Origin of the sequence: Mesorhizobium sp. ES1-3, from assembly GCF_020164795.1 — a bacterium.
In the GTDB taxonomy this organism is placed as follows: domain Bacteria; phylum Pseudomonadota; class Alphaproteobacteria; order Rhizobiales; family Rhizobiaceae; genus Mesorhizobium.
Genome location: NZ_JAIUGW010000013.1, coordinates 114848 through 169025, shown reverse-complemented (window position 1 = coordinate 169025; position 54178 = coordinate 114848). Strand labels below are relative to the sequence as shown.

Sequence of the window (54178 nt, the reverse complement as noted above, 5' to 3'; positions counted from 1 at the left end):
CCAGCGCTCACGCATGAGCGGCCCCTTCGGGGCCTATGCTCCGCGAGGGCGCCGGTAAACCGGCGACGCGCAGTCGCACTTGCGGGCTTCGCCCGAAGGCAAACTGCAAACGTCGCCTTGGCACAGAAAACAGCTTCTCGAACAACGTGCGTTTTGCCGACCTGGTGGTCATGGCGGAGCGGCTGCACCCGATCCCATTCCGAACTCGGCCGTGAAACGCTCCAGCGCTGATGGTACTTCGTCTCAAGACGCGGGAGAGTAGGTCGCTGCCAGGTCTGCTAAACGCACGTTTACGTGTCACATCGTACTTTCCAAAAATCGAAGCCGATTTTTGGGTCGATGTGATGAAATCTTCTCTGCACATGGCCCGCCAACGGGAAACCTCGGGCCGCTCTAAGCGGCCCTTTCATTTGGTGGACATCCTTACTATCTGTAGGCCTCGGCTTACGTCCAACGGTTGACGCGGGGTGGAGCAGCCCGGTAGCTCGTCAGGCTCATAACCTGAAGGTCACAGGTTCAAATCCTGTCCCCGCAACCAATTTTGCCATAAATCACCGGCCGTCTCGATCTGAACAATCGAGACGGCTTTATTGTTGGACTGGCACACAATCGTCGTGGGCGACGATCAGCCGGACCCAAACAGCCAGTCTTCAACACAAACTGCCCTAGCCTAGCGCAGACCTTCCCTCGCCAGGCTTCGCGGTCAACAAGTTGGCACCGGCGTTTTACACGGAATGGTCGCGATGATTTGTACTCATCCGGTGAAGACCGCAGGCGTTCGTATCCGGCGGCCATGACACCGCAGTGCTGAGGTCAAGCTTTCGATGGGGAGACGCGATGATATTCTTCGAGGAGGAGTTCGACCTCCTCGATGCCTTCATCGGTGAAGGCCAAGATCCCGTCGTCATCGTTGGCCCGTAGACCCAGATGACGCCGTCCTCGGGCTCGAGACCGAGCGTCAGGTCCTGGATGAGCTCTTCGCTGACGCCGAGGTCCCTGGCGACACGTTCGACGGTGTGAACGTGAAGCACCTTATTGCGCTGCATATCAGGCCGCCGCTGGTTGAGTCCGCAGTTTTGCGGATCTCCAATTCCATGGCAGCAAATCATCGATCCGATGGGCCGGATAGGCGGGCAGTCGGGCGAGGACGTCGGCGAGCCAGGACTGCGGGTCGATATCATTCATCTTGGCGCTGACGATCAGGCTGTAGAGAACGGCAGCGCGCTGTCCGCCGCGATCGGAACCGCAGAACAGCCATGACTTTCTGCCGAGAGCGATGCGGCGCAGGGCTCGCTCGGCTGCATTGTTCGACAGACAAATCCGCCCATCGTCCAGGAACCGGGTGAAGGATGACCAGCGGCGCAGCATGTAGTTGAAGGCCTTGGTCAGATCGTGTCCGCGGGGGAGCTTGTCGCGTGTCTCGATCATCCAGCGCTTGAGCTCGGTGATCAGTGGCAGGCTCCGCACCTGGCGCGCGGCGTGGCGTTGGCCTGGCGACATGCCGTTGATCGCGCGCTCGATATCGAATAAGGCATCGATGCGCTTCACGGCTTCAACCGCTCGCGGATGGACCAGGTTGGGCTTGTCGCCGCGCGCCTTCTTGCGCGCCGCCGCTTCGATATCGGCCAGCTCGAACACTTTGGGCCGGCCGTGGGCCCAGCAGCTGGCTTCCAGAACAGGCGCCGGCTGACGACCCGACGCATAGAGATCGACATAACCGCCAAAGGCATCGGCCTGCAGAATGCCGCTCCAGCCGGCGATGCGCCGCGGGATGTTCCCCTCGGCGATCGCGGGAATTGTAGAACACTGCCGCCGGCGGATCGGCGCCGCCGAACGGTCGGTCATCGCGCACATAGGTCCATAATCGGCCGGTATCGGTCTTGCCCTTGGCCAGGACTGGCACCGTCGTGTCGTCGCCGTGCAGACGTGAAGCGGCCAGCACATGGGCTTCGAGCCGCTTGAACAGCGGCATCAGCGCCGCGCCGCCGGCGCCGACCTGGTCGGCGAGCGTCGACAGGCTGAGCGGCACGCCTTCGCGGGCATAGCGTTCAGCCTGGCGGTTGAGCGGCTGATGCTGGCCGAACTTCTCGAACAGGATCATCGCCAGTAGGCCGGGACCGGCCCAGCCGCGTGGGGTGGCGTGCAACGGCGCCGGAGCCTGGCTGATCGCCTCGCAGTCGCGGCAGGTGAACTTCTCCCGCACGTCTTGGATCACCTTCCATTGCCGTGGCACCACCTCCAGCGTCTCGGTGATGTCCTCACCCAGCTTGCGCAGCCGGTGACCGCCGCAGCAGTCGCAAGCGGTCGGCGCCGGCTCGACCACGCGCTCGCGTGGCAGATGCTCGGGAAATGGCTGGCGCGCCGCTCGCTTGCGCACATAAGGCGCCACCTCGGTGGTCCGGGCCGCGGCTTGTGCGGCGGCGATCTCGTCTTCCGTCGCCGTGCTCTCGAGTTCCTCGAAGGTGAGCTCCATCTGGTCGTGCAGGCGGGCTGAGCCTTCAGAACTCTGACCGTGCAGCGCCCGCTGCAGCTCCCGGATCGTCAGGTCCTGATGTGCGATCAGCGCCGCATCATCCGATGCCTTGGCCCTGGCGACCGCCAGTTCGGCCTCGACCAGCGCAGCGCGCGCGGCCTCGTCTTCGGCTCTGGCCAGCGCCGCGCTCAGCGCTGCTCTCAGCGCGCCGATATCGTCCGGAACAGCATCCTGGGCGGTGGCAACCATGCCCTGGAGTGAATCATAAAACGCGTCCGCTGGCTCGCGGAAAATGGCGCAAATCAAAGAAAAACTCAGCCCGCGCGCCGCGGGCGGAACGTGTGGCGCGGGTTGCGCCAATCGATCCCGTCGAGCATGTAGGCGAGCTGCGCCGGTGATATGGAAACCGTGCCGTCCGCCGGCGACGGCCATAGAAACCGGCCCTTCTCGAGCCGTTTTGCATACAGCGACATGCTGAGCCCATCATGCCAGATAGTCTTGATCAGATTGCCGTTGCGGCCGGGGAAGACATATAGATCGCCGGCATGCGGATCCCGGCCCAACGTCTCCTGGACCTGCAGAGCGAGGCCTTGCATCCCACGACGCATATCGGTCCGCCGACCGCCAACCAGATCCGCACCTGGCTCGGAACCGGGATCATGATACGCCCAGCGCCTTCACCATCGCCGCCGCAAGGGTCGGCGGCGTGGTCAGCGGAATCCGCAGCCGCACCTTGCCGGCGATCTCCAGCTCGATCACGGCTGGTGGCGCCGGCACCGAAGCGGCGGCAGGCTCATCGCGAACCACGACAACTTCGGCAAAGCCCGTTTCCCGGGCTCTTAACGTGCGGCGCCACTTATAGATCAGGCTGGTCGCGACATCGTACTGACGCGCCGCCGCCGCCACTGTGGCCCTCGGCGCGAATGCTGCGGCCAGTATCCGGCACTGATCCTCTTCACTCCAACGACGACGGCGTTCGGGCCCGGTCAATATCGTCATCTGGCTCATGGCTGTGCTGCGAACTCCGCTCGTAAGGACGACCTTAAGAGCGCAGCCTCGCTACCGGCCCATGTTCGCGCAAGGCGGCCCTCGCCGGAGGCGTACGATGATTTGAGCTCCGAGCTCCTTGCTCGGGTCGCCGACCAACGAGTCGAAGGCGAGAATTCCAACCTTGTAAGTCATGCTTGTCGTCCGCCTGGACGCGCCCCGAAAACGTGGCGGATGATCTTCCCCAGATGTCATTGGAGCATATTGAGGGGTGCGGCCTTGGAGCGGCGAGGGGACTTGCCTACATCGCTCATGTCGTCGATATGAAGGTCGATGAGGCGCCGAAAGTTTTAAGGCGCGCTATACGGGACTTGGTCGGCGACTCACCGCGTTCGACTAAGCGCTCGGTTTCGGTCGCCCAGCGACGCGCGTCGTCTCGGCGCAGGAAGGTGGTCTCACTGACGTAGTGACCTTTGCGACGAACTTGGACACGCCAGGAACCGGACGAGAGCTTTGGGTAGGTGGCCATATATTCGTGTGCGCTCCGTGTGCGACGAGAGATCGAAAAGTGGCGAAAATTGTCGCATTCTGGCGTAAATTCGTGTGCACTCGGCAGCTTCTACCGATTTGATGTTACATAAAAAATGGCGAAAAATCAGACAGAGTGGCCGTTTGCGCCCATGGTGCCTCGGATTCGGTTGATGGACGCATGAAGCCACTGGCCCTGATCTCCTCAAAGGACCCGGATTTCTTCCTGGTTTTCGGCCACATCCTCTCGGTTGCCGGCTTCGAAACCCGACTGATCACGGCAGACAAGGAAATCGCACGTGTCATCAAGGCGGCGGCGCCGCTTGCCGTTATCCTGGACTGTCAACCCGGCGACGGCAAAATCGCCAAACAGTGCCTGTCGCTGAAATCGAGCGAAGCGACGGGAGGCATCCCCATCGCAGCCCTCGTCGCTCCCCGTTCCGGCAAGCTGCAGCTCGAACTGATCAAGGCTGGCGTCGACGAGATATTTTCGCGGCCGTTTGCGCCCGAACAGCTGCTGACCTGGCTGCATGGCAAAGCGGGTCTTGCGAAGCTATCGCGCGAAACGGACTCGGGAGATGTGGTGCATGGCGATTTTCGGCTCGAGCGACAGACCCACCGGACATTCTTCAAGCAAAACGAGATTGTCATGCCGCCGATCGAGTTCAAGCTTTTGCGAAGCCTTTTGGCAAAACCAGGCAAGGTTTTCAGCCGCGAGGAACTGGTCGCGACCGCATGGCCTGAACATGCCGCCGCAACTGATGTGCGGGGCGTCGACGTTCATATAGCAAGGCTGCGCAAAAGGCTTCGGGCATCCGTGGGAAGCGATGTGATCAGGACCGTCCGCTCCGCAGGCTACGCGTTCGCGCCGGAGTGGTAACCTGCTTGGCGCGTCCGGCACCTGCCGGACGCGTGTTGGCGTCCGTCCGAGCTCTTGGCCGGCACGCCGGGTCACAGGCATCTGCCCTCAATGGCTCAGGATGGTATCGAGGAACAGCCGGGCGCGTGGGTGAGCGGCTCTAGAGAAAAAGTCATTGGAAGAGGCATGCTCGACAATGCGGCCTTCGTCCATGAAAACGATCTCGTCCGCGACTTCGCGTGCAAAACCCATTTCATGGGTCACGCAGACCATGGTCACGCCGGTTCCCGCCAACGCGATGATCACGTCCAGGACTTCCTTGATCATTTCCGGGTCAAGCGCCGAGGTGGGTTCATCGAACAGCATGATGCGGGGATTGAGGCAGAGAGCGCGCGCGATCGCCGCTCGCTGTTGTTGACCGCCCGAGAGCTGGGCCGGGTAGGCATGCGCCTTTTCGGGGATGTGCACCGTCGTCAAATGCTGTATGGCGATCTCTTCGGCCTCGCGCGCCGGTTTCAGGAGAACCCGGCGCAGCGCCAGCGTGCAGTTGGCGAGCACGGTGAGGTGCGGAAAGAGATTGAAGCTCTGGAAGACCATACCTGTCTGTCGGCGCGCCCGCGCGGTATCGCGAGCATCTTTTCCCAGAGTTATCGCTTCGAACTGGATCGTTCCCTTCTGGAAAGGTTCGAGACCGTTGATGCAGCGGATCAATGTCGACTTGCCGGACCCGGACGGTCCGCAAACGACGACGCGTGCGCCCGCTCGTACCGTCAGATCGATGTCTTTCAAAACCTGCAGGGCACCGAACCACTTGTTGAGGCCGTCGATACGCACAAGGGGGAAGGATTGAGCGGTGGAGATTGGGGCTTGAGCGAGCATCAGCGACGTCCAGCTGCAAGCAGGCGCTGCTCGATGCACTTCACGCCATAAGAAACGATCAGCGCCAGGGCGAGAAACAGAACGCCGGCGACGGTCAGCGGCTCCGCGTAACGATAGGTCTCGGAAGCGATATCGAAGGCGCGCCCGAGCATTTCCGGCACGGCCAGGATCGCGAGATAAGGCGTCGCCTTGAGGATCGAAACCAGGTAGTTGCCGAGCGGCGCGGCGATGTTGCGCAGCATTTGCGGTCCGATGATGAAAATGATCGTGTCGCGGCGGGTGAGCGACAAGGCTCTGGCTGCTTCCAGCTGGCCGCTTGGAATTGCGTCGATGCCCGCCTTGAACACCTCCGCCAGATAACCGCTGTAGTACAGGCTCAGCCCCAGTATGCCCACCGTCATGGCGCCAAGGCGGATCCCGTAGAAGGGCATGACGAAATACAGGAAATAGAGCCAGGCCAGGACCGGCGTTGAGCGGATGAAGTCGATCAGGAAGCGCACGGCGAGGCCAGGCGCTCCGCCCCCGCGGCGGATCATTTCGAAAGTGAAGCCAAGCGCCGACGCACCGAGGCAACTCAAGACCGTGGCGAGCAGGGTATTCCCTATCGCGCCGATTATGGTCGGGATGGTCGAGAGTGCGAAATCGAGGTTAAATCCCACGAGGCGTTCCTCTTTCGGGATTGACCCGCTTCTCGAGCCAGCGTCCGGCGAGTGCGATCGGATAACAGACGACGAAGAAGGCTAGCAGCAGCGCCGAATAGATCGCGACCGGGTCGTATTCGGTCTGCGAGATTTCCTTGGCGCGGAACGTCATGTCCGTCAACGTGACCAACGAGACAAGGGAAGTCGCCTTGACGAGCTGAATAAGGTTGTTGACGAAGGTGGGACTCATGGCGACCAACGCCTGGGGGAGCTCGATCAGAAGCAGGATCGCCGGGCGCGAGAGGCCGAGCGCCATGCCAGCCTCGCGCTGGCCGGCAGGAAGAGATTGGAGCCCGGCGCGCACCGCCTGGCTGGCATAGCCGCCGCTATTGAGGCCGAGCACCAATGCACTGACGGTCAGCGCCGATAGAGTGACGCCCACGACCGGCAGCACGTAGTAAAAGACGAAAAGCAGGACGACGACCGCGGAGCTGCGCCAGAATTCGATCACGGCGGTAACCAGAAAGCGCGCTATACCGGTGGTCAGAAACTGCGCGACGCCGAAAACGAGCGCGAAGGGGACCGCGAAGACCAGGCCGTAGGCTGTGACCTGTGCGGTGATACCCAGCCCCTGCAGAATGCCCAGCCAGATGTCCAGCATGCTCACGGGGTGCCACCCCTCTTTGTCGAGGCGGGTGACGACGATGTCAGTATCGTTTCGGCGTGCCTGAGGAAGGCGGCGTTGCGTTGAGAAATCGCGCCCTCTGGACCGGACCTCATGGCTATCCTCCGCGCCGTGAAAAGGACGATCGGCTGTACGGCCAGGCGATCGATGGCTCTCTCTTAAACCCGGTGGGAGTCGGGTGTCAATAAACATGAACATAGTATTGCGGAAGTTTATATTGCGCGCATTTGCGGTGAATGGCGCAATGCGTCGCCGTAGACCGCCACGGCCTGCGGCGACGCCGTTCGCCGGTATTTGCGCGCTACGCTACGACGGCGGCTGAAACGCGTTGAATCGGACTGCTCCAAGGCTTTGATCGTCCCCGACCCGGGGACAGTTCGACGTGTTCCCGGCCCAAGCGGGGACAGGATGGCTATCTCGCATAACGATACCGAGGGACGCGCGCGCAGCTCGCGTATGCTGCGGACCGCGCTCGGACCCGCCATCGCCCGGTTCCTAGACGATCCCGCGATCGTTGAGGTTATGCTGAACCCGGATGGCCGGATCTGGGTGGATCGGCTTTCGGAAGGTTTGGCCGATACGGGGGAAATGCTCGCGCCTACCGCTGGCGAGCGGATTGTGCGCCTGGTCGCCCATCATGTCGGCGCTGAGGTCCATTCCCGTTCCCCGCGCGTCTCGGCCGAATTGCCGCAAACCGGCGAGCGTTTCGAAGGCCTGCTGCCGCCCGTGGTCGCCGCGCCGGCTTTCGCGATCCGCAAACCTGCGGTCGCCGTGTTCACGCTCGATGACTATGTCGCGGCGGGCATCATGACTTCTGGCCAGGCCGCGATGTTGCGCGCCGCGGTTGCTGGCCGCGCTAACATCCTCGTTGCCGGTGGCACATCGACCGGCAAGACGACCCTCACCAACGCGCTGCTCGCCGAAGTGGCGAAAGGGATGGATCGGGTCGTCATCATCGAGGACACCCGCGAACTGCAATGCGCCGCGCCCAACCTTGTCGCAATGCGCACCAAGGATGGCGTCGCCACGCTCTCCGACCTGGTTCGTTCCTCGCTGCGCCTGCGGCCTGATCGCATCCCAATCGGCGAAGTGCGCGGCGCCGAGGCCCTGGACCTCTTGAAGGCATGGGGCACAGGGCATCCCGGCGGTATCGGCACCCTTCATGCGGGGTCCGGTATTGGCGCTCTGCGCCGCCTTGAGCAGCTTATCCAGGAAGCCGTCGTCACTGTCCCGCGTGCGTTGATCGCCGACACGATCGGCCTTGTGGCTGTCCTGTCCGGACGTGGCGCCGCGCGGCGGCTTAGCGAACTCGTTCGGATCGAGGGTCTCGGCCCCGACGGCGATTATCGCATTGCTGAAGCCAAGCCCACTAACCCAGGAGAAACCTCATGATCCGCCTCCTTGCACACTGCCACGGCAATATGGCCGCAGGAGCCGTCGCCCTAGCCGTCAATCTCCTGGTCGTGTCGAACGCCCATGCCTCGGGCTCCTCGATGCCGTGGGAACAGCCGCTCGAAAAAATCCTGCAGTCGGTCGAGGGACCGGTGTCGAAGATCATCGCCGTCATCATCATCATCGTCACCGGCCTGACGCTGGCCTTCGGCGACAGTTCGGGCGGTTTCAGGCGGTTGATCCAGATCGTTTTCGGCCTTTCGATCGCCTTCGCGGCGTCGAGTTTCTTCCTGTCGTTCTTCTCGTTCGGCGGCGGAGCGTTGATCTCATGACGGCAGCTTTCGAACAATTCGACGCGGTGCCGGGGTGGTCGGTGCCCGTCCATCGGGCCCTGACCGAGCAGATCCTGCTTGGCGGCGCGCCGCGCGGAATCGCGATCCTGAATGGCACGCTGGCTGGCGCTGTCGGTCTTGGGCTGCGGCTCTGGCTGGTCGGTCTTCTCATCTGGGCAATCGGACATGTCATGGCGGTGTGGGCTGCCAGGCGCGATCCGCTGTTTTTCGAGGTCGGACGCCGGCACCTGCGGCTGCCCGGGTATCTGTCGGTTTGAGGGCGTCGTTATGATGAGCCTTGCCGAATACCGCCGGACCGCTGCCCGCCTTGCCGACTATCTGCCTTGGGTCGCTCTCGTCGCGCCGGGCGTCGTGCTCAACAAGGACGGCAGCTTTCAGCGCACCGCGAGGTTTCGCGGGCCCGATCTCGACTCCGCCGTGGCGGCGGAACTTGTTGCGGTGGCATCGCGCATCAACAATGCCTTCCGTCGCCTCGGCTCGGGTTGGAGCATCTTCGTTGAAGCACAGCGGCACGAAGCGGCTTCCTATCCCGAAAGCCAGTTTCCCAATGCGGCCTCCGGCCTGCTCGACGCCGAGCGCAAAGCCGACTTCGACGAGGAAGGAGTTCATTTCGTATCGAGCTACTTTCTCACATTCCTGTTCCTGCCGCCGCCCGAAGACGCCACGCGCGCCGAGGGATGGCTTTATGAGGGCCGCGACCAGTCGGGCGCGGACCCGGGTGAGATCATGCGCGCCTTTGTCGACCGGACAGAGCGCGTGCTGTCCCTGCTCGACGGGTTCATGCCCGAATGCCACTGGCTCGATGACGGCCAAACGCTGACCTACCTGCACACGACGGTCTCCACCAAACGCCATCAGGTGCGCGTCCCCGAGACCCCGATCTATCTCGATGCGCTGCTGGCCGACGAGCCGCTCGCCGGCGGGCTCGAACCGCGGCTTGGCGACAAGCATCTTCGCGTGCTCACCATCGTCGGCTTCCCGACCGCCACGACACCCGGCCTGCTTGACGACCTCAATAGGTTGGGCTTCCCGTACCGCTGGTCGACCCGCGCGATCCTGCTCGACAAGGTCGACGCTGTCCGCCTGTTGACCAGGATACGGCGGCAATGGTTCGCCAAGCGCAAGAGTATCGCCTCGATCCTGAAGGAGGTGATGACCAACGAGGCATCAGCACTGCTCGACACCGACGCCGCCAACAAGGCGGCCGACGCCGATACGGCGCTGCAGGAGCTCGGCGCCGACATGGCGGGGATGGCCTATGTCACCGCGACCGTCGCCATATGGGATTCCGACCCGCGCGTGGCCGACGAGAAACTGCGGCTCGTCGAGAAAGTCATCCAGGGCCGCGACTTCACGGCGATTGTCGAGACCGTCAACGCCGTCGACGCCTGGCTCGGCTCCTTGCCAGGGCACGCCTATGCCAACGTCCGCCAGCCGCCGATCTCAACGCTCAATCTCGCCCACATGGTCCCCCTCTCTGCCGTGTGGGCGGGGCCGGAACGGGACGAGCATCTGGTCAGTCCTCCCTTGCTTTATGGCAAGACCGAAGGCTCGACCCCGTTCCGGTTGGTCCTTCACGTCGGCGATGTTGGCCACACGCTGGTGGTCGGCCCCACCGGCGCTGGCAAGTCGGTTCTGCTGGCGCTGATGGCCCTGCAATTTTGCCGCTACCGCAATGCTCAGATCTTCGCCTTCGACTTCGGCGGCTCGATTCGGGCGGCGACGCTAGCCATGGGCGGCGACTGGCACGATCTCGGCGGTCATCTTACCGAAGGCATGGACGCCTCCGTTTCGCTGCAGCCGCTCGCCCGCGTTCATGACACGTACGAGCGCGCTTGGGCGGCTGACTGGATCGTCGCGATCCTGACGCGCGAGGGCATCGTGATCACCCCGGACGCAAAGGAGCATATCTGGGCGGCGCTGACGTCGCTGGCTTCGGCTCCGGTCGAGGAGCGCACCATCACCGGGCTCAGCGTGCTTTTGCAAGCCAATGACCTGAAACAGGCGCTTCGTCCTTACTGTGTTGGCGGCCCTCACGGCCGGCTGCTCGACGCAGAGGCCGAACACCTCGGCCAAGCATCCGTGCAGGCGTTCGAAATCGAGGGTCTGGTGGGCACGCAGGCCGCGCCGGCCGTCCTATCCTATCTGTTTCATCGCATCGGCGACCGGCTCGACGGTCGTCCGACACTGCTCATCATCGACGAAGGCTGGCTTGCCCTCGACGATGACGCGTTCGCCGGGCAGTTGCGCGAGTGGCTGAAGACGCTTCGCAAGAAGAATGCCAGCGTCGTCTTCGCCACCCAGTCACTCTCCGACATCGACAATTCGGCCATCGCGCCGGCGATCATCGAAAGCTGTCCGACCAGGCTGCTGTTGCCCAATGAACGCGCGATTGAGCCGCAAATTACCGCCATCTATCGCCGCTTCGGCCTGAACGACCGCCAGATCGAGATCCTGGCGCGAGCGACACCCAAGCGCGATTATTACTGCCAGTCGCGCCGCGGCAACCGTCTCTTCGAGCTCGGCCTGTCCGAGGTCGGGCTGGCACTTTGCGCCGCGTCCTCGAAGAGCGATCAGGCCCTGATCGGCAGCATCATCGCCGAGCACGGCCGCGACGACTTCCTGTCAGCTTGGCTGCGTGCCCGCGATGTCGGCTGGGCCGCCGACCTCATTCCCGATCTCACCGCCCCTGAACCTGAAAAGGATCCCCAACAATGACTATTCGTCAAAGCCGCCGGCGCGCCCTTCTGCTGGCCGCGGCGATGCTCGCCGCGCCGGTCGCGATCTCGCCGATGATGACTGCGCCAGCGCATGCCTTCATCGTGTTTGATCCGTCGAACTATTCCCAGAATGTCCTGACGGCCGCGCGTTCGCTGCAGCAGATCACGAACCAGATCACCTCGCTTCAGAACCAGGCCCAGATGCTGATCAACCAGGCGCGCAACCTGGCGAGCCTGCCTTTGTCCTCGCTCCAGCAACTGCAACAGTCGGTGCAGCGCACGCAACAGCTTCTCGGCGAGGCACAGAACATCGCCTTCGACGTCCAGCAGGTCGACAAGGCCTTTCAGCAGCAATACGGCAGCGCCTCACTCTCCGCTTCCGACCAGCAGCTCGTCACGGACGCGCGTTCGCGCTGGCAAAACACGGTAGGCGGTCTCCAGGACGCCATGCGCATCCAGGCGGGCGTCGTCGGAAATATCGAGACCGGTCGCGCGCAGATGTCGGCGTTGGTCGGCGCCAGCCAATCGGCGACCGGTGCGCTGCAGGCAACGCAAGCCGGCAATCAGTTGCTTGCGCTTCAGGGCCAGCAGCTTGCGGACCTGACCGCCGTGGTAGCCGCCAACGGTCGCGCCCAGGCGCTGACCGAAGCTGAACGTGCCGCCGCGGTCGACCAGGGCCGCGAGCAACGCCGCCGCTTCCTGACCCCTGGCTCCGGGTATCAGGCCGGCGACGTTCAAATGTTCAACCGCTGAGGGTCATGGCCATGGACGGCAAAGCCCTCGCTCGCCTCGTGGCCGTCGTCTTCGTCGCGGTCGCCGTCGCGGCGACCGCGCTCGAGATGAGCCGGAAGGAAGGCAAGCGGGTAGGGGAGGGCCCGCACACACCGGCGGCCTCGGCGCCGAATCCGCTTCGTGACCGCCTGCGCCGCTGCCGGGCCCTCGGCGCGGCTGCTCTGCGTGACGAGGGATGTGCGCGGCTGTGGGCCGAACAGCGCCATCGCTTCCTCGGCCTCGAAAAGCCGTCCCGGAGTTCGATAAGCGAGCCGGCAGTTTCGCAGTCGCCTGATGCCGCCCTGCGCGAGGCCCGATAGACATGGGCAATACCGGCGTCATCGACCATTTCCTGGCCACCTTCACCCGCTACATCGACAGCGGCTTCGGCCTGCTCGGCGGCGAGGTCGCCTTCGTCGCCACCACGTTGATCGTCATCGACGTGACGCTCGCCGCGCTTTTCTGGAGCTGGGGCGCCGATGACGACATCCTCGCGCGGCTCGTCAAGAAGACGCTCTTCGTCGGCGTCTTCGCCTACCTGATCTCCAACTGGAACAGCCTGGCCCAAATCGTCTTCGAGAGTTTCTCCGGTCTTGGTCTCAAGGCGAGTGGAACCGGTTTCTCGGCACAGGACCTGCTACACCCCGGCAAGGTAGCGCAAACCGGCCTCGACGCGGGACGACCATTGCTTGAGGCGATCTCCGGCTTGATGGGCTACATCTCCTTCTTTGAAAACTTCATCCAGATCGCTTGCCTGCTCTTCGCCTGGGCGCTCGTCCTGCTCGCCTTCTTCATCTTGGCGGTGCAGCTCTTTGTGACCCTGATCGAGTTCAAGCTGGCGACGCTGGCCGGCTTCGTGCTGATCCCTTTCGGCCTCTTCGGCAAGACGGCCTTCATGGCCGAGCGCGTGCTCGGCAACGTCATCTCGTCCGGCATCAAGGTTCTGGTGCTTGCCGTGGTCATCGGCATCGGATCGACGCTCTTCGGCGAATTCACGCAAGGCTTCGGCGGCGAGAACCCCACCATCGACCAGGCCATGGCGATCGTGCTGGCGGCGCTCTCGCTGCTTGGCCTCGGCATCTTCGGTCCCGGCATCGCCAACGGCCTCGTCGCGGGTGGACCGCAGCTTGGCGCCGGTGCGGCCGTCGGCACTGGCCTTGCCGCGGGCGGCTTGGCGGTTGCAGGTTATGGCGCAGCCGGCCTGGCGGCGCGAGGCGGGACAGCCGCATTCTCGGGAGCGGCGTCAGCCGCGCGTGGCGGGGCCGCACTCGCTGGCGGCGGTTCGGCCGCTTATACGCTTGGCGCCGCTGGCCAAGCTGGCGCGGCAGGCATCGCCTCCGGCTTGGGCGGGATTGCGCGCGCAGGCGCCTCGGCGGCAGCCTCCCCACTCAAGCGCGCTGCCGCCAACACCGGTCAATCGCTCAAGTCGAGCTTCGCAACCGCCGCCAATTCAGCCGCTGAAATCACCGGGGGCTCTTCGACCATGGGAACGATCGGAGGCGCCGCGGTGTCAGCCGCGGCTCCTCCGCCCGCCGCGGGCAAGCCGCCCGGCACTCAAGAACAGCCCGAATGGGCCAGGCGCATGCATCGCTCACAGCGCCTCGCGCACGGCGCCCAGACCGCCGCACACGCGGTGCGCGCCGGCGACAGCCACGGCGGCGGAGCCTCGATTTCTCTCTCTGAAGGCGAATGACCCATGAACATCTTTCGGCGCCCCGCCGTCCACTACGGCAAGACCCCTCGACCGGAAACCCCTTATCAAAAGGCGCAGCAGATCTGGGATGAGCGCATCGGCTCCGCCCGCGTGCAGGCACGAAACTGGCGCGCCATGGCGTTCGGGTCGCTGATCCTGTCGGCGGGGCTGGCCACTTCACTGGTCTGGCAATTGGGCCGCGGTACCGTGGTGCCCTGGGTCGTGCAGGTCGATAGGCTCGGCCAGGCTCAAGCGACCGCGCCCGCGATCGCCGACTACAAGCCAACCGATCCGCAGATCGCGTGGCATCTCGCCCGCTTTATCGAGCAGGTGCGCTCTGTTCCAGCCGACCCAATCATCCTGCGCCAGGACTGGCTGCGCGCCTATGAATGGACCACCGACCAGGGTGCTGCGGCGCTCAACGACTATGCTCGCGCTGACGATCCTTTCTCCAAGGTCCGCAAGCAGCAGGTCGCGGTGGAGATCTCTTCGGTCATCAGAGCCTCGCCAAACTCCTTCCGTGTCGCCTGGATCGAGCACCACTACGAAAACGGCCAGCTCTCAGGCACCGAGCGCTGGACCGCGATCCTGACGATCGTGACGCAGATGCCAAACGACGCCGAACGGCTTCGCGCCAATCCCCTTGGCATTTACGTCAACGCCATCAACTGGTCGCGGGAGATGAGCCAATGAGCCCGAGATTGCGTCTTGTCGCTGGCCCAAGTCTCGCAAGATGGCTGCTACCGGCCATGCTGGTCTCGGGAACCACGCTCCTCGCGAACTGCGCCATGGCGCCGAAGAAGCCGCCCAAGATCAGCTACGATTCCTATGTTCCCCCTTTGCCGCCGGCTCCGGCCGCCGCGAAAGACGAACGGCCGAAACCTCTTCGCGTGCCACCAGGCTGGGCACCCGCGCGGGGCGGCGCCATCGGCGAAACACCGGCCGCGCGCGTCGAGAACGCAAACGCGGCAGCGCGCGTGGAGCCGCGCCGCGAGGGCTACTACAACGCCATCCAGATCTACCCATGGAGCGAAGGAGCGCTCTATCAGGTCTACGCCGCGCCTGGCCAGATAACGGACATCGCGCTCGAGCCGGGCGAAAGTCTGACGGGAGACGGTCCGATCGCGGCCGGTGACACCGCGCGCTGGATTATCGGCGACACGGAAAGCGGGTCCGGCGTCGCGCGGCGCATCCACGTCCTGGTAAAACCCTCCCGCGCGGACATCACCACGAACCTTATCATCGCCACCGACCGGCGCAGCTATATGCTTGAGCTACGGGCAGGCGTGAAGCCCTACATGCCTGCCGTTGCGTGGTCCTATCCGGCCCTGAAAGCGGGACCCCTGCAGACCGTCGCCACAACACCGGTCATACCGGACGTTACCGCGCGCAACTATCGCTACGGCCTTACCGGCGACAGCCCACCCTGGAAGCCGGTCGGCGCCTACGACGACGGCCGCCGGGTATACGTCGAGTTTCCGCGCGGCATTGTGCAAGGCGAGATGCCGCCGATTTTCGTCATCGGTCCGGAAGGCGAGGCTGAAATCACCAACAGCCGCGTCTATCAGAACGTCCTGATCGTCGACCGCCTTTTTGGGGCCGCCGAACTGCGTCTTGGCGCCGGCAAGCGGCAGCAGACGGTAAGGATCGTCCGCAACGATGGTGGAAGAACCGATGGGTTGTGGCGGAGGCCAAGCGACAGCGTCGCGTCAAGGGTGCCGAACTCAACGCACAGGGGAGCACTGCAGCCATGAACGAGAACCATATGGACGTCGAACCCATGCGGCTTCGCGCCGACCCGCCGCGCGTGACGCGTCTTTCGCGCAAGATGCTCGCAGGCATCGGCTTCGTCGCCTCGCTCGGTCTCGGGGGCGCGCTGATCTACGCCCTGCAGGACGCCAACACATTCAAGCAGGGCCAAGAGCTCTACCCGACCTCCAATCGGCCGCCCGCTGACGGACTGGCGCGCCTGCCGCGCGACTATGCCGGCCCGGTCCTTGGGCCGCCGTTGCCTGGTGATCTCGGCAGGCCGATCCTCGATGCCCAAAACAAGGGACAGGCCGTCGTGCCTCTCGCGACCGCCAGCGCCGCGATTGACGAAGCCGAGCAACGCCGGCGAGCCGAAGAGGAAGCGGCCCGAACCTCACGCATCTTTTTCCAGACAGCGCAAGGAGATGCCAGGACCGCGGAGGCGTCCGCCCCTGCTGTTATCAACCTTGCCGGTCAGAACGGTCAACCAAATGCGCAGGATCGCCAGCTTGCCTTCCTGTCCGCTGCCGCTGACCGGCGGACCGTGGCGTCAGATCACGTCACACCGCCGGCGTCACCTTATGTGCTTCAAGCCGGTGCCGTGATCCCGGCCGCGCTCATCACGGGTATCCGGTCGGACTTGCCCGGCCAGATCAGCGCGCAGGTAACCGAGAATGTCTATGACAGTCCCACCGGCCGCTCGCTGCTCATCCCGCAAGGCACTCGTGTTATTGGGCAATACGACAACGGAATTCGTTCGGGACAGCGTCGCTTGCTGCTCGTCTGGAACAGGCTGATCTTTCCCGACGGACGCTCCATCGTTCTGGAGCGGCAGCCTGGCGCAGATGAGCAGGGGTATGCTGGGCTTGAGGACGGCGTCGACTATCACTGGGGCGAGTTGTTCAAGGCCGCGGCGTTGTCGACCGTTCTGAGCGTTGGCGCACAGGCCGGTTCGTCCGACCAAGACAGCGATATCGTGCGTGCTCTGCGCAGCGGCGCCTCCGATAGCGTCAGCCATCTAGGCCAACGGGTCGTTCAGCGGCAACTCGATGTGGCGCCGACGCTTACGATCCGACCCGGGCTTCCCGTTCGCGTTCTCGTGACCCGCGACCTCGCGCTTGAACCATACGGAGGTTGATATGGCCAAGTTGAAACTCGCAACCATCAGTGACGACAAGCCAGTGAGCTTCGGGATGCGCAGCTCGACCGTGCCGGCCCGCGTCTCCCAGTCCCGGTCGCGGTAGCCGTTGCGCTGGGCGAGCCGCAGCGGGTTCTTCTCGCCATAGCCGGCGCCGGTGGCCGCGCCCACCTCCATTTCCATCAGCCGCTCGGCGGCAAAGCCGATCATCTCGCGCAGCAGATCGGCATCCGGGGTCTTCTCCACGAGCGTGCGCAGGTTCATCATGTCGTCGGTCATCGGTGGTCCTTCCGAAATGGGGTTGGCGTCAACAACCAAACCCTACCGGAAAACGCCGATGACCACCGACACCCCGCTCACTCGCTACAGCGCTACTAACGGCGCGCTCGCGAGCGGCTTCGTAACCGCCAGCTACACCACTTGATGGGACACGACCAGGCGATAGCGTTTCCCCGATCTCCTCCAGTCGTCAATTCGTCCTGTGATGATACGAAACAATGCGGGAATTTTGAAGATTCAGGCCCACGAAAAAGCCGATGAAATCGATATTCGTCTGACATCCTCCGGGCCACCAAATCTCCGAAGGAAGGGCGCCAAATCCGTGCATCCCGGGTTTCTCGGTCGGCGATCCTCGAAAAAGGGTCGTGGCGCGTATTCACATCCACCGAACCCTCGACAAAATGCACTACTAATTGCACTACAAAATTTCGAAATACGACAGGTAACTATCTGATTTAAAACATCTAAATTTCAGTTCGAGCCGTCTCGACCGCACCAATGGCTTTCTTAGCCAAGGCCTATGAAGATTTTCCTCCTCGGTTCTTCTTGAAACGTGGGGTGGCCTCGGCACGCTCAGCTTTCCAACGCCACAGTTCGTGTGCAAATCTGTTCCCATGACCGACGCGCGCCTTGATGTGGCAGCTCGACCAGCCGGCGAGCTATCCCGTCCACCCAAGGCCAGCCGAGATGCAATTGATCGATACGAGCAAGGCGTCGGTTGCCCGCTTTTGATCCGTCGTCCTTGCCCTGACATCACGCAGCAGATCGACTTGCAGCCGGTGGATGTCGTCCATCTGCCGCCGCAGACTGTCGAAACGCCGCTTGAACATCGGAAAGCGTGCGGAAAGATCGCCCCCGGTGAGGTCCCCGATCAGGCGTCGCGTCAACTCGTGTTCAGCGGCGATGCGGGCATGGATTCGGTGGGCCGCGTCGCAGTCGGACACCAGGCCGGCGTAGAGCCGCGCGATCTCCATGTCGGATTGGTAAAGCGTCTTCTCGGCCTCGTCGACGATCAGGCGAAAGAAGCGCGAGTGCTCGAACATGCGGCCCAGAAGTTCGCGCCCAGCCTCGCCACGCACCGTGACGAAAGCGCTGAGCGCGCTGCCAATGCCATACCAGCCGGTCAGCAGATGACGGTTCTGGCTCCAGGCGAACACCCATGGAATGGCGCGCAGGTCGGCAATGCCGCTGGCACCGAAACGGCGATCCGGCCGTGAGCCCATTTTCAGGAGCGTCAGTTCCGCGACCGGGCTTGCCTCGTTGAAATACTGGAGGAAGCCGGGCTCGGCCATCAACCGGGCATAGGATGCCTGTGACATGCCCGCCAGCGCTTCCAGCGCCTCATCGAACTCCGGCGTTTCCTTCGGTTCGACATCTCCGGGCGATACGACGCTGTGGGCCAGAACGGCGGCGGCGAGAATTTCGAGCTGGTTAAGGCCGGTGCCGCGATTGGCGAATTTCGACGATACGACCTCGCCCTGCTCGGTCACCCGCATGGTGCCAGTGACGGTGCCTTGCGGCTGCGCCGCGATTGCTCGGCCGGTCGGCGCGCCGCCACGGCTGACGGAGCCGCCGCGACCGTGAAAGAAACTGATCCTGACCTTGTGCTTGCGCCCGACGGCAGCGAGGCGCTTTTGCGCTTTTGCCAGTTCCCAATTGGAAGCGAGAAAGCCGCCGTCCTTGTTGGAATCCGAATAGCCAAGCATGATTTCCTGGCGCGCGCCGAAATCGCGCACCGTGCGCCTCACCAAAGAGACGTCGAGCAATCCGTTCAATATGCCCGGCGCGGCCTGCAGATCGGCGATGGTCTCGAACAATGGCACGATCCGCAGCCTGATTGTGCCGCCGGCGGGCGCGGTTGAGAGTCCGCAATATTGTGCCAGCAGATAGACCGCGAGCAGATCGTCGACCGAGCGGGTCATCGAGAGAACGAAAGAGCCGACAGCGTCGGGATCCGAGCTGGAGATGTGCTTGGCGATGACGGAGAATGTCGAAAGCAGTTCACCTGCTTCAGGCGAGAGGTACCTGGCGTCGATCTCCAGCCGCTCACCCTCGGCGATAGCTTTGCGAATGCGCGCCGACCATTGCGGCGTGCCGGCTTCGGCCGGATCGGCGGGATTTGTCAGTGCAAACAGCTCGGCCAGCACGCGGTTGACGACCGTGGAGTTCTGCCGGATGTCGAGCGAGACGGTGCGGAAGCCGAAGCTTCCGACTTGCCAAAGCAGGGGCTGGACGAAACGCCTGGCTACCGCGCGCCCTCCGATTGCTTCGAGAACGCGAGACAGCGCGTTCAAATCGGAACGAAACCCCTCTGCCGACGGGTACGCTGCCGCGCTGCCGTCCCGCGTGGCTATTAGGCGGGCAAACAAGGCCGAAGCAAACTGGCGAAGCGGTTCGTCAGGGTTGCGGGCGCTGATCACGTCAGCCTGTCCGCTTTTATCAAGCGCAGTATGCAACACCGGCTTGAAGCTGGCCGGCAGGTCGACGACGTTCGAACTGGCGCTGAGCACCGTCACCAGCCGCTGCATCTGCGCCAGATACCAGCCCATGGCGGTATCGCGGTATTCGGCCAGGGCATGGGCGGTGACGGCGGCCGTCACATTCGGGTTGCCGTCGCGGTCGCCGCCGATCCACGAGGCATAGCGCATGAAGGAGGGGATTCTGATCGGCGCCGCCGGATAGTGGCGCTCGATGGCGCCTTCAAGCTTTCCATAGAGCTGCGGCGTTGCCTCAAAGATGACTTCGCGAAAGAAATGCAGGCCCCAGGCGATTTCGCGTTCGACCGTTGGGCGCTCCAGCCGCAGCTCGCCTGTCATCCACAGAAGCTCGATCTCGCTTTCCAGATCGGCGACCAGCAGGTCGCGTTCGCGTGGCGCCCAGCGCGGCTGGTCGAGCTCGGTCAGCTTGCGATAGATACGTCGGTGGATCTCCAGCACCGTGACGCGTTTGGCCTCGGTCGGGTGCGCGGTCATGGTCGGGCCGACGCAGAGTTCGTCGAGCCTCGCCTGGACCTCCGCCGCCGAATAACCGTTCGCCGCCATCCGCGCGATGACGCTGCCGAAGGAGCCGGGCATTTCGTCGACACCGGCGCCTTGTTCGAGTTCGCGACGCGCCCGCATGGCAAGCAACTCGTCGGCAATCGCCAGCAACTGGAACCAAACGCCGCTCGCCTGAAGCGCCGGGATGCGCTGCTCCGCGGCAAGCGAGACAAGTGACCTGCGTCCGGTCAGAACGGCGGCGATCTCCGGCTCGCGCGCGCTTGCGACCTGCAGCAGCAGGCGCAACAAGAGGCTGCGTTCGTCCTCCCGAAATTTGATGCGTCTGCTCTGTTCCAAACCGCTTCAAGCCGCCTTCTTCGTTCGCTCCAGCGTCTCCGCCACCACGTCCCCGAAGGACGACGGCGTCGGCACGATGATGACGCCGGCCTCTTTCAGGATCTCGACCTTTTCCTGCGCGGACTCGCCGAAGGCGGAGATGATGGCGCCGGCGTGGCCCATGCGGCGGCCTTTCGGGGCGGAAAGCCCGGCAATGTAGGCGATCAGCGGCTTCCTCATATTGTCGCGCGCCCAGATCGCGGCTTCGGCTTCCTGCGGTCCGCCGATCTCGCCGATCATCACCACGGCGTCGGTTTCGTCGTCCTGCTCGAACAGCTTCAGAACGTCCTTGAAGGAGGAGCCGTTGATCGGATCGCCGCCGATGCCGACGCTGGTCGAGACGCCGATGCCGAGCGCCTTCATCTGCGAGGCGGCCTCGTAGCCCAGCGTCCCCGAGCGTCCGACGATGCCGACGCGGCCGGGAAGGTAGATCGAGCCGGGCATGATGCCCATCAGCGCCTGTCCCGGCGTGATGATGCCGGCGCAGTTCGGCCCGACCAGTCGCATGCGGTCCTCGAAGCGGTAGCGGCGCATGTAGCGCTTGACCTGCATCATGTCCTGCGAGGGTATGCCGTCGGTGATGCAGACGCAGAGCTTTATCCCCGCATCCGCGGCCTCCATGATCGAATCGGCGGCAAAGGGCGGCGGCACGAAGACGATGCTCGCCTCGGCGCGGGTTTCGCGCACCGCGCCCTTGACGGTGTTGAAGATCGGCAGGCCGAGATGCGTCTGTCCGCCCTTGCCGGGGGTGACGCCGCCGACGAGCTTGGTGCCGTAGCGCTTCATGTCCTCGGCATGGAAGCTGCCGATCTTGCCGGTGAAACCTTGCACGATGACGCGCGTGCTGCGGTTGAGCAGGATTGCCATTTTCCGTCCTCCCTCAGGCTGCTTTTTTCTTGGTGGCCGCGCGCCATGCGGCGACGGCTTTTTCGGCGGCTTCGGCGAGCGTGTCGGCGACGATCACCGCCTCGCCGGAATCGGCCAGGATCTTGCGTCCTTCCTCGGCCCTGGTACCGGAAAGCCGCACCACCAGCGGCACGTTGACGCCGACCTCGCGGATCGCCTTGATGACGCCCTCGGCAACCCAGTCGCAACGGTTGATGCCGGCAAAGATGTTGACCAGGATGGTCTCGACATTCTTGTCGCCGAGCACGGCGCGGAAGGATTTCGCCACACGCTCGGGCGAAGCGCCGCCGCCGATGTCGAGGAAATTGGCCGGTTCGCCGCCGGCGATCTTGATCATGTCCATCGTCGCCATGGCCAGCCCGGCACCATTGATGATGCAGCCGATATTGCCGTCGAGGCCGACATAGGAGAGGCCGCGGTCGCTGGCGAAGGTTTCGCGCGGGTCTTCCTGGCTCTTGTCGCGCAATTCGGAGATTTCGGGCCGCCGGAACAGCGCGTTCTCGTCGAACGACATCTTGGCGTCGAGGGCGACCAGGCTGCCGTCGCGGGTCACCACCAGTGGATTGATCTCCAGCATCGAGGCGTCGTAGTCGCGGAACACCTGGTAACAGCTGAAGATGGTCTCGGTCGCCTTGCCAATCAGGCTGTCCTCCAGCCCGAGCCCGAAGGCGATCTCGCGCGCCTGGAAGCGCTGCATGCCGACGCCCGGATCGACGGTGGCGCGGATGATGGAATCTGGCGCTCTTTCGGCGATCTCCTCGATCTCCATGCCGCCGGCGGCCGAGGCCACGATCATGACGCGCTCTTCCTTGCGGTCGAGCACGAAGCCGAGATAGAGCTCCTGCGCGATGTCGACGGCTTCCTCCAGATAGAGCCGCGAGATAAGCTTGCCGCGCGGGCCGGTCTGGTGGGTCACCAGCTTGCGCCCGAGCATGGCTTCGGCGGCGTTGGAAATCTCCTCGTCATTGGCGCACAGCTTGATGCCGCCGGCCTTGCCGCGCGCGCCGGAATGAACCTGCGCCTTCAGCACCCATTTGCCGCCGCCGATCTCGCGCGCCCGGTAGGTCGCCTGTTCGGGGCTGTAGGCCAGGCCGCCGCGCGGCACATGCACCCCATGCCGGGCGAGCAGTTCCTTGGCTTGATATTCGTGGATGTCCATTTTTTCTCCTCCCCAAATCGTCAAGGTGCCGCGAGGCGCGGCTCTCGTTGGCTAGTTAAGCTGGCCGGCGCGTTCGATGGCGTCGTTGACCACCAGCACGTTGCGCGCCATGCGTTCCGATGCGGCGTCGATCATCTTGCCGTCGAGCGCGGCGGCACCCTTGCCCTGCGCCTCGGCTTCCTTCAGCACTTCGAGGATGCGGCGGGCGCGCGTGACTTCCTTCTCCGGCGGTGAGAACACCTCGTTGGCCAAGGCAATCTGCGAGGGATGGATCGCCCATTTGCCCTCGATGCCGAGTGCGGCAGCGCGCCTGGCGGCCGCCTTGTAGCCTTCCGGATCGGAGAAATCGCCGAACGGCCCGTCGATGGCGCGCAACCCATAGGCGCGGCAGGCCACAGTCATCCGCGACAGGGCGAAATGCCACTGGTCGCCGGGATAGTCGGGATTGAGGCCGCCGATGTTGACGGTGCGCGCCTTGTTGCTGGCGGCATAGTCGGCAACGCCGAAATGCATCGCCTCCAGCCGGCCTGGCGTCGCGGCAATGGCCTCGACATTGGCCATGCCGAGCGCGGTCTCGATCAGGGCTTCAAGGCCGACACGTGTCTTGAAACCCTTGGCCATCTCGACCTGGTTGACCATGGCCTCGACCATGTAGAGGTCGGCCGGCACGCCGACCTTCGGCACCAGGATCGTGTCCAGCCGGTCGCCGGCCTGTTCCATCACGTCGACGACGTCGCGATACATGTAGTGCGTGTCGAGGCCGTTGATGCGTACCGAAACGGTCTTGCCCTTGGCGCGCCAGTCGATGTCGTTGAGCGCCTGGATGATGTTCTTGCGGGCGCGTTCCTTGTCGGGCGGGGCGACAGCGTCCTCGATGTCGAGGAAGACGAAGTCGGCGGCGCTGTTGGCCGCCTTGTCGATCATCTCCGGGCTGGAGCCGGGAACCGCCAGTTCGCTGCGCTGCAGCCTGAGTTTCCTGAGGTGGTTGATGGTGTGGCTCATCTTCTCTCCCCTCAGGCGGCCGCGGCGACAGGCATTGCGGCCGAGGCGCGGAAATGCTGGATGGCGGCGCCGACGCCCGAGCCCGGCGCCAGCCGGACGCCGCAATCGAGCAGCGCCATTTCCGCCGATGACAGCGAGGCCAGCACCATCACCTCGTTCAGCCAGCCGAGATGGCCAATGCGGAAAACCTTGCCGAACACCTTGTTGAGGCCACCGCCGAGCGATGTCTGGTAGGCCTGGGAGGCGCGCTTGACGACATCGCCGCTGTCGATGCCATCGGGCACGAGAATGGCGCTGACCGTGTCCGAATGCCATTTCGGCGCCTTGGCACAGAGCTTCAGGCCCCAGGCATCGACCGCCTTGCGCACGCCTTCAGCCAGCCGGTGGTGGCGGGCAAAGATGGTGTCCAGCCCTTCCTCGGCGATCAGGTCGAGCGAGGCGCGCAGGCCGCGCAGCAATTGCGTCGCCGGCGTGTAGGGAAAATAGCCGGCATCGTTGGCGCGGATCATGTCCTCGAAGGAGAAGAAGCAGCGCCGGTGAGTGGCGATTCTCGAAGCCACGAGCGCCTTCTTGCTGACCGACAGGAAGCCGAGACCCGCCGGCAGCATGAAACCCTTCTGCGAACCGCTGACGGCGCAGTCGACACCCCATTCTTCCTGGCGGAAATCGATCGAGCCGATCGACGAGACGCCGTCGACGAAGAGGAGCGCTGGGTGGTTCGCATCGTCGAGCGCGGCGCGGCAGCCGGCCACGTCACTGGTGACACCTGTCGCCGTCTCGTTCTGGGTGCAGAAGATCGCCTTGATGCGGTGCGTCTTGTCCGCCTTCAACCGCTCCGCATAGAGGTCCAGCGGAACGCCGGTTCCCCATTCGCAGTCGATCACCTCGACCTCGAAGCCGAGGCGCTCGGCCATGTCGACCCACAAATGCGAGAACTGGCCGAAGCGCGACATCAGCACGCGGTCGCCGGGGCTGAGCACATTGGTCATCGCCGCTTCCCAGGCGCCGGTGCCGGAGGACGGATAGATGAAGACGCGGCCGGTCTCGTTCTTGAAGACTTTTTTGATGTCCTCGAACAGCGGCAGGGTGAGGTCGGGGAAGGAGGCCGCGCGCATGTCCTCCATGGGCAGGTTCATCGCCTGCCGCACCTGCTCGGGGATATTGGTCGGCCCGGGGATGAAAAGATGGGTGAAACCGGCCATGGTGCGAACTCCTCCTGATCCAGCAAAGCGGTGGTGGGGAGTTTCGTTTCGACGGCTGATTGCAACAACACCTTGGCGGGTAAGAATTTGCCGCGTGCGGGTGGGCATGGCCTACCCGGTCGCCCTACCCGAAAGGCTGCTCTGGCTGCGCCTCTCTCGTGAATAGAGCGCGACCGCCATGGCGCGGTTGCGGACATCCAGCTTGTCGTAGAGATTCTTGAGATGGTACTTCACCGTATTCTCGGAGATCCCGGTCCGGGTCGCGATCTGCAAATTGGTCCAGCCATCGGACAGTACCGCCAGCAGCTCACGCTCGCGCACCGTAAGCCGGGACAGAGGCGTGTCGTTGACCTTGTTGATGTCGATATAGGGGATGCAGATACGGCCATGCGCGACAGCCAGGATCGTATCGAAGATAATGGCGGGATCGTCGAACTGGAAGCAGTAGCCCTGAGCCCCGAGGCGGACGCACTGTTTCAGGATGCCGATGTCGTGGTCGTTTGAAAAGACCGCGATGCGAACGTTGAGCTTGCTGCCCTGGACCTCGGCCAGGACGTCGGCGCAGTCCATATCGGAGAGCTTCCAGCCGATTACGGCGACATCGAACTCCTGTGCCGCCGCAAGCTCCAGGAAATGCCTGCCGCTTTGTACCGAGGCCAAAAGTTCGAAGCGCCCGTCGCAGTCCAGCATTTCACGCAGCGCCGATATGACGAGCGGATTGCGCTCGGCCACGACCACGCGAACGCGCTGCTCTTCGATTGCCTTGTCCTCTGTCCGCGACCTGATCTTCAAGGGTTTCCGGCTTTTTTGTTGCGGCCTGGCGGGTCCAGGCGATGCCTGGACCTGCATCATGACAATTCTGCTCCAATGGCGCGGGGGTGCTCTTTCCCCAGCGACATCGGCTGTCGCGCTGCCGGAAGCCGAAGCGTGGCCGGCCTTTGATGAAATCGGCAGTCCGCGCGGGTACGACAACTTGGCATTGGTAAAACACGGGATGAGCTGGCAAGAACGCGTTTGGCCTGAGATTCCCGTGCGTTGGAAGAAAATGTTGCGACGTTGAAGCGTTCCGGGTCGCCGTTACTTTTGTATGGGCACCGGACCCGAAAACCGGTTTCCACTTTGCGGACTCATGGTCTAGACCTGATTTGCACCTTTTCCGGGATTCTGATGGCGGGAGGCGCTGGTGGAAGGCCAGGACGAACGGACGACCGGCGCCAGGGCCGCCGACGAGCACCACGCTGATATCTATGGCGAGGACGGTGCCGTCCTATCGTCCTTCCTTGCCCAGATCGGCGCGGCGATCGCCGATCGCGATACGCTGACCCTCAAGCGCCAGGTCGACGACCTGCATCAGTCGGAACTTGGCGACCTCATCGAGGCGCTGCACCCCGAACAGCGGCGCGCGCTGGTCGAACTGCTGGGCGCCGACTTCGATTTTTCCGCGCTGACCGAGGTCGACGAGGCGATCCGCATGGATATCGTCGATAACCTGCCCAATGCGCAGATCGCGCAAGCCGTGCAGGCACTCGATTCCGACGATGCGGTCTACATCCTCGAAGACCTCGAACCGGAAGACCAGGACGAGATCCTGTCGCGGCTGCCGTTCACCGAGCGGATCAGGCTGCGCCGTTCGCTCGACTACCCGGAAGAGACCGCCGGGCGGCGCATGCAGACCGAGTTCGTCGCGGTGCCGCCGTTCTGGACCATCGGCCAGACCATCGACTACATGCGCGAGGACAAGAACCTTCCCGACCGCTTCAGCCAGATCTTCGTCATCGATCCGACCTTCAAGCTGCTGGGCGCCATCGATCTCGACCAGATCCTGCGCACCAAGCGCGCGGTCAAGGTCGAGGAAGTCATGCATGAGACGCGGCACGCCATCCCGGCGACCATGGACCAGGAAGAGGCGGCGCGGGAATTCGAGCAATACGACCTTTTGTCGGCCGCCGTCGTCGACGAGAACGAGCGGCTGGTCGGCGTGCTGACCATCGACGACGTTGTCGACGTCATCCAGCAGGAAGCGGAGGAAGACCTGCTGCGCATGGGCGGCGTCGGCGACGAGGAGCTCTCCGACAGCATCCTGGCGACTTCGCGCTCGCGGGTTCCCTGGCTGCTCGTCAACCTTCTCACTGCATTCCTGGCGGCCTCGGTGATCGGCCTGTTCGACCGCACGATCGAGCATATTGTGGCGCTCGCCGTGCTGATGCCGATCGTGGCCGGCATGGGCGGCAATGCCGGTTCGCAGACCATGACCGTCACGGTACGGGCGCTGGCGACGAGGGACCTCGACATCTACAATGCCGGCCGCATCATCCGCCGCGAAATAGGCGTCGGCTTCATCAACGGCATCGTCTTCGCCATCCTGATCGGCATCGTCGCGGCCGTCTGGTTCCACGACCCCAATCTGGGCGGCATCATCGCGGCGGCGATGATCATCAACATGTTCGTGGCGGCCCTTGCCGGCATCCTGATCCCGTTGCTGCTCGACCGGTTCAAGGTCGACCCCGCAGTCGCTTCGGCGGTTTTTGTCACCACCGTTACCGATGTCGTTGGATTCTTTGCTTTCCTAGGCCTCGCGACCTGGTGGTTCAGTATCCGTTAGGCGTCTCAATTGACTTTTACGTAAATGCCGTGCGAGGCTCGCACGGGGTGCAGCGTCGATTCCGGTGTGGCAACGGTTTGGTTCGGGAGAGAAGGGCGCCGCATGGCGAATGCCCGGAATTCCCGCATGGAGTGACAATGCGGGAATATTATTCGATCACCGAGCTGACCCGCGAATTCGACGTGTCTACGCGGACGCTGCGTTTCTACGAAGACGAGGGACTGGTGCAGCCGGTGCGGCGCGGTCGCACGCGGCTGTTTCGCCCTTCCGACCGTCACCTCATCCGGCAGATCATGCGCGGAAAACGCCTCGGCTTCTCGATCAACGAGATCCGCGAGATCATCCAGATGTACAAGGAGCCGCCGGGCGAGGTCGGGCAGCTCAAGCTGATGATCAAGCGCATCGAGGAAAAGCGCGAGGATCTCAGGCAAAAACGCCGCGACCTCGAGGAGACGCTGGCCGAACTCGACCAGGCCGAGGAGTCTTGCGTCGAGCGGCTGGTCGAGCTCGGCGTCAACACCTAGCCGAAATTTCGAGATGTTGGCGGGACGGCGCCCCCTTCTGTCCTGCCGGACATCTCCCCCACGAGGGGGGAGATTGGCAATTTTAACGCTGGCTCAGATCCAGCGCCGCACTCTTTTTGCATAATCGCGGTATTTCTTGCCGAATTTCGCCGTCAACATCTTTTCCTCGCGCTCGATCGCGACCTTCTGGGTGGCGAAGGCGGCGACGAAGGCAAGCAGGAAGAACCAGGCGATGCCCGAGACGAAGGCAACGCCGATCAACAGCAGCGTGTTGGCCAAATACATCGGGTTGCGGGTGACGCCGAAGGGGCCGGTCGTGACGAGATGATCGGGTACGGCGTTGGGATTGAGCGTTGTCCGGGCCCGTATCATGGTGCGGATCGCGGTGAACCAGAGTACGGCGACGGTGAACAGTGCCACCCAGCCGGCGGCGAACAGAATGTCGCCCAGGAGGTCGCCGATCCAGGGCAAGGGATAGAGCATGCCGAGGATGATGCTGATCGCGATCGCGGCAGCGTAGATCACCGGCGGCCACGGTATCACCCCAGGCTTCGGCACGGTCCCAGGCTTCGGCTCGGTCATTGTGTCCCTCCCTCCGTCATCTTGTCCTCGGTCTTGGCGGTGCACGTTGCGGCAAGATCGGACAGATGCGCCCTGAAGTCCGCAGTCTGGTCGTTGTTGAAGAGCCGATCAAGAGAGGCTTCGCCTTGAAGCGTCTCGAGCATGCAGCCGCAATAGCTCGAACAGAAGGTCGCGTTGCGCATCTGCTCGCATGAGCGCTGGCAGGTTTTCAGGAAATTGACCTGCGGAGGCTCGACCTGGGCCGGCATCACTTGCGAGAACAGCCAGACGCTACTGATCAGCAGCGGCTGGTGGATCAGGTAGAAGGCCAGGCTGTGGCGGCCGATGAAGACCAGCGGATTGGCCCAGCGGCCTGGCGCGAGGCTCGCCAGGCGTGCCCGTATGCCGGAAGCGGACGCGAGTTTCGTCACTCCGAGGCCGAGAAGCACCACACCGAACCAGGGGAACAGCGGCACGTAGTCGTTGGAGCGCGGATTGACGGCGGAAAGGCCGATCCACCACAGCCAGGGGTGATCGAGGGCCTCGAAGCGCAGGTAGACCGGCGCCGCGATGGTGAGCGCGGCGACGACAAGCGTCAGCAGCCCCGGCAGGCGCAGGAAAGCGAGGCCAAGCAGGCTTGCGAGCGCGATCTCGTGCAGGATGCCGAAGAAGATGAATCCGTCGGGCGTGGCGATGCGGGTGACGATCGAGATGGCGACCGCCGCACCGGCGACCATGGCGAACCGTTTCCAGAAACCGTTCCAGCGGATCTGTCGGCCATGCGCGAGATACAGGCTGACGCCGACCAGGAACAGGAAGGTCGAGGCGATGCAGCGGGCATAGATCTTCCACCAGCCAAAGGCGGTGAGGCCGGGGTCGGTGTAACCGAAGAATTCCAGATCCCAGGTGAAATGGTAGCTCGCCATCGCGATCAGCGCGACGCCGCGTAAAATATCGATGGCGACGATGCGCTTCGATGGCTCCGGAACGGGTGCGGTCGGCGTGTGGATGCTCATGGTCTCGCGATCTGATTCAGCTCCTACAAGACGACTATCACGGTTGCACCGGACAGAAGAAGGCCGGTCGCCTTGGCCTGGGTCGCGCGGCGGGTGCGCGTCAGCCGCCGGGTTGGGCCAGCGCGGGAAAGCCTTTGACCGGCTTCGCTTTTGCCGGATGTGCGTCGGTTTCCTCTTAATGGGCCTGAAGTGTCCACGGCAGATTTGACGCCGCGATTCTGCTTTGGGGAAGCAATGTCCACGCATGTGCGCCATCCGATCTGGCTTCCGGCCCTCAAGGCCGCGGATGCGCGCACCTTCGCCTCGCTCTACGCGGTGGAATCCTTCGCCCGCGCCATGGTATCGAGCGTCATACCGATCCAGGCCTACGAAACCCTCCATAACGAGCAGACCGTCTCGATCCTCTATACCGTCGTGTCGATGCTCGGCCTGTCGGTGACCTTGTTCATGCCGATGCTGATCCGCCGCTTTGCGCGGCGCTGGGTCTACACGGCGGGCGCCTGCCTGCTCGCCATCGGCTCGCTGTTCTTCGTCACTCATACGCTCGCCGGGCAAGTGGCCGGCATGCTGTGCCGGGTGATGGGTGCCAGTGCGCTTTCGATCACGCTCAACCTCTACATCATGGACCACATCCGCAAGACCGACTTCATGCAAGCCGAATCGCTGCGCATGGCGTGGTCGATGGTCGCCTGGACGGGCGGGCCGACGCTTGGCATCTTCCTCTATGCGCATTTCGGCATCTACGCCGCGCATGGCGCGGTGGCGGTTTTCGCCATGGCCTTGCTGGCGCTGTTCTGGACGTACCGGCTGGGCGACAACCCGTCGATCCGCCCCGGCAAGACGCGGCCGGCCAATCCGCTCGCCAATATCGGCCGCTTCGTGGCGCAGCCGAGGCTCAGGCTCGCCTGGCTGATCGCCTTCGGCCGATCCTGCTTCTGGACGACGTTCTTCGTCTATGGACCGCTGTTCATGGTGATCACCGGCGAGGGTGAACTGGCGGGCGGCCTGCTGGTCTCGGCCGGCAATGCGCTGCTGTTCATGGCGATCTTCTGGGGCAAGGCGGGAAAGCGCTTTGGCGGCCGCCGGACCATGACATTTGCCTATTTCGCCATGTCGGCGTCGCTGCTGGCCGCCGGTGCCGTGGGCGAAACCGTACCGCTGCTCACCGGCGCCTTCCTGCTGTGTGGCGCCTTCTTCACCATCGCACTCGATGCGCTGGGTTCGACCGCCTTCATGCGCTCGGTGCGCTCCTATGAGCGCGCGCAGATGGCGGCGGTCTACCGCACCTATCTCGACTTTTCCGAACTGACGCCGCCGCTGGTCTATTCGGTGGTGCTGGCCTTCTTCGGACTGGGATCGGTGTTCGTCACGCTCGGCCTGCTGGCAGCGCTTTGCGGCTTCATGACCTGGCGCTATCTGCCGAAATCCCTCTGAAAATCAGAGCGAAAGCGCCGTATGGCGCTCGCGCACCCAATTGTGGAAACGATGCAAGTCGTACTCCTCGGGCATCAGCACGCCGGCTTGATGGCGCATCGAGCGCAGGCCCTTCTGGTTGACCTCGCAGATGGCGGCATCCTCCTCCAGCACCTGTGTGCCGAAGGCGACGATGTTGTCGATGTCGGTCTCGGCGAGCGCCTCGGGCGCGAACAGCCATTCGGCGGTCAATTCGGTCTGCTCCGGGCCGAGCGGCACCAGCCGCACGGTCCTGACATAGTCGACATGGCCGACGATGAACATCGAGGGCAGGCTGGTGACGTAGGTCTGGCCAGCGGTTCGTTCCGCCTGCGTCAAGCCCGGGAAGACCGGCCCGTGCGTCCGCCCGTCACGCGACCATGTTTCAGCCCCGGCGCGCAGGCCGCCCGAAAACTCCGGCGCATCATTGGCGGCATGGCGCGCCCATTCGGGATCGTCGTGCCGGCTCATCAGACCGCCGCCATAGATCGGCACAAGCCGCGACAGGTCCTTGTGAACGCCCGGGCAGTGCAGGCATTCGTTGAAGTTTTCCCAAAAAATCTTCCAGTTGCAGTTCATCACCTTGCGCAGCACATGGCCCGACACCAGCTTGTCCAGCGGCCAGTTGCCGAGGTCGCCGGAGGCCGGGTCGAAGGATGACTGCGCCGAGCCGGCGGCATCTTCAGCAAGATTGGCGAAGACGAAGCCCCGCCACACCGAGAGTGCGACGCGATAAAGCGGATAATCGGCCTTGTCGAAGCCATCAGGCAGCGACTTCGATGGCACGCGCACAAGGTCGCCGTGCAGCGAATAGGACCAGGCATGATACGGGCAGGTGATCAGCCGCGCCTTCAGCCGTCCTTCGCTTTCCTGGCAAAGCTGCGAGCCGCGATGCCGGCACGTGTTGTGGAAGGCACGCAACGCGCCAGTCTCGTCGCGCAACACAAGAATTTCCTGCGTACCGACGCGGAAGGTGCGGAATGCCAAAGGCTGGGCAAGGTCGGCCTCGCGGCAGACGAGCAGCCAATTTCTGTACCAGATGGCGTCGAGATCACGCTGATAGTTCTCCTGATGCCAATAGGCCGATGAGGGCAGCGACGGCTCGGTTCGGGTCAGGCCGTTATAGGGCTCGCGCTCGCTGGCATCGGGCTGCATGGCTGGCTTCCTGTGAGGGTTGCCAGCCGACACCCGGCCATGGAGTTTGTCAAACAGGACAGGATGGGAGCGGCTTTGCCGATGCGACGCTCCTGCGCTGGCGGCTGTCGGAATTTGGTTTGCCGCGCGCGGCGAATTTCCCTATAGTCACCAGCGTCGTCGGTTCCTTTTTGGAGCCAAGAGGGAATGCGGTGCGGACAGGAATTCCTGTCCAATGCCGTGGCTGCCCCCGCAACTGTGTGCGGTAGTCCTCTCCATATGCCACTGAAGGTTTTCCTTCGGGAAGGTGGGGAAGGGCGCTTATCCGCGAGCCAGGAGACCTGCCGGCGACAGGAAACTGACTTCGATGCCCTCGGGTGGAGGGCGAAAGGACAAGACATGACTACCGCTTCCGTCTCCCTCGGCGCCTCCGTCTCCTCGCAGTCGCGCTTCATGCAGCTCGCGCTCGCGGCGCTGCTCGGCATTTTTGTCGTCGGCTTTGTCGGTTTCTCGCATATCGATGCGGTCCACAATGCCGCCCACGACTATCGCCACTCGATGGCGTTTCCCTGCCACTGACGAGGGTCTGACATCATGAATCTGTTTCGCAACGTCGTGTTCGTCGCGGCGATCGCGGGGCTCGTGGCCGGTGTCGTTCTCGCCTGCATGCAGGCCTATGCGACAGTGCCGCTGATCCTCAAGGCGGAGGTTTACGAAAAGGCCGGCGGCGGCCATCACCACGACCATGGCGCGGCACCCGATACCAGCGCCGTAAGCACGGTCGCGCCCGCTGGGAATGCGATGAGTTCTGCCGCGCCAGCAGCCGTCGAAGCCAAGGCGCCGGCGGAGGAAGACGAAGGCTGGGCGCCGGCCGACGGCTTCGAGCGTTTCGCCTTCAGCGTGGTTGCCAATATCGTCACCGGCATCGGCTTCGCGCTGGTCCTGGTCGCGGTTTCCGAGTTTGCCGGCGGCGTCGGCAACTGGCGCCAGGGTGTATTCTGGGGGCTGGCCGGCTTTGCCGTGTTCACGCTGGCGCCAGGCCTCGGCCTGCAGCCGGAACTGCCGGCAATGCCGGCGGCCGATCTGCTTTCGCGTCAGATCTGGTGGACGGCGACGGCGACGGCTACCGCTATCGGCCTTGGCCTGATCGTGTTTCGCAGATCGCTGCCTTTGACCATCCTCGCCGTCTTGCTGATCGTTGCCCCGCACATCGTCGGCGCGCCGCAGCCCGACAGTTTCGAAACACCGATCCCGGAAGGCCTGCACCATCAGTTCGTGGTGGCGGTGACGGTGACCAATCTGATGTTCTGGCTGGTGCTCGGCGCCGTCGTCGGCGTGGTGCGCAGGCGCTTCACCGGCACGGCGACCAGCCTGCGCGACAGCTTTGCCTGATCGCGGCAAGCTGACCTTCATCATCGGTGGCGCGCGCTCCGGCAAGAGCGCGCACGCCGAAACCCTGGTGGCGGCATTGCCCTCGCCATGGGCCTATATCGCCACGGCGCAAGCCTATGACGACGAGATGCGCGAGCGCATCGCGTTGCACCGCTCGCGGCGCGGCGAAGGGTGGTCGACCATCGATGCGCCACTCGACCTTGCCGAAGCGCTGGAAGCCTTGCCGGATGATCAGCCGGTGCTTGTCGACTGCCTGACGCTGTGGCTGACCAATCACATGCTGGCCGACCACGACGTGGACGCGGCGTGCCGACGGCTGGCGGACGTGCTGTCGCGGCCGCGCGGACCATGGATCGTGGTATCGAACGAGGTCGGGCAAGGTATCGTGCCCGATAATGCGCTGGCGCGGCGTTTTCGCGACGACGCCGGCCGGCTCAACCAGCGGGTCGCCGCGGTCGCCGACACGGTGCTGCTGATGGTGGCGGGGCTACCGCTCAAGGTGAAGTGAAATGACTGATATCGACGACAAGGATGAAGAACGCCATCGCGCCAAAATGGCCAAGCGCAAGGCGGTGCAGGACGCCGAGGTTGCTGGCAAGACGATCGAGAAGGGGTTGCTGATCGTCAACACCGGTCCCGGCAAGGGCAAGACCACGGCCGCCTTCGGGCTGGCGCTTAGAATGCTCGGCTACGGCAAGCGCGTCGGCGTCGTCCAGTTCATCAAGGGCAAATGGCACACCGGCGAGAAGGACGCTTTCGCCGCCTTTGGCGACCGGGTCGTCTGGCACGCCATGGGCGAGGGTTTCACCTGGGAGACGCAGGATTTGAAGCGCGACATCGCGGCCGCCGAGGCTGCCTGGGCCAAAGCGCGGGAATTGATCGACGATCCCTCCATCAGCCTTGTCGTGCTCGACGAACTCAACATCGCGCTGCGCTACGATTATCTCGATCTCGACAAGGTGGTAGCGGCGCTGAAGGGCCGGCGCGAGGGCCTGCATGTCGTCGTTACCGGCCGCAACGCCAAGCCACCGCTGATCGGGGCCGCCGATCTGGTCACCGAGATGGGCGTGACCAAGCATCATTTCTCGGCGGGCGTGAAAGCTCAGCAGGGGATCGAGTTCTGATTGTTCACCAACCGGAGGCTGTTCATTGGAGCAAGCAGTAATCGTCTATCTTCTTCTCAGCGATGGTCAGTTCGGAACGCCACAGGAACGAGAAACCATTATCGCTCTTGAGCAGAGACTGGAGCAAGCTGTCGGGAACGCATCCGCAGGCGAGTTTGATGGCGATGAATTTGGTGGGGGCAAATGTGTCCTCTACATGTATGGACCGGATGCCGAACGACTTTTTGCTGTCATCGAACCCGTGCTCAAATCTTCTCCTGCAGCTACCGGTGGCTATGCGATCAAAAGGTTCGGGAAGGCAGCAAATCCAAATGCAAAAGAGGCCCGTGTTAGCTGGTGAGGCAGTTCGCAACCGCTCCGGACGATCACACTACAAAAACAACGACCGAGACCAGCCCAAACAGGCCAATCAGCAGATAATCGGCGACTCGATAGAGGGTTAGCGCCCGCCTTATGTCGAGGCTGTCGGCTTCGCGCCGGCCGCCTTCGCCCATGAAAATGTCGTCCACCACCACGCCGCCATAGCTGCGTGGCCCGGCGAGCGCCAGGCCAAGCGCGCCGGCCATCGCTGCTTCCGGCCAGCCGGCATTGGGCGAGCGGTGTTTTTTCGCGTCTCGCCGTACCGCCTGCCAGGCATTGCTGGGGTCGGTGCCCTTAACCAGGAAAGCCGCCAGCACGATCAGCAGCGCCGTCAGCCGTGATGCCGGCAGGTTGATCCAATCGTCGAAGCGCGCCGCCGCCCAGCCGAAGGCCTCGTGGCGTGGGGTGCGGTGGCCGATCATCGAATCGGCGGTGTTGGCCGCCTTGTAGGCGGCGCCGCCGGCCAGCCCGCCGACGCCGATCCAGAAGGCTGGGGCGACGATGCCATCGGAAAAATTCTCCGCCAGGCTTTCGATCGCGGCACGGCAGACGCCGGCGCGATCCAGCGTTTCGGGATCACGGCCGACGATCCGCGAGACGGCGGCTCGGCCTATGTCGAGGCCTCCACTGTCGAGCGCGTCGGCGACGGCTTCGACATGTTCATAGAGGCTCTTCTGCGACAGAAGCGATGTCGCCAGAAGGACGGCAATGATCCACCCCAAGGGGACGAACCAGAGTAGAACAAGCTGCACGCAAAGACCTGTTACCGCCGGCACCAGCACAATGACCAAAAGCGCCTGGACACCACGTTGACGACGCAGTGCGTCGGGATCAGTGGCGCGGTTGAGGCTTAAGTCGAGAAAGGATATCAGCCTGCCGAACCACGTCACCGGATGGCCGATGGCGCGAAACAGCCAGTCGGGATAACCGAGGGCGAATTCGACAACCAATGACAGGAAAGCGATCAGGACTGACATGAAGCTTCTTGAAGGAGCGGTGGACCATGGTGGAAGTCTTGGCCGGGCAAGGGCGCTTTTCCCCAGTGCCGTGCTGCCTTTCGTCGACCTCTCGACCGGTATCAATCCGCACTCCTACCCGCTTTTCGACCTGCCCGCCACCTCCCTGTGGCGATTGCCGGAGGCCGCGCGTGAGCGCGAACTGATAGAGATCGCGGCCAAGACATATGGCGCGCCTTCCGCAGGAAACGTCGTGGCGGCGCCCGGTACGCAGATCCTGCTGCCGAGGGTGACTTCGCTGGTGAAGCCTGGCAAGGCATTGGTGCTGGGGCCGACCTATGCCGAACACGCCCGGGCGGCCGCGATTGCCGGGCACGAGGTGGTCGAGGTCCGTGACTTCGCGGCGCTGGCCGAAGCCGACCTCGCCATCATCGTCAATCCGAACAATCCGGATGGGCGCATCATCGAGCGTGACCGGCTGCTGGCGCTGGCTGCCGGACTTCGCGCCAAGGGCGGGCTGCTGGTCGTCGACGAGGCGTTCATGGATGTCGGCCCACGCGAGCACAGTCTCGCCGCCTACGTCGGCCAAGGTGGCATCATCGTACTGCGTTCCTTCGGCAAGTTCTTTGGTCTGGCCGGTCTACGGCTTGGGTTCGCGCTTGCCGATGCGCCGACGGCTGAACGGCTGAACATGCAGTTCGGGCCGTGGGCCGTCGCCGGACCGGCACTGGAATACGGCATCCGCGCGCTCGCCGATCTCGACTGGCAGGATGCGATGCGGACGTCGCTGGCGGATGCCGCGGCGCGGCTCGATGCGCTGTTCGGTCGTTTCGGCATTCGCGTCGCGGGCGGCACCACATTGTTCCGCTATCTCAGCCTGCCCGATGCCGCCGGCCTGTTTTCCGCGCTTGGCGAGAGCGGCATCTTGCTCCGGCATTTCTCCGACCGGCCGCATGTCCTGCGCACCGGTCTGCCGGGGAGTGAGCAGGAATGGCGCAGGCTTGAATCCGCTCTTGCGGACTGGGCGTCGCGGCGCGAGGATCGGTCGAAAGGTTCGAAACAATGATCCATGTCTGCTCGCTGGCGAAGATCGAGGAAACCGTGGCCAGGACCGGCGCCGACCGCATGCTGTCGCTGCTTGCGGCCGGCACCGAGGTGGTGCGTCCGGCTTCGATCCCCAGGGAAAACCACCTGCATCTGGTCATGCATGACATCGCGGTGGCGCAGGAGGGCATGACCATGCCGGGCGAGGAGCATGTGCGCAACCTGCTCGATTTCGCGCGCCGCTGGGACCGGGTGAAGCCCATGGTCGTGCATTGCTATGCCGGCATCAGCCGCTCGACCGCTTCGGCCTATATTATCGCCGCAGCTTTGGCGCCGAAACGCGACGAGGTGGAACTGGCGCAGACGTTGCGCGCGCTGTCGCCTTCGGCGACGCCCAATCCGCGGCTGATCGCGGCGGCGGACACGCTGCTCGACCGCAATGGCCGCATGATCGAGGCGATCGAGGCGATCGGGCGCGGCGCCGACGCCTTCGAAGGCACGCCCTTCGCCCTCAAGATCGACGGCTAGCTACTTCAGCCACTCGGCGAGCTTTGCCTTGCGCACGTCCCGCACCAGGCCGATGAAGCCGTCGGCCTGATATTCCGCGGTCAATCGGCCTTTCTCTGCCGTTGCAATGCTGGCATCACCGACCACGCCGTTCGGGTTGAGATCGCTGGCGATCCAGGCAAAGGCATGCGTGCCGGTCTGGCGCAGCAGCGCGAATTCCTTCTCGGCGTCCGCGACGTTGGAAACGAAATTGTCGGCCTTGCCCATGTCGACGAGATCCGGCCGGAAATGCAGCATCAGCGAAGTCTCGACGTCGCCGCCATGGATGCCGTGACGGTCCTCGAGCTCGGTGTACATGCCGGCCGGGCGGCCAAAGCGCTGCCAGCTGGTCTTCACCGCCAGCATCTTTTCGCGCACGCGCAGTTCGCGCGTGACGATGCCCATGATCTCTTCATTGCCGCCATGCGAATTGACGACGATGAGCTTGCGCACGCCGGCGCGCGCGATCGACAGGCCAAGCTCGGTCCACGCCTCGATCAGCGTCGTTGCCGGCAGGGTCAGTGTGCCCGGCGCGTGCAGATGCTCGTTCGACTTGCCCACCGCCTGGACCGGCAGGATGCGGATGTCGAGGTCCTCGGGCAGGCGTGAAATCACCGTGTCGAGCATGCCGTTCATGATCGAGGTGTCGGTCGAGACGGGCAGATGCGGCCCATGCTGCTCGATCGCCGCGACCGGCAGCACGGCTATCGTCGCCTCGGGATCCATCGAGGCATACTCGGTTGTCCGGTAGTCGCCCCACCAGACGCGTCTTTTTGCTACGGTCATGTCACGCCTCTTCAAATGATCAGGGCAGACCTAGCGCGGTGCGGCCGGCCTGTCGATCACCCGGCCGCGATGGCTTCGACCTCGACCTTGAATTCGGGCCGGGCAAAGCCGGAAACGATCATCAGCGTCGAGGCCGGCGCCGGGCTCGAAAACAGCCGGTCGCGAACCTCCATATAGGGCCGCAGATGCGCACGGTCGGTGACGTAGGCATTGATGCGCACGATGTCGCCAAGTCCCAGCCCGGCCTCGCCCAGGATCGCCGCGATGTTCCTGAAGCAGAGTTCTGCCTGCGCACCGGCGTCTTCCGGGATCTGGTCGTCCGCCGTGATGGCAACCTGGCCGGAGCACAGCACCAGCCGCTTGCCGGCCGGCACCTCGACGCCGTGGCTGTAACGGGCAAAGGGCGGCTTGATCGACTTCGGGGCGAGGAACTTGAACATGGCAATCTCCTGGATATCGTCAGCCTAAGGCCGGATGCATTGCACCATCAAGATGGCAGTGCATGTCGCCGGTGCGATTGTGGACAGGCGTTCAAAAAATAGGCACGATGCCCTTCGGTGCAGCACGACCTTTCCGGCTTTCGCAGATGGCTGTGGTGCAGGCGGGCGGGTCCTGGCGAGCGACGCCGGTGGCATGTGTCTTGCTTCTTGAATCTTTGGTGTCAAGCACGGCGCGCAGCGCGCCGGTGCAAAATAAGGGCGGTGTCAATGTACGTGAAACAGAAGATTTCGGTCGCGGTGGTGGCGCTCCTTGCGGGCAGCACTCTGGGTGCGGCGGCGAATGAAAAAGTCACCTTCGGCACCAACTGGCTCGCCGAGCCGGAACATGGCGGCTATTACCAGGCCGTGGCGGATGGCACCTATGCCGCCTGTGGTCTCGACGTCACCATCATGCAGGGCGGCCCGCAGGTCAGCGGCCGGCCGATGCTCCTGGCCGGCAAGATCGATTTCTACATGGGCGGCAATTTGCTGTCGGCCTTCGATGCCGTCCAGCAGGGCATTCCGATGCGTGTCGTGGCCGCCGACTTCCAGAAGGATCCGCAGGTCATCATGTCCCACCCCGGTGAGGGGCTGGACAAATGGGAAGACCTGAAGAATGCCGACCAGTACATTCTGGGCGATGAAGGTGCGCAGACCTTCTTCCAGTGGATGGTCATCGAACTCGGCTTCGACGCGTCAAAGCGCGTGCCCTATACCTACAACACCGCTCCTTTCATCGCCAACAAGAAGTCGATCCAGCAGGGCTACGTCACTTCGGAGCCATTCGCGGTCAAGAAGGAAGGCGGCTTCGTGCCGAACCAGTTCCTGCTCGCCGACTACGGTTGGGACACCTATTCGACCACGATCGAGGTGATGCAGGACACGATCGACAAGAAGCCCGAGGTGGTCCAGTGCTTCGTCGATGGCTCGGCCAAGGGCTGGTACAAGTACCTCTACGGCGACAACAAGGCCGCCAACGACATGATCAAGAAAGACAATCCTGACATGAGCGACGAGCAGATCGCCTTCTCGATCGAGCAGATGAAGAAGTTCGGCCTTGCCGATTCCGGCGACACAGAGAAACTCGGCATCGGCGCCATGACCGATGCGCGGATCAAGAGTTTCTACGACAAGATGGTCAAGGCCAAGGTCACGCCTGCAGGCATCGACATCACTAAAGCCTACACGCTGGCCTTCATCAACAAGGGTGTCGGGCTCGAGCTGAAGAAATAGGCCGGCCCGGCATGATGCGGGAACAGGTGGCGAAAACGCCCGCCTCGGACATGGCTCCGACCTTGCTGGCGCTGCGTGGCGTCGGCAAGGTCTTTTCCAATGGCGTGACGGCGCTCAGCGATGTCGACCTGACGATCCGGGAAGGGGATTTCCTCAGCTTGCTCGGGCCGTCGGGCTGCGGCAAGTCGACGGCGCTGCGGCTGATTGCCGGCCTGTCGACGCCGACATCGGGTGGGCTCGACTGGCGCGGCGGCGGTTCGCTCGACCGCGCCAATATCGGCTTTGTTTTCCAGGAGCCGACGCTGCTGCCCTGGGCCAGCGTCTTCGACAATGTCTGGCTGCCGCTCAGGCTGAAAGGCATTTCCCGCGCCAAGGCCGCCCCGGCGATCACGGAGATGCTGGCGCGGGTGCACCTGACCGGCTTCGAGGACGCCGTGCCGCGCGAGCTGTCCGGCGGCATGAAGATGCGTGTCTCGATCGCGCGGGCCATGGTGACCAAGCCGCGCGTGCTGTTGATGGACGAGCCGTTCGCGGCGCTCGACGAGATCACCCGCTTCAAGCTCAACAACGATCTGCTGGAACTGTGGCAGGATGAGCGCTTCACCGTCGTCTTCGTCACCCACAGTGTGTTCGAAAGCGTCTTTCTGTCCAACCGCGTCGTCGTCATGGCGGCGCGGCCGGGCAGGGTGTTCGACGAACTCGCCATCGAGGCCTCCTATCCGCGCGACGAGGCTTTCCGCACCTCGCCGGATTATGCGGCCCTCTGCCGGCAAGCCTCGGATGTGCTGGTCAATGCCATCAATTCAACAGCGGGCTCGCATCATGACGGTCATTGACGGCACGTTGAAACTCGACCCCGAGGAAGCGCGCCGCGTGCGCCAGGAACGGCTCGAGCGGATCGGCCGCTGGGTGCTGCCGCTGGCGATCATGATCCTGGCGATCTGGCTGTGGGACCGTATCTGCGTGTGGAACGGGATTCCGCAGTACATCCTGCCGCGACCCGGCGTCGTGCTGACAACGCTCTACAACGATGCCGGCCTGCTGTTTTCCGCACTGCTGGTCACCTTGCGCATCACCTTCCTCAGTCTGCTGCTCGCGGTTGTCGGCGGGGTCGGGCTGGCGGTCTTGTTCGCCCAGTCGAAGTGGGTGGAGATGTCGTTCTTCCCGTTCGCCATCGTGCTGCAGGTAACGCCGATCGTGGCGATCTTTCCGCTGATCAACATCTATGTCGACAATCAGACGACCAAGCTTCTGCTCTGCGCCTGGATCGTCGCCTTCTTCCCGATCCTGTCCAACACCACGCTTGGCCTCAACTCGGTCGACCGCAATCTGCGCGACCTATTCAAGCTCAACGGCGCGACGCGCTGGCAGCAGCTGCGCTATCTCAGGCTGCCGGCGGCGATGCCGTATTTTCTCGGTGGGCTGAAGATCGCCGGCGGCCTGTCGCTGATCGGCGCCGTGGTCGCCGAGTTCGTCGCCGGCACCACCGGCCAGTCCTCGGGGCTGGCGTCGCGCATCATCGAGGCCGGCTACCGGCTGAATGCGCCCAGGCTGTTCGCGGCGCTGTTTTTGATTTCGCTTACCGGCATCCTGATCTTCCTCGTGCTGTCGCTGATTTCGCATCTCATTCTGCGGCGCTGGCACGAGAGCGCGCTGAAGCAGGAGCGCTAGTGCCTTGATACCAACCTCCGGTCCTTACCACCTAACCAACATCCGGCTTCATGCGTCGCTGACGCCGGGTCGTGCTGCGACCTTCGACAGCGATGGTTTCGCCCTTGCCGACATCACCGTCGCCGACGGCAAGATTTCCAGCATCGCCACGCACGCCGCATCGAAGGTACCGGCCGGCGCCATAGACCTTGGCGGCCGTATCGTGCTGCCGTGTTTCGTCGACTGCCACACGCATATCGACAAGGGCCATATCTGGCCGCGAAAGCCCAATCCCGACGGTACGTTCATGGGCGCGCTGAATGCCACCGGCGCCGACCGCGTGGCGCGCTGGAGCGCCGAGGACGTCGCACGCCGCATGGACTTCTCGCTGCGCTCGGCCTACGCGCATGGCACCAGGGCGCTCAGGACTCATATCGACAGCGTCGCGCCGCAGGAGGAAATCTCCTGGCCGGTGTTCGAGACGATGCGCGAGGCATGGCGCGGCCGCATCGAATTGCAGGGCGCCTGCCTGCTCGGCATCGAGGGCGTGCGCGACAAGAAATGGTTCGACAGGCTGGCGAAGAGGGTGGCCGCCGCCAAGGGCGTGCTGGGCGTGGTCACCTATATGGTGCCGGACCTGGAAGAGCTGCTCGACCACGTCTTCGCGCAGGCCATCAAGCACGGACTCGACCTCGATTTTCACGCCGACGAGACCGACGATGTCGCTGCGATCTCGCTGAAGAAGATCGCCGAGGCAGCCCTGTGGAACGGATTCGAGGGAAAAATCCTCGTCGGCCATTGCTGCTCGCTGGCACGGCAGCCCGATCTCGAGGTGCTGGACACGCTGGACAAGGTGGCGAAAGCCGGGTTGGCAATCGTGTCGCTTCCGATGTGCAATCTCTATTTGCAGGACCGTCGTGCAGACCACACCACGCCGCGCTGGCGTGGCGTGACGCTGCTGCACGAGATGAAGGCGAGGGGCATTCCAGTGGCCGTCGCTTCCGACAACACGCGCGACCCGTTCTACGCCTATGGCGATCTCGACATGCTGGAGGTCTACCGCATGGCGACACGCATCCTGCATTTCGACCACCCGGTCGCCGACTGGCCGCAGGCGGTCACCGCAACGCCGGCCAAGGTGATGCGGCTCGATGGTTTCGGCACGCTCGCCGCCGGAGGCGATGCCGACTTCGTGCTGTTCAAAGGTCGAAGCTGGACGGAATTGCTGTCGCGGCCCGAATCGGATCGCATCGTCGTGCGTGCCGGACACGCGATCGACCGGCAGTTGCCCGACTATGCCGAACTCGACGAGCTGATGGTGTAATGATGGATGTTTCGGCGCTCAAACGCGATCTGGACGGGATAAAACTCGACGACAATCCAGCCATCGTCCAGCAGAAGAGCCGTGACTTCTACTGGTACAGCCCGGTGCTGAAACGGCAGCTCGACCACGTCACCGGCGACCTCATCGTGACGCCGAAGACCGAGGCCGAACTGATCCGCGTGCTTGCCGCCTGTCATCGCCATGGCGTGCCGGTGACGCCGCGCGGCAGCGGCACCGGCAATTACGGCCAGGCGATGCCGCTGTCGGGCGGGGTGGTGCTGAACCTTGCCGAGATGAACGAGATCAAGTCAATCGCCCCGGGCCGCGTGGTGACTGGTCCGGGCGCGGTGCTGGCCGACATCGATAAGGCGACACGGGCGCATTCCGGACAGGAACTGCGGCTGTCGCCCTCGACCTACAACACCGCCTCGATCGGCGGCTTCATCGCCGGCGGCTCTGGCGGCGTCGGCTCGATCAATTTCGGCGGATTGCGTGATTTCGGCAATGTGCTGCGGCTGCGCGTGGTGACGATGGAGGCCGAGCCGAAAACGCTCGAACTCACCGGCGAAGACCTGCACAAGGTGACCCATGCCTATGGCACCAACGGCATTATCTCGGAAGTCGAGATGCCGCTGACGGCAGCCTATGAGTGGATCGACGTCATCGTCGGCTTCGACGCCTTCATGGATGCGGCCCGCTATGGTAACGCGCTGGCCTGCCAGGACGGCATCCTGACCAAGCTGATCACGCCGATCGCAGCGCCCGTGCCGCAGCTCTACTTCAAGCGGCACCAGAAATTCTTCCGGGAAGGGCAAAGCATATGCGTCGTCATGGTGGCGCAGCATGGGCTGGACGCGTTCCTTGCCTTTACGCGACGCGCCGGGGGCGAAGTGATCTTCAACGCCGCTCTTGCTGCGCCGGAAGAGAAAAAGGGCCTGCCGCCGGCCTATGAACTGGCATGGAACCATACCACGCTCAGGGCGCTGCGGGTCGATCCCGCCATCACCTACCTGCAGTCGCTCTATCCCTTTCCCAACCAGCTGGCGCTGGTCGAGAAAATGGATGCGATGTTTCCCGGCGAAGTGTTTTCGCATCTCGAATTCGTGCGGCTGGACGGCAACATCACCTGCTTCGGCCTGCCGCTGGTCAAGTTCACCACCGAGGCGCGGCTCGACGAGATCATCCGCCTGCATGAGGAAAATGGCTGCCCGATCTTCAACCCACACCGCTACACGCTGGAAGAGGGCGGTATGAAGCAGACCGACGCGGTGCAACTGGCCTTCAAGCGCGAGACCGACCCGCAAGGCCTGCTCAACCCCGGCAAGATGATCGCCTGGGAAAACCCGGACTACGATTATCGTTCCGGCCGGACCTTTCTGTTCAAGGGGCTGCAGAGGGCAAGCTGATCCATGAAGCGTTGGCGCCAAGCCACCCCCCTCTGGCCTGCCGGCCATCTCCCCCTCAAGGGGGGAGATTGGATGTCGCTTGGGCTTTCGCCAATTACCAACGCCGAAACGGATTGGGGACGTCGAACCTGCCAATCTCCCCCCTTGAGGGGGAGATGCCCGCCAGGGCAGAGGGGGGCGCCTCACGCTGACTTGCGGGATGTCCTTCCATGAACATCCTCGTCCTCTACGCCCATCCGGTCGAGACCAGCTTCAATGCCGGCCTGCACCGGATGATCGTCGAGCGGCTGACGACGGCGGGCCATACGGTCGATGACTGCGACCTCTATACCGAGGACTTCGACCCGCGGCTGACGCGGGCCGAGCGGCTCGGCTATCACGACCAGCGTGGAGCAGGCGATGCGGTTACCGGCTACATTCAGAGGCTACAGGCAGCTGAGGCTCTGGTGCTGTCGTTTCCGGTGTGGAACTACGGCTATCCGGCGATCCTGAAAGGGTTTTTCGACCGCGTCTTCCTGCCGGGCGTCTCGTTCAAGCTGGTCGACGGCAAGGTGCAGCCGTCGTTGCACAACATACAAAAAGTCGCGGCGGTCACCACCTATGGCGGCAGCCGGTTCCGCGCCATGCTCATGGGCGACCCGCCGCGCAAGCTGATCAAGCGCATGCTGCGCGCCACGGTAAAGCCGGGCGCACCGGTAACTTACCTCGCGCATTACGCGATGAACCTGTCGACCGACGAAACCCGGAAGACCTTCACGGCGAAGGTCGCGGCCAGCATGGATGCATTCTGATGCGTGCGCTTGTCGTCTATTGCCATCCGGTGCCGGAGAGCTTTTGCGCCGCGATCCGCGACACCGCCGTGGATGTGCTGACGCGACGAGGCTGGGACGTGCGGCTGCTCGATCTCTATGCCGAAAAATTCAACCCGGTGATGAGCTGCGAGGAGCGGCGCAGCTATAACAATCAGGCACCGCAGGATCCGGCGCTGAAGCCGCATTTCGAACTGCTCAACTGGGCCGAGGCGATCCTGTTCGTCTATCCGACCTGGTGGTATGGGCTGCCGGCGATGCTGAAAGGCTGGCTCGACCGGGTGTGGGCGACCGACATCGCCTTCAAGCTCCCAGTGGGCAAGGGCGGGATCAGGTCGCTGATGACGCATGTCACCAAGGTCGGCGTCATCACCACCTGTGGTGCGCCGACCTGGTGGAGCGTCGTCGTCGGCCAACCCGGCCGCAAAACCTTGCTGCGCGGCATGCGGGCGCTGTGCGCCAGACGCTGCAAGACTTTCTTCCTGGCGCATTATTTGATGGACGCTTCGACGCCGGCGACGAGGGCGGCGTTCCTGGTGAAGGTGCGGGCGAAGCTGGAGCGGTTTTGAGCGGCGAAATTAGCGTCCTTCTCCCCGTTCTACGGGGAGAAGGTGCCGGCAGGCAGATGAGGGGCAGCGCTAGCCTTGCCAACCTCGGCGCCGCCCCTCATCCGGCCCTTCGGGCCACCTTCTCCCCGTAGAACGGGGAGAAGGGTAAGAGGCGCTACATCTTCGTCCGTTCCGCCTTTGGATCATACATCGGCTTCAGCGATGCCTCAGCCGCAAACCGCTCGCCGGCGATCTCGATCTCATAGGATGAAGCGAGCACATCTGCCTCGCTCTCGCCCTGGCAAGGCACATAGCCCAGCCCGATCGCTCCGCCGAGATGATGACCATAGTTGCCCGAAGTGACCGGACCGACGATCTTGCCATCGCGCAGGATCGCCTCGTTGTGGAAGAGCAACGGCTGCGGGTCCTTCAGGCGGAACTGGACCAGACGGCGGTTCAATCCGGCCTCTTTCTTCCGCAGCACGGCATCGCGGCCGATGAAATCGCCCTTGGCCGTCTTCACGGCGAAGCCGAGGCCCGCCTCCAGCACGTTGTCTTCATCGGTGACGTCGTGGCCGAAATGGCGGAAGGCCTTTTCGATGCGGCAGGAATCCAGCGTGTGCAGCCCGCAGAGTTTCAGGCCGACATCCGCGCCGGCCTCGTCGATCGCCTCGAAGACATGCGCCGCCTGTTCGGTCGAAACATAAAGCTCCCAGCCGAGTTCGCCGACATAGGTGACGCGGTGGGCGCGGGCGAGGCCCATGCCGATTTCGATCTCCTGGAAGGTGCCGAACGGATTGTTCTCGTTGGAGAAGTCGTTGGGGCTGACCTTCCGGATCAGTTTGCGCGCATCCGGCCCCATCAGGCAGAGCACGCTTTCAGAGGCGGTTACGTCCGTGATGACGACGAACTGCTCGCCGACGTGCCGGCGCAGCCAGGCGAGGTCGCGCTGCAGCGTGGCGCCCGGCACGACGAGGAAATAGGCCGTATCCGAAAGCCGCGACACGGTGAGGTCGCTCTCGATGCCGCCGCGCTGGTTGAGCATTTGCGTGTAGATGATCTTGCCCGGCGCCACGTCCATATCGTTGGCGCAGAGCCTTTGCAGGAAGGCGCAGGCGTCGCGGCCCTCGACACGGATCTTGCCGAACGAAGTCATGTCGAAAAGGCCGACCTTGTTGCGGACGGCCAGATGTTCTTCACGCTGGTTGTCGAACCAGTTCTGCCGCTTCCAGGAATAGCGATATTCGCGCGCCTGGCCTTCGCGCGCGAACCAGTTGGCGCGCTCCCAGCCGGCGACCTCGCCGAACACGGCGCCGCGCGCCTTCAGATGCTCATGCAGGGGCGAGCGGCGCACGCCACGCGACGTCGCCATCTGCCGGTAAGGAAAATGGTCGGCATAGAGCAGGCCGAGCGTTTCGGAAACGCGCTCCTTGAGATAGCGGCGGTTCTTCTGGAACGGCTGGGTGCGGCGGATGTCCACCTCCCAGAGGTCGAACGGCGCTTCGCCATCGTTGATCCACTGCGCCAGCGCCATGCCGGCGCCGCCGGACGAGACGATGCCGATCGAATTGTAGCCGGTCGCCATCCAGTAGCCGCGCAGTTCCGGTGCCTCGCCGAGATAGTAGCGGTCGTCGGGGGTGAAGCTTTCAGGGCCGTTGAAGAAAGTGTGGATGCCGGCGGTGGCCAGCATCGGCATGCGGTTGACGCCCATTTCGAGGATCGGCTCGAAATGGTCCATATCCTCCGGCAACTGGTCGAAGCAGAAATCCTCGCGGATGCCGTCCATACCCCATGGTTTGGCCACCGGTTCGAAGGCACCGAGCATCATCTTGCCGGCGTCTTCCTTGTAGTAGGCACACTCGTCCGGCACGCGCAGCACCGGCAGGCGGCCGAGGTCAGGGATCGGCTCGGTGACGAGATAAAAATGCTCGCAGGCGTGCAGCGGGATGTTGACGCCGTTCCGGGCGCCGAGGTCGCGCGCCCACATGCCGGCGCAGTTGATGACGATGTCGGTCTCGATCGTGCCTTGGTCTTCGCCTTGCGCCCAGGACACGCCGGCGACGCGGCCATTTTTCGTATGGACCTTGGTGACCTTCACATTCTCGGCGATTGTAGCGCCGCGCTGGCGCGCACCCTTGGCCAATGCCATGGCGATGTTGGCCGGGTCGCACTGGCCGTCGAGCGGCAGATGCACGGCGCCGACCACGTCGGAGACGTTGAGATGCGGGTACATCTCTTTGACTTCGTTGGGAGAAATCTCGCGCACGTCGACGTCGAAGGCGCGGGCGAGCGACGCTTGCCGGTAGATCTCGTGCTTGCGCTCCTCGGTCAGCGCCACGGTGATCGAGCCGACCTGGCGCATGCCGGTGCCGACCTCGGTCTCGGCTTCCAGCTTGACGTAGAGATCGGCCGAGTATTTCGCCAGCCTTGTCATGTTCTGCGAACCGCGCAACTGTCCGATCAGCCCGGCGGCGTGCCACGTCGTGCCCGAGGTCAGCTGTTTGCGTTCCAAAAGCACGATGTCGGTCCAGCCGAGCTTGGCCAGGTGGTAGGCGACCGAGCAGCCGGAGACGCCGCCGCCAATGATGACGGCCCGCGCTTTGGTGGGAATGGTCCTGGCGGTCATGCGGCCTCGCGGCGATAGCTGGAAACAAAACGGCGCAGCCGGGCGGCTGCTTCCCGCAGTACCGGCTCGGGCTGGCACAGGCTGATGCGGATATGGCCGGCCGCGGCTTCGCCGAAACTCGAGCCGGGCATGACGCCGACCTTCTCCTTGTCGAGGAAGGCGAAGGCGAATTTCTCGTCATCGGGTTCGATATCAGATATGTCGAGCATGACATACATGCCGCCTTCGGAACCGCGCACGGTGACATCGTTCATGCCGCGTACCGCATCGAGCAGGACGGTGCGGCGTGCCGCATAGCGTTCGGCGATGTCCTTCACGCCGTAGTGCTCTTCCAGTGCCTCGGCGCAAGCGATCGAGATGAAGGCCGGCAGGCCGTAGGTCGTGACCAGGTTGAGGTTGATCAGCAGTGTGATCATTTTCTCCGGACCGGTCAGCCAGCCCATGCGCCAGCCGGTCATGCCATGGCTCTTGGACATGGAATTGATAACCAGCGTGCGCTCGGCCATGCCGGGCAGCGAGCGAGGTGAGACATGCTCGCCGCCGCCCAGCGTCCAGTAGACCTCGTCGGACAGCAGCCAGAGATCGTGCTCGCGGCAGATTTCGGCCAGCTGTTCCAGCCGCTCGCGCGAATAGACAGCGCCGGTCGGGTTGTTCGGCGTGTTGATCAATATTGCGCGCGTGTTGGGCTTGAGTGCCGCGCGGATCATGTCGGTGCGGGGTTGGAACCCATCCTCGGCCGGTGTCTCGACCACGGTGAAACTGGCACCCGCCGCACTGAAGGTGTTGGGATAGGTGGCATAGTAGGGGGCGACGACGATGGCGTGGTCGCCCGGGTCGAGAACAGCCTGCACGGCCGCGTAGAGTGCGGCCTGGCCGCCCGATGTGGCGATGACCTCTTCCGGCATCGTCTCGACGCCGGTGCAGGCGCTGGAGGCCGCCGCCATCGCCTTGCGCAGGCGCGGCAGGCCGGGGAGCGGCGTGTAGTGATGGTTGCTGCCGCGAACCGCTACCACGCAAGCTTCGATCGTTTCCGACGGCGTGTCGAAATCATGGTCGCCGGCCGACAGCATGATGATGTCCTCGCCGGCTTCCTTGCGGTTCCAGGCGGCGAAATGAACCTCCCAGCCGTCCTTGCCCGATGGCACGATGCCGATGATGCGCGATGATGGTTTAGGCATGTGAGACTCCCGAGATGGCGTAGCCGTCCTGTTGCAGCCGGTCGCGCAAGGCGGCGATATGGGCAGGACCGACCTCGCAGCAACCGCCGACGATGTCCGCACCGGCTTCGACCCAGCCGACAGCCTGGTCGGCGTAGGCATCCGGACCGAGGTCATGGCGGGCATCCAGTACATCCACCGTGCCGCCATGCTTGAGCGCTTCGGTGGAGGTGAAGCCATTGGCATAGGCGCCGATCGGGCCGCCCAACTCGATCAGCTCCGGCAAGGCCGCCGCGATCGCTTCCGGGCGGCAGCAGTTGAGCAGCCGCGCCGCCACCGGCAGATCTCCGAGCGCCTCCGCCGCCGAAGCAATCGTCTCGCCACTGCGCAAGCGCGGCGTGCCGTGATCTGCCAGCGTCCATGACACCCAGACAGGCTTGCCGCTTTCCGATGCGGCGGTGACCGCCGCGCGTGCCTCTTCGGCCGACGCCATGGTCTCGCACAGGAACAGGTCGACGCCATCAGCCTGCTCGGCGACGATACGGCGGTAGATGTCGAGCGTGTCCTGGTAGGAGATGGTCAACGCCGGCGCGTAGCTGCCGAAAAGCGGTGACAGGCAGCCGGCGATCGCCGCCTCACCGGCTTCGTCGCGCGCTTGCCTGGCGAGGTCGATGCCACGCTTCTGCAATGGCTTGAACAGGTCTTCGGCACCTTCGCGCGCCAGCCGTTCGGGCGTCGCCGAATAGGTGTTTATGGTGATGACGCGGGCGCCGGCGCGGATGAATTCGGCATGCAAGCCGCGCACGAGGTCCGGTTCGTCGATCAGCACCCTGGCCGACCACAGCGGCGTCGGCTCGGACTTGCTGCGCCGCACCAACTCCTGGCCCATGCCACCATCGGTGAGGATAACCGGCTTCATGCGCGCAGCCTTTCGTTCCTGGGATCCCACAAGGGCTGGTCCTGCTGCACGACCGCCTTGAAGCGGTCGCCGAAAATCTCGACCTCGATGGCGGTGCCGGGTTCGGTCAAATCGGCGCGCAGCATGCCGAGCGCGATCGACTTGTCGACGCGATGGCCCCAGCCCCCCGATGTCGTCTCGCCGACGATCTGGCCATCATGCCAGAGCGTCGACATGTAAGGCGCGTCGCAATCGCTGGGATTTTCGACGACCAGCGTGACGAAGCGCTTCTTCACGCCTTGCTGTTTTTCATTCTGGAGCGCCGCCTTGCCGCGGAAATCGGGCTTTTCCCATTTGACGAAGCGCTCCAGCCCGCCCTGCAGGATCGAGTAGTCCGTCGACAGGTCGCCCTTCCAGGTGCGGTAGCCTTTTTCCAGGCGCATCGAATCCAGCGCGTACATGCCGAACGGCTTCAGCCCATGATTCTGCCCGGCGGCGCAGATCGCATCGAAGATCGCCGCGGTGTCGTCGACCCTGGTGTGGATCTCCCAGCCAAGCTCGCCGGCAAAGGAGACGCGGACCAGCTTGGCCCAGCGGCCGGCGATCCTGGTTTCCTGATGCGTCAGCCATGGCAAGGTCAGGTCGGCCTCACAGACATCGGCAAGGATTTTGCGCGAATTGGGACCGGCCAGGATCTGCGTGGAGAATTCCTCCGTCCGGTCGATCAGCTTGAACGCGGCATCCCCAGGCATGTGCGATTTCAGCCATTCGAAGTCATGCCACTGCGCCACCGCCGCGGTGATCAGCGTCATGGACTCTTCGCCATGGCGTACCACCGACATTTCGGTGACGATGCGGCCCTTGTCGTCGGAGAAATAGACGAGGCCGATGCGGCCCGGCTTCGGCACCAGGCCGGTCACTTGCCGGCTCAACCATTCGGCGGCACCTGGACCCTCGAGGTTGAAGCGCGAGAAGCCGGGCAGGTCGAGGATGCCGGCGGCGTCGCGGACCGCCAGGCACTCTTCGCGGACGCGTTGCTGCCAGGGCCCTTCGCGGCGGAAGGTCAGCGTCGCTTCCTCGGAGACGTCGTCGCCGTCCTGCGCGTACCAGGTGGCGCGTTCCCAGCCATTATAGGCATCGAAGCGGGCGCCGAACGCCTTGATGCGATCGTGGATCGGCGACAGTTTCCTGTCACGTCCTTCCGGCCAGGTGTGACGCGGGAACTGGATGGCGTATTCATTGCCATAGATTTCCATGCCCTTGGCCACGCAATAATCCGGTGCTGAGGCGAAAGAGGTAAAGCGGCGCGGATCGCACGACCACATGTCCCATTCGGTCTGGCCTTGCGTCACCCATTCGGCCAGCACCTTGCCGGCGCCGCCGCCCTGGGCGATGCCGAAGGTGAAGACGCAAGCCTCGAAGGCATTGGGAACGCCCGGCATCGGCCCGATCAGCGGATTGCCGTCCGGCGTATAAGGGATCGGGCCGTTGATGACCTTGGACAGGCCGGCGGTGCCCAGGATCGGGACGCGGGCGACCGCATCCGCCAGATAATGCTCCAGCCGGTCGAGATCGTCGGGGAAGAGCTGGAAGGAAAAGTCGTCCGGCATGGGATCGTCGTGGGTGGCCCAGTGCGCGCGGCAATTGCGCTCATAGGGGCCAAGATTCATGCCGGCCTTTTCCTGGCGCAAATAGTATGAGGTGTCGACGTCGCGCAGCAGCGGTAGTTTCTTGCCCTGTTCCTTCGACCATGCGGCGAGTTCGGGGATCTCCTCGAACAATATGTATTGATGGCTCATCACCATCATCGGCACTTCGCGCCCGAACATCCTGCCGACTTCGGCGGCACGATAGCCGGCCGCATTGACGACGATCTCGCAGCGGATCTCGCCTTGCGCCGTAACGACCACCCACTCGTCCTTCTCACGGCGCACGCCGGTGACGGGGCAGAAGCGGATGATTTTCGCGCCCATGTCGCGCGCGCCCTTGGCCAGCGCCTGCGTCAACTGCGCCGGGTCGATGTCGCCGTCGCTCGGATCGTAGAGCGCGCCCTTCAACTCATGCGTTTCAAGGAAGGGGTAGCGGCGCTTGATCTCGTCGAGCCCGACCACGTCTATGTCCATGCCCTGGTAGCGGCCCATGCCCTTGGCGCGCTGGAATTCCTGCATGCGCTCGTTGGTGTGGGCGAGCCTGAGCGAGCCGGTGACATGGTAGTTCATGGGATAATCGACCGCGTCGGCGAGGCCACGATAGAGCTCGGTCGAATAGCGCTGCATGTTCATCAGCGACCAGGAGGAGGAGAAGGTCGGCACATTGCCGGCGGCATGCCAAGTCGAGCCCGAGGTCAGCTCGTTCTTTTCCAGAAGAACGCAGTCGGTCCAGCCGGCCTTGGCCAGATGATAGAGCGAAGAGGTGCCGACAACGCCACCTCCGATGATCACCACGCGCGCCGTGCTCGGCAAACCCGCCATGTTCTTCTCCCAATCTTCGAGCGCGTCGCGCTTCTATCTTTGTTTGATGCACGTCCTTTTCCCAAAACCGCTGCACGGTTTTAGGTGCCATGCATTCAATAGACGGGTGGCGAAACCACCCAGATTACGATCGCCGGCTCGCTACCCGGGTTGCGCCAGCGGTAAGGCTTGCCTTCGAAGCGGAAGGAGTCGCCTTCGCCGAGCCGGTGCCAGATCCCGGCTATTTCGATGTCGAACTGCCCGGACGCGATGTATCCGGCCTCCTCGGTCGGCCGGCGGGCCTCGTTCTTCAACTCCGCGCCCGGCGCGAAGACCGACCGCACCATCTCGAAGCTACCACCGAGGTCCGGTGATAGAAGCTCCTCCACCAGGCCGGATTCGCTGGTGCCAAGCGTGCGGCGCTTGCCGGCGCGCACCACCACGCCTCGCTCGCTCTCCACGGGCACGTCATGGCTGAAGAACAGGCTGATCGGCACGTCGAACAACTCGGCGAAGGCCCTGAGGTCACTGAGCGACGGCGTCGACAGGCCGCGCTCGACCTGGCTGACCCAGCCGACCGAACGGCCGAGTTTCAGCGCGATCTCGGCCAGCGTCAGCCCGCGCACCCGGCGCAAGGCCCTGATATCGCCAGCCAGGACTCGCTCGTCAGGTCCCTGTAATGTTCGTGCGGTAGGGGAGACCAAATCGCTCACTTCATGAAAATTTTCAGTCGAATTTCATGAGAAATGAAGCTCATGAAAAAATCAAGTAGATTTTCACCAATGCTCAAGATTTGCTTGCAGGATTTTGACGGTTCATGCAATGGCTCCGCCGCGAGCGGCGAGTGGGGACGTCCGATCGACACAATGGCTAAGGGACGGCCCATGCTGGAAAAAAAGGCTCGAATCGCGGTTGATGCCGAGATCGTCGACGACGCGATCATGTCGCGCCGTTCGGTGCGCGCATTTCTGCCCGACATGATCGACGACGAGACGATCCGTGACATACTGGCTGTCGCGGCGCGCGCTCCCTCCGGCACCAACATGCAGCCCTGGCGGGTCTACGTCACCAAGGGCGGGACCAAGCAGCGGATCACCGATGCCATCATGAATTCCGGCATCCGCGCGGAAAAAGCCGACTGGGACGAATATCGCTATTATCCCACCCAGTTTTTCGAGCCTTATCTCACCCGCCGCCGTGCCAACGGGTTCGGCCTCTACGGCGCGCTCGGCATAGGCCGCCGGGAAGTCGATAAGATGCGCGCCCAGCACGACCGCAACTTCGTCTTCTTCGACGCGCCGGTCGGCATGA

General features: G+C 63.7%; 53 protein-coding genes, 1 tRNA gene, 1 rRNA gene, 1 pseudogene and 1 riboswitch (1 of these 57 only partly in view). Of the genes and pseudogenes, 32 read left to right on the top strand and 24 right to left on the bottom strand.

All coding sequences use genetic code 11. From position 1 onward, the window contains the following. Window positions 1-160: 160 nt before the first annotated feature. A 5S ribosomal RNA gene (gene rrf / locus LB536_RS19100) occupies window positions 161-275 on the top strand. A gap of 186 nt (window positions 276-461) precedes the next feature. Further along, window positions 462-538: transfer RNA gene (locus LB536_RS19095), tRNA-Met, on the top strand. 509 nt (window positions 539-1047) lie between these two features. Here LB536_RS19095 and tnpC read toward each other — a convergent pair. From tnpC to tnpA, 3 genes are all read right to left on the bottom strand, one after another. Beyond that, a protein-coding gene (gene tnpC, locus LB536_RS19090; protein WP_224595420.1) for an IS66 family transposase occupies window positions 1048-2722 on the bottom strand; the annotation gives its coding sequence in 2 pieces (ribosomal slippage) (window positions 1048-1759 and window positions 1758-2722; 1677 coding nt in all). A gap of 65 nt (window positions 2723-2787) precedes the next feature. Beyond that, on the bottom strand, window positions 2788-3081 hold the full coding sequence (tnpB, locus tag LB536_RS19085; protein WP_224595416.1) for an IS66 family insertion sequence element accessory protein TnpB: 294 nt from the start codon (window positions 3079-3081) through the stop codon (window positions 2788-2790). A gap of 49 nt (window positions 3082-3130) precedes the next feature. Further along, window positions 3131-3481, bottom strand: coding sequence for an IS66-like element accessory protein TnpA (tnpA, locus tag LB536_RS19080; protein ID WP_224595414.1), 351 nt, complete (start codon window positions 3479-3481; stop codon window positions 3131-3133). A gap of 688 nt (window positions 3482-4169) precedes the next feature. Here tnpA and LB536_RS19075 point away from each other — a divergent pair. Beyond that, window positions 4170-4868, top strand: a complete 699-nt coding sequence (locus LB536_RS19075) for a winged helix-turn-helix transcriptional regulator (RefSeq protein WP_140812358.1) — start codon at window positions 4170-4172, stop codon at window positions 4866-4868. A gap of 87 nt (window positions 4869-4955) precedes the next feature. Here LB536_RS19075 and LB536_RS19070 read toward each other — a convergent pair whose 3' ends face one another. The 3 genes from LB536_RS19070 to LB536_RS19060 are packed head-to-tail and all read right to left on the bottom strand — an operon-like array spanning window position 4956 to window position 7034. Beyond that, window positions 4956-5726: an amino acid ABC transporter ATP-binding protein gene (locus tag LB536_RS19070; RefSeq protein ID WP_140812428.1), complete on the bottom strand. Its 771-nt coding sequence runs from the start codon at window positions 5724-5726 to the stop codon at window positions 4956-4958. Next, a complete protein-coding gene (locus LB536_RS19065; RefSeq protein ID WP_140758185.1) occupies window positions 5726-6385 on the bottom strand; it encodes an amino acid ABC transporter permease in 660 nt (219 codons plus the stop codon). The genes LB536_RS19070 and LB536_RS19065 overlap by 1 nt, the downstream gene beginning before the upstream one ends. Next, window positions 6375-7034, bottom strand: coding sequence for an amino acid ABC transporter permease (locus LB536_RS19060; RefSeq protein ID WP_224595412.1), 660 nt, complete (start codon window positions 7032-7034; stop codon window positions 6375-6377). Before LB536_RS19060 ends, LB536_RS19065 begins: the two co-directional genes overlap by 11 nt. A gap of 426 nt (window positions 7035-7460) precedes the next feature. On the opposite strand from LB536_RS19060, the gene trbB reads away from it, so the two are divergent. Genes trbB through LB536_RS19010 form a run of 10 tightly spaced genes read left to right on the top strand, consistent with a single transcriptional unit; the run spans window position 7461 to window position 16868 of the window. Next, window positions 7461-8444, top strand: coding sequence for a P-type conjugative transfer ATPase TrbB (gene trbB, locus LB536_RS19055; protein WP_140758305.1), 984 nt, complete (start codon window positions 7461-7463; stop codon window positions 8442-8444). Then, on the top strand, window positions 8441-8776 hold the full coding sequence (locus LB536_RS19050) for a TrbC/VirB2 family protein (protein ID WP_140812360.1): 336 nt from the start codon (window positions 8441-8443) through the stop codon (window positions 8774-8776). The genes trbB and LB536_RS19050 overlap by 4 nt, the downstream gene beginning before the upstream one ends. Next, on the top strand, window positions 8773-9054 hold the full coding sequence (locus tag LB536_RS19045; RefSeq protein WP_224595410.1) for a VirB3 family type IV secretion system protein: 282 nt from the start codon (window positions 8773-8775) through the stop codon (window positions 9052-9054). The genes LB536_RS19050 and LB536_RS19045 overlap by 4 nt, the downstream gene beginning before the upstream one ends. A gap of 10 nt (window positions 9055-9064) precedes the next feature. Continuing rightward, a complete protein-coding gene (trbE, locus tag LB536_RS19040; RefSeq protein WP_224595408.1) occupies window positions 9065-11515 on the top strand; it encodes a conjugal transfer protein TrbE in 2451 nt (816 codons plus the stop codon). Next, complete coding sequence (gene trbJ, locus LB536_RS19035) at window positions 11512-12270, top strand: P-type conjugative transfer protein TrbJ (protein ID WP_224595406.1); 759 nt, start codon at window positions 11512-11514, stop codon at window positions 12268-12270. The genes trbE and trbJ overlap by 4 nt, the downstream gene beginning before the upstream one ends. A gap of 11 nt (window positions 12271-12281) precedes the next feature. Then, complete coding sequence (gene trbK-alt, locus LB536_RS19030) at window positions 12282-12608, top strand: putative entry exclusion protein TrbK-alt (protein WP_224595404.1); 327 nt, start codon at window positions 12282-12284, stop codon at window positions 12606-12608. A 2-nt stretch (window positions 12609-12610) separates the two neighbouring features. Continuing rightward, on the top strand, window positions 12611-13981 hold the full coding sequence (trbL, locus tag LB536_RS19025; protein WP_224595402.1) for a P-type conjugative transfer protein TrbL: 1371 nt from the start codon (window positions 12611-12613) through the stop codon (window positions 13979-13981). 3 nt (window positions 13982-13984) lie between these two features. After that, the gene (gene trbF, locus LB536_RS19020; RefSeq protein ID WP_140758191.1) at window positions 13985-14674 is read left to right on the top strand and encodes a conjugal transfer protein TrbF; all 690 of its coding nucleotides are present in this window, start codon (window positions 13985-13987) and stop codon (window positions 14672-14674) included. Beyond that, a complete protein-coding gene (trbG, locus tag LB536_RS19015; RefSeq protein WP_140758192.1) occupies window positions 14671-15735 on the top strand; it encodes a P-type conjugative transfer protein TrbG in 1065 nt (354 codons plus the stop codon). Before trbF ends, trbG begins: the two co-directional genes overlap by 4 nt. After that, window positions 15732-16868 carry a TrbI/VirB10 family protein gene (locus LB536_RS19010; protein ID WP_224595439.1) on the top strand — a complete coding sequence of 379 codons (1137 nt, stop codon included), beginning with the start codon at window positions 15732-15734 and terminating at the stop codon, window positions 16866-16868. The genes trbG and LB536_RS19010 overlap by 4 nt, the downstream gene beginning before the upstream one ends. A gap of 45 nt (window positions 16869-16913) precedes the next feature. Here the strand turns inward: LB536_RS19010 and LB536_RS19005 are convergent. The 7 genes and pseudogenes from LB536_RS19005 to LB536_RS18975 form a co-directional block, all read right to left on the bottom strand. Next, window positions 16914-17147, bottom strand: a pseudogene (locus LB536_RS19005) (transposase); the annotation flags it as partial. 659 nt (window positions 17148-17806) lie between these two features. After that, entirely contained in the window at window positions 17807-20482 is a 2676-nt protein-coding gene (locus tag LB536_RS19000) for a phosphoenolpyruvate carboxylase (RefSeq protein ID WP_224595401.1), read from the bottom strand. Between the two features lie 6 nt (window positions 20483-20488). Next, the gene (sucD, locus tag LB536_RS18995; RefSeq protein ID WP_127871573.1) at window positions 20489-21388 is read right to left on the bottom strand and encodes a succinate--CoA ligase subunit alpha; all 900 of its coding nucleotides are present in this window, start codon (window positions 21386-21388) and stop codon (window positions 20489-20491) included. 13 nt (window positions 21389-21401) lie between these two features. Then, window positions 21402-22586: a malate--CoA ligase subunit beta gene (locus tag LB536_RS18990; RefSeq protein ID WP_140758194.1), complete on the bottom strand. Its 1185-nt coding sequence runs from the start codon at window positions 22584-22586 to the stop codon at window positions 21402-21404. Between the two features lie 51 nt (window positions 22587-22637). Next, on the bottom strand, window positions 22638-23588 hold the full coding sequence (locus LB536_RS18985; RefSeq protein WP_140758195.1) for an HpcH/HpaI aldolase/citrate lyase family protein: 951 nt from the start codon (window positions 23586-23588) through the stop codon (window positions 22638-22640). 11 nt (window positions 23589-23599) lie between these two features. Next, window positions 23600-24790 (bottom strand): aminotransferase class V-fold PLP-dependent enzyme, encoded by a 1191-nt coding sequence (locus LB536_RS18980; protein ID WP_224595400.1) that lies wholly within the window; start codon window positions 24788-24790, stop codon window positions 23600-23602. A 111-nt stretch (window positions 24791-24901) separates the two neighbouring features. Then, window positions 24902-25582, bottom strand: a complete 681-nt coding sequence (locus LB536_RS18975) for a response regulator transcription factor (RefSeq protein WP_224595398.1) — start codon at window positions 25580-25582, stop codon at window positions 24902-24904. Window positions 25583-25640: 58 nt separating this feature from the next. Here LB536_RS18975 and LB536_RS18970 point away from each other — a divergent pair, with 58 nt between their 5' ends. The 3 genes from LB536_RS18970 to LB536_RS18960 all read left to right on the top strand — a co-directional run bounded on the left by LB536_RS18970 (window position 25641) and on the right by LB536_RS18960 (window position 27916). After that, window positions 25641-25850, top strand: coding sequence for a hypothetical protein (locus LB536_RS18970; protein ID WP_140812374.1), 210 nt, complete (start codon window positions 25641-25643; stop codon window positions 25848-25850). A 123-nt stretch (window positions 25851-25973) separates the two neighbouring features. Continuing rightward, window positions 25974-27392 carry a magnesium transporter gene (gene mgtE, locus LB536_RS18965; protein ID WP_224595397.1) on the top strand — a complete coding sequence of 473 codons (1419 nt, stop codon included), beginning with the start codon at window positions 25974-25976 and terminating at the stop codon, window positions 27390-27392. Window positions 27393-27529: 137 nt separating this feature from the next. Beyond that, a complete protein-coding gene (locus tag LB536_RS18960) occupies window positions 27530-27916 on the top strand; it encodes a MerR family transcriptional regulator (protein WP_006203215.1) in 387 nt (128 codons plus the stop codon). Window positions 27917-28009: 93 nt separating this feature from the next. Here the strand turns inward: LB536_RS18960 and LB536_RS18955 are convergent, their stop codons facing one another. Both LB536_RS18955 and LB536_RS18950 read right to left on the bottom strand, forming a co-directional pair. Then, window positions 28010-28498, bottom strand: a complete 489-nt coding sequence (locus LB536_RS18955; protein WP_224595396.1) for a methyltransferase family protein — start codon at window positions 28496-28498, stop codon at window positions 28010-28012. Next, window positions 28495-29493, bottom strand: coding sequence for a heparan-alpha-glucosaminide N-acetyltransferase (locus LB536_RS18950; RefSeq protein ID WP_224595395.1), 999 nt, complete (start codon window positions 29491-29493; stop codon window positions 28495-28497). Before LB536_RS18950 ends, LB536_RS18955 begins: the two co-directional genes overlap by 4 nt. 234 nt (window positions 29494-29727) lie before the next feature. Here LB536_RS18950 and LB536_RS18945 point away from each other — a divergent pair, with 234 nt between their 5' ends. Continuing rightward, complete coding sequence (locus tag LB536_RS18945) at window positions 29728-30927, top strand: MFS transporter (RefSeq protein ID WP_224595394.1); 1200 nt, start codon at window positions 29728-29730, stop codon at window positions 30925-30927. A gap of 3 nt (window positions 30928-30930) precedes the next feature. Here the strand turns inward: LB536_RS18945 and LB536_RS18940 are convergent, their stop codons facing one another. Beyond that, window positions 30931-32100, bottom strand: coding sequence for an aromatic ring-hydroxylating oxygenase subunit alpha (locus tag LB536_RS18940; RefSeq protein WP_224595392.1), 1170 nt, complete (start codon window positions 32098-32100; stop codon window positions 30931-30933). A gap of 143 nt (window positions 32101-32243) precedes the next feature. After that, window positions 32244-32443: riboswitch (cobalamin riboswitch) on the top strand. Window positions 32444-32478: 35 nt separating this feature from the next. Between LB536_RS18940 and LB536_RS18935 the strand changes: the two genes are divergently transcribed. From LB536_RS18935 to LB536_RS18915, 5 genes are read left to right on the top strand one after another with little or no spacing between them, the layout of a single operon-like run. Then, window positions 32479-32658 carry a CbtB domain-containing protein gene (locus LB536_RS18935; RefSeq protein ID WP_015317373.1) on the top strand — a complete coding sequence of 60 codons (180 nt, stop codon included), beginning with the start codon at window positions 32479-32481 and terminating at the stop codon, window positions 32656-32658. Between the two features lie 15 nt (window positions 32659-32673). Further along, window positions 32674-33471, top strand: coding sequence for a CbtA family protein (locus tag LB536_RS18930; RefSeq protein ID WP_224595390.1), 798 nt, complete (start codon window positions 32674-32676; stop codon window positions 33469-33471). Then, window positions 33464-33979: a bifunctional adenosylcobinamide kinase/adenosylcobinamide-phosphate guanylyltransferase gene (cobU, locus tag LB536_RS18925; RefSeq protein WP_224595388.1), complete on the top strand. Its 516-nt coding sequence runs from the start codon at window positions 33464-33466 to the stop codon at window positions 33977-33979. The genes LB536_RS18930 and cobU overlap by 8 nt, the downstream gene beginning before the upstream one ends. Before the next feature lies 1 nt (window position 33980). Beyond that, window positions 33981-34595, top strand: coding sequence for a cob(I)yrinic acid a,c-diamide adenosyltransferase (cobO, locus tag LB536_RS18920; protein WP_224595385.1), 615 nt, complete (start codon window positions 33981-33983; stop codon window positions 34593-34595). A gap of 25 nt (window positions 34596-34620) precedes the next feature. Then, complete coding sequence (locus LB536_RS18915) at window positions 34621-34935, top strand: hypothetical protein (RefSeq protein WP_140812384.1); 315 nt, start codon at window positions 34621-34623, stop codon at window positions 34933-34935. A gap of 25 nt (window positions 34936-34960) precedes the next feature. Here the strand turns inward: LB536_RS18915 and cbiB are convergent, their stop codons facing one another. Beyond that, window positions 34961-35932 carry an adenosylcobinamide-phosphate synthase CbiB gene (gene cbiB, locus LB536_RS18910; RefSeq protein ID WP_224595381.1) on the bottom strand — a complete coding sequence of 324 codons (972 nt, stop codon included), beginning with the start codon at window positions 35930-35932 and terminating at the stop codon, window positions 34961-34963. Here cbiB and cobD point away from each other — a divergent pair. Both cobD and LB536_RS18900 read left to right on the top strand, forming a co-directional pair. Continuing rightward, window positions 35931-36977 carry a threonine-phosphate decarboxylase CobD gene (gene cobD, locus LB536_RS18905; RefSeq protein ID WP_224595379.1) on the top strand — a complete coding sequence of 349 codons (1047 nt, stop codon included), beginning with the start codon at window positions 35931-35933 and terminating at the stop codon, window positions 36975-36977. The genes cbiB and cobD overlap by 2 nt on opposite strands. Beyond that, window positions 36974-37483, top strand: coding sequence for a tyrosine phosphatase family protein (locus tag LB536_RS18900; protein WP_140758208.1), 510 nt, complete (start codon window positions 36974-36976; stop codon window positions 37481-37483). Before cobD ends, LB536_RS18900 begins: the two co-directional genes overlap by 4 nt. On the opposite strand, the gene LB536_RS18895 is transcribed toward LB536_RS18900, so the two are convergent. Both LB536_RS18895 and LB536_RS18890 read right to left on the bottom strand, forming a co-directional pair. Beyond that, window positions 37484-38287, bottom strand: coding sequence for a creatininase family protein (locus tag LB536_RS18895; protein ID WP_140758209.1), 804 nt, complete (start codon window positions 38285-38287; stop codon window positions 37484-37486). 56 nt (window positions 38288-38343) lie between these two features. Continuing rightward, entirely contained in the window at window positions 38344-38727 is a 384-nt protein-coding gene (locus LB536_RS18890; protein ID WP_140758210.1) for a RidA family protein, read from the bottom strand. A gap of 267 nt (window positions 38728-38994) precedes the next feature. On the opposite strand from LB536_RS18890, the gene LB536_RS18885 reads away from it, so the two are divergent. From LB536_RS18885 to LB536_RS18855, 7 genes are all read left to right on the top strand, one after another. Next, window positions 38995-39999 (top strand): ABC transporter substrate-binding protein, encoded by a 1005-nt coding sequence (locus LB536_RS18885; RefSeq protein WP_140758211.1) that lies wholly within the window; start codon window positions 38995-38997, stop codon window positions 39997-39999. An 11-nt stretch (window positions 40000-40010) separates the two neighbouring features. After that, window positions 40011-40835 (top strand): ABC transporter ATP-binding protein, encoded by an 825-nt coding sequence (locus LB536_RS18880; RefSeq protein WP_140812387.1) that lies wholly within the window; start codon window positions 40011-40013, stop codon window positions 40833-40835. Further along, a complete protein-coding gene (locus LB536_RS18875; protein WP_140812388.1) occupies window positions 40822-41670 on the top strand; it encodes an ABC transporter permease in 849 nt (282 codons plus the stop codon). The genes LB536_RS18880 and LB536_RS18875 overlap by 14 nt, the downstream gene beginning before the upstream one ends. A 4-nt stretch (window positions 41671-41674) precedes the next feature. Next, window positions 41675-42973 carry a cytosine deaminase gene (locus LB536_RS18870; protein ID WP_224595376.1) on the top strand — a complete coding sequence of 433 codons (1299 nt, stop codon included), beginning with the start codon at window positions 41675-41677 and terminating at the stop codon, window positions 42971-42973. Between the two features lie 2 nt (window positions 42974-42975). Further along, window positions 42976-44379: an FAD-binding oxidoreductase gene (locus tag LB536_RS18865; RefSeq protein ID WP_224595437.1), complete on the top strand. Its 1404-nt coding sequence runs from the start codon at window positions 42976-42978 to the stop codon at window positions 44377-44379. Window positions 44380-44588: 209 nt separating this feature from the next. Beyond that, window positions 44589-45170, top strand: a complete 582-nt coding sequence (locus LB536_RS18860; protein WP_224595374.1) for an NAD(P)H-dependent oxidoreductase — start codon at window positions 44589-44591, stop codon at window positions 45168-45170. After that, a complete protein-coding gene (locus tag LB536_RS18855; protein ID WP_224595372.1) occupies window positions 45170-45757 on the top strand; it encodes an NAD(P)H-dependent oxidoreductase in 588 nt (195 codons plus the stop codon). The genes LB536_RS18860 and LB536_RS18855 overlap by 1 nt, the downstream gene beginning before the upstream one ends. Window positions 45758-45911: 154 nt before the next feature. Here the strand turns inward: LB536_RS18855 and LB536_RS18850 are convergent, their stop codons facing one another. The 5 genes from LB536_RS18850 to LB536_RS18830 form a co-directional block, all read right to left on the bottom strand. After that, window positions 45912-48362, bottom strand: coding sequence for an FAD-dependent oxidoreductase (locus LB536_RS18850; RefSeq protein ID WP_224595370.1), 2451 nt, complete (start codon window positions 48360-48362; stop codon window positions 45912-45914). Then, window positions 48359-49540 carry a pyridoxal phosphate-dependent aminotransferase gene (locus LB536_RS18845; protein ID WP_224595367.1) on the bottom strand — a complete coding sequence of 394 codons (1182 nt, stop codon included), beginning with the start codon at window positions 49538-49540 and terminating at the stop codon, window positions 48359-48361. The genes LB536_RS18850 and LB536_RS18845 overlap by 4 nt, the downstream gene beginning before the upstream one ends. Then, complete coding sequence (locus LB536_RS18840; protein WP_224595365.1) at window positions 49533-50438, bottom strand: homocysteine S-methyltransferase family protein; 906 nt, start codon at window positions 50436-50438, stop codon at window positions 49533-49535. The genes LB536_RS18845 and LB536_RS18840 overlap by 8 nt, the downstream gene beginning before the upstream one ends. Continuing rightward, complete coding sequence (locus tag LB536_RS18835) at window positions 50435-52888, bottom strand: FAD-dependent oxidoreductase (RefSeq protein ID WP_224595362.1); 2454 nt, start codon at window positions 52886-52888, stop codon at window positions 50435-50437. Before LB536_RS18835 ends, LB536_RS18840 begins: the two co-directional genes overlap by 4 nt. Window positions 52889-52983: 95 nt before the next feature. Beyond that, window positions 52984-53580: a helix-turn-helix domain-containing protein gene (locus LB536_RS18830; RefSeq protein ID WP_224595360.1), complete on the bottom strand. Its 597-nt coding sequence runs from the start codon at window positions 53578-53580 to the stop codon at window positions 52984-52986. 171 nt (window positions 53581-53751) lie between these two features. Between LB536_RS18830 and LB536_RS18825 the strand changes: the two genes are divergently transcribed. Further along, on the top strand, window positions 53752-54178 hold the 5' portion of the coding sequence (locus LB536_RS18825) for a nitroreductase (RefSeq protein ID WP_181183012.1). It continues 278 nt past the right edge of the window; the window shows 427 of its 705 coding nt (coding positions 1-427); it begins with the start codon at window positions 53752-53754; the stop codon falls past the right edge of the window.

What these genes read in the sequence shown, in the direction of transcription:
- tnpB (WP_224595416.1), bottom strand. Translation starts at nt 3,081, where the DNA reads ATGCGTCGTGGGATGCAAGGCCTCGCTCTGCAGGTCCAGGAGACGTTG.
- tnpA (WP_224595414.1), bottom strand. Translation starts at nt 3,481, where the DNA reads ATGAGCCAGATGACGATATTGACCGGGCCCGAACGCCGTCGTCGTTGG.
- LB536_RS19075 (WP_140812358.1), top strand. Translation starts at nt 4,170, where the DNA reads ATGAAGCCACTGGCCCTGATCTCCTCAAAGGACCCGGATTTCTTCCTG.
- LB536_RS19070 (WP_140812428.1), bottom strand. Translation starts at nt 5,726, where the DNA reads ATGCTCGCTCAAGCCCCAATCTCCACCGCTCAATCCTTCCCCCTTGTG.
- trbB (WP_140758305.1), top strand. Translation starts at nt 7,461, where the DNA reads ATGGCTATCTCGCATAACGATACCGAGGGACGCGCGCGCAGCTCGCGT.
- LB536_RS19050 (WP_140812360.1), top strand. Translation starts at nt 8,441, where the DNA reads ATGATCCGCCTCCTTGCACACTGCCACGGCAATATGGCCGCAGGAGCC.
- LB536_RS19045 (WP_224595410.1), top strand. Translation starts at nt 8,773, where the DNA reads ATGACGGCAGCTTTCGAACAATTCGACGCGGTGCCGGGGTGGTCGGTG.
- trbE (WP_224595408.1), top strand. Translation starts at nt 9,065, where the DNA reads ATGATGAGCCTTGCCGAATACCGCCGGACCGCTGCCCGCCTTGCCGAC.
- trbJ (WP_224595406.1), top strand. Translation starts at nt 11,512, where the DNA reads ATGACTATTCGTCAAAGCCGCCGGCGCGCCCTTCTGCTGGCCGCGGCG.
- trbK-alt (WP_224595404.1), top strand. Translation starts at nt 12,282, where the DNA reads ATGGACGGCAAAGCCCTCGCTCGCCTCGTGGCCGTCGTCTTCGTCGCG.
- trbL (WP_224595402.1), top strand. Translation starts at nt 12,611, where the DNA reads ATGGGCAATACCGGCGTCATCGACCATTTCCTGGCCACCTTCACCCGC.
- trbF (WP_140758191.1), top strand. Translation starts at nt 13,985, where the DNA reads ATGAACATCTTTCGGCGCCCCGCCGTCCACTACGGCAAGACCCCTCGA.
- trbG (WP_140758192.1), top strand. Translation starts at nt 14,671, where the DNA reads ATGAGCCCGAGATTGCGTCTTGTCGCTGGCCCAAGTCTCGCAAGATGG.
- LB536_RS19010 (WP_224595439.1), top strand. Translation starts at nt 15,732, where the DNA reads ATGAACGAGAACCATATGGACGTCGAACCCATGCGGCTTCGCGCCGAC.
- sucD (WP_127871573.1), bottom strand. Translation starts at nt 21,388, where the DNA reads ATGGCAATCCTGCTCAACCGCAGCACGCGCGTCATCGTGCAAGGTTTC.
- LB536_RS18990 (WP_140758194.1), bottom strand. Translation starts at nt 22,586, where the DNA reads ATGGACATCCACGAATATCAAGCCAAGGAACTGCTCGCCCGGCATGGG.
- LB536_RS18985 (WP_140758195.1), bottom strand. Translation starts at nt 23,588, where the DNA reads ATGAGCCACACCATCAACCACCTCAGGAAACTCAGGCTGCAGCGCAGC.
- LB536_RS18980 (WP_224595400.1), bottom strand. Translation starts at nt 24,790, where the DNA reads ATGGCCGGTTTCACCCATCTTTTCATCCCCGGGCCGACCAATATCCCC.
- LB536_RS18970 (WP_140812374.1), top strand. Translation starts at nt 25,641, where the DNA reads ATGACAATTCTGCTCCAATGGCGCGGGGGTGCTCTTTCCCCAGCGACA.
- LB536_RS18960 (WP_006203215.1), top strand. Translation starts at nt 27,530, where the DNA reads ATGCGGGAATATTATTCGATCACCGAGCTGACCCGCGAATTCGACGTG.
- LB536_RS18955 (WP_224595396.1), bottom strand. Translation starts at nt 28,498, where the DNA reads ATGACCGAGCCGAAGCCTGGGACCGTGCCGAAGCCTGGGGTGATACCG.
- LB536_RS18950 (WP_224595395.1), bottom strand. Translation starts at nt 29,493, where the DNA reads ATGAGCATCCACACGCCGACCGCACCCGTTCCGGAGCCATCGAAGCGC.
- LB536_RS18945 (WP_224595394.1), top strand. Translation starts at nt 29,728, where the DNA reads ATGTCCACGCATGTGCGCCATCCGATCTGGCTTCCGGCCCTCAAGGCC.
- LB536_RS18940 (WP_224595392.1), bottom strand. Translation starts at nt 32,100, where the DNA reads ATGCAGCCCGATGCCAGCGAGCGCGAGCCCTATAACGGCCTGACCCGA.
- LB536_RS18935 (WP_015317373.1), top strand. Translation starts at nt 32,479, where the DNA reads ATGACTACCGCTTCCGTCTCCCTCGGCGCCTCCGTCTCCTCGCAGTCG.
- LB536_RS18930 (WP_224595390.1), top strand. Translation starts at nt 32,674, where the DNA reads ATGAATCTGTTTCGCAACGTCGTGTTCGTCGCGGCGATCGCGGGGCTC.
- cobO (WP_224595385.1), top strand. Translation starts at nt 33,981, where the DNA reads ATGACTGATATCGACGACAAGGATGAAGAACGCCATCGCGCCAAAATG.
- cobD (WP_224595379.1), top strand. Translation starts at nt 35,931, where the DNA reads ATGAAGCTTCTTGAAGGAGCGGTGGACCATGGTGGAAGTCTTGGCCGG.
- cbiB (WP_224595381.1), bottom strand. Translation starts at nt 35,932, where the DNA reads ATGTCAGTCCTGATCGCTTTCCTGTCATTGGTTGTCGAATTCGCCCTC.
- LB536_RS18900 (WP_140758208.1), top strand. Translation starts at nt 36,974, where the DNA reads ATGATCCATGTCTGCTCGCTGGCGAAGATCGAGGAAACCGTGGCCAGG.
- LB536_RS18895 (WP_140758209.1), bottom strand. Translation starts at nt 38,287, where the DNA reads ATGACCGTAGCAAAAAGACGCGTCTGGTGGGGCGACTACCGGACAACC.
- LB536_RS18890 (WP_140758210.1), bottom strand. Translation starts at nt 38,727, where the DNA reads ATGTTCAAGTTCCTCGCCCCGAAGTCGATCAAGCCGCCCTTTGCCCGT.
- LB536_RS18885 (WP_140758211.1), top strand. Translation starts at nt 38,995, where the DNA reads ATGTACGTGAAACAGAAGATTTCGGTCGCGGTGGTGGCGCTCCTTGCG.
- LB536_RS18880 (WP_140812387.1), top strand. Translation starts at nt 40,011, where the DNA reads ATGATGCGGGAACAGGTGGCGAAAACGCCCGCCTCGGACATGGCTCCG.
- LB536_RS18875 (WP_140812388.1), top strand. Translation starts at nt 40,822, where the DNA reads ATGACGGTCATTGACGGCACGTTGAAACTCGACCCCGAGGAAGCGCGC.
- LB536_RS18865 (WP_224595437.1), top strand. Translation starts at nt 42,976, where the DNA reads ATGGATGTTTCGGCGCTCAAACGCGATCTGGACGGGATAAAACTCGAC.
- LB536_RS18860 (WP_224595374.1), top strand. Translation starts at nt 44,589, where the DNA reads ATGAACATCCTCGTCCTCTACGCCCATCCGGTCGAGACCAGCTTCAAT.
- LB536_RS18855 (WP_224595372.1), top strand. Translation starts at nt 45,170, where the DNA reads ATGCGTGCGCTTGTCGTCTATTGCCATCCGGTGCCGGAGAGCTTTTGC.
- LB536_RS18850 (WP_224595370.1), bottom strand. Translation starts at nt 48,362, where the DNA reads ATGACCGCCAGGACCATTCCCACCAAAGCGCGGGCCGTCATCATTGGC.
- LB536_RS18845 (WP_224595367.1), bottom strand. Translation starts at nt 49,540, where the DNA reads ATGCCTAAACCATCATCGCGCATCATCGGCATCGTGCCATCGGGCAAG.
- LB536_RS18840 (WP_224595365.1), bottom strand. Translation starts at nt 50,438, where the DNA reads ATGAAGCCGGTTATCCTCACCGATGGTGGCATGGGCCAGGAGTTGGTG.
- LB536_RS18835 (WP_224595362.1), bottom strand. Translation starts at nt 52,888, where the DNA reads ATGGCGGGTTTGCCGAGCACGGCGCGCGTGGTGATCATCGGAGGTGGC.